This window comes from Mucilaginibacter sp. OAE612 (assembly GCF_041806395.1).
Classification (GTDB): Bacteria; Bacteroidota; Bacteroidia; order Sphingobacteriales; family Sphingobacteriaceae; genus Mucilaginibacter; species Mucilaginibacter rubeus.
Genome location: NZ_JBGMUW010000001.1, coordinates 5,305,199 through 5,362,869, shown reverse-complemented (window position 1 = coordinate 5,362,869; position 57,671 = coordinate 5,305,199). Strand labels below are relative to the sequence as shown.

Annotated in this window: 54 protein-coding genes and 1 tRNA gene (2 of these 55 running past the window's edge); 30 read left to right on the top strand and 25 right to left on the bottom strand. The window is 43.2% G+C overall.

What is annotated here, in order from left to right:
* The 23 genes from ABID99_RS22180 to ftcD form a co-directional block, all read left to right on the top strand.
* On the top strand, nucleotides 1-2,921 hold the 3' portion of the coding sequence (locus ABID99_RS22180; protein WP_176625225.1) for a TAT-variant-translocated molybdopterin oxidoreductase. Its footprint begins 142 nt before the window's first position; only the last 2,921 of its 3,063 coding nucleotides appear in the window; its start codon lies off the left edge, out of view; it ends in the stop codon at nucleotides 2,919-2,921.
* Nucleotides 2,922-2,947: 26 nt separating this feature from the next.
* Nucleotides 2,948-4,420, top strand: a complete 1,473-nt coding sequence (gene nrfD / locus ABID99_RS22175; RefSeq protein ID WP_091165019.1) for an NrfD/PsrC family molybdoenzyme membrane anchor subunit — start codon at nucleotides 2,948-2,950, stop codon at nucleotides 4,418-4,420.
* 5 nt (nucleotides 4,421-4,425) lie between these two features.
* Nucleotides 4,426-4,962: a DUF3341 domain-containing protein gene (locus ABID99_RS22170; protein ID WP_176625223.1), complete on the top strand. Its 537-nt coding sequence runs from the start codon at nucleotides 4,426-4,428 to the stop codon at nucleotides 4,960-4,962.
* Entirely contained in the window at nucleotides 4,946-5,530 is a 585-nt protein-coding gene (locus ABID99_RS22165) for a cytochrome c (RefSeq protein ID WP_090530154.1), read from the top strand. Before ABID99_RS22170 ends, ABID99_RS22165 begins: the two co-directional genes overlap by 17 nt.
* A gap of 13 nt (nucleotides 5,531-5,543) precedes the next feature.
* On the top strand, nucleotides 5,544-6,812 hold the full coding sequence (locus tag ABID99_RS22160) for a quinol:cytochrome C oxidoreductase (protein WP_090530151.1): 1,269 nt from the start codon (nucleotides 5,544-5,546) through the stop codon (nucleotides 6,810-6,812).
* Nucleotides 6,813-6,860: 48 nt separating this feature from the next.
* Nucleotides 6,861-8,048, top strand: a complete 1,188-nt coding sequence (locus ABID99_RS22155) for a cytochrome c oxidase subunit II (RefSeq protein WP_090530148.1) — start codon at nucleotides 6,861-6,863, stop codon at nucleotides 8,046-8,048.
* A gap of 20 nt (nucleotides 8,049-8,068) precedes the next feature.
* Nucleotides 8,069-9,958 (top strand): cbb3-type cytochrome c oxidase subunit I, encoded by a 1,890-nt coding sequence (locus tag ABID99_RS22150; RefSeq protein ID WP_175490027.1) that lies wholly within the window; start codon nucleotides 8,069-8,071, stop codon nucleotides 9,956-9,958.
* A gap of 137 nt (nucleotides 9,959-10,095) precedes the next feature.
* Entirely contained in the window at nucleotides 10,096-11,154 is a 1,059-nt protein-coding gene (locus ABID99_RS22145) for a heme A synthase (protein WP_188834474.1), read from the top strand.
* Nucleotides 11,151-12,017: a heme o synthase gene (gene cyoE, locus ABID99_RS22140; protein WP_112653994.1), complete on the top strand. Its 867-nt coding sequence runs from the start codon at nucleotides 11,151-11,153 to the stop codon at nucleotides 12,015-12,017. The genes ABID99_RS22145 and cyoE overlap by 4 nt, the downstream gene beginning before the upstream one ends.
* 13 nt (nucleotides 12,018-12,030) lie before the next feature.
* Complete coding sequence (locus ABID99_RS22135; protein WP_229701753.1) at nucleotides 12,031-12,603, top strand: cytochrome c oxidase subunit 3; 573 nt, start codon at nucleotides 12,031-12,033, stop codon at nucleotides 12,601-12,603.
* A 21-nt stretch (nucleotides 12,604-12,624) separates the two neighbouring features.
* A complete protein-coding gene (locus tag ABID99_RS22130; RefSeq protein ID WP_090530134.1) occupies nucleotides 12,625-13,344 on the top strand; it encodes a cytochrome c oxidase subunit 3 in 720 nt (239 codons plus the stop codon).
* 13 nt (nucleotides 13,345-13,357) lie between these two features.
* Nucleotides 13,358-13,696 (top strand): cytochrome C oxidase subunit IV family protein, encoded by a 339-nt coding sequence (locus ABID99_RS22125; protein ID WP_090530131.1) that lies wholly within the window; start codon nucleotides 13,358-13,360, stop codon nucleotides 13,694-13,696.
* Nucleotides 13,696-14,394, top strand: coding sequence for an SCO family protein (locus ABID99_RS22120; protein WP_188834472.1), 699 nt, complete (start codon nucleotides 13,696-13,698; stop codon nucleotides 14,392-14,394). The genes ABID99_RS22125 and ABID99_RS22120 overlap by 1 nt, the downstream gene beginning before the upstream one ends.
* Nucleotides 14,395-14,400: 6 nt before the next feature.
* Nucleotides 14,401-14,976, top strand: coding sequence for a DUF420 domain-containing protein (locus tag ABID99_RS22115; RefSeq protein ID WP_373615136.1), 576 nt, complete (start codon nucleotides 14,401-14,403; stop codon nucleotides 14,974-14,976).
* A gap of 25 nt (nucleotides 14,977-15,001) precedes the next feature.
* Entirely contained in the window at nucleotides 15,002-15,280 is a 279-nt protein-coding gene (locus tag ABID99_RS22110; RefSeq protein ID WP_373615135.1) for a hypothetical protein, read from the top strand.
* A gap of 53 nt (nucleotides 15,281-15,333) precedes the next feature.
* Nucleotides 15,334-15,738, top strand: a complete 405-nt coding sequence (locus ABID99_RS22105) for a DUF983 domain-containing protein (protein WP_188834469.1) — start codon at nucleotides 15,334-15,336, stop codon at nucleotides 15,736-15,738.
* Entirely contained in the window at nucleotides 15,716-16,378 is a 663-nt protein-coding gene (locus ABID99_RS22100) for a DUF2461 domain-containing protein (protein WP_373615134.1), read from the top strand. The genes ABID99_RS22105 and ABID99_RS22100 overlap by 23 nt, the downstream gene beginning before the upstream one ends.
* A gap of 24 nt (nucleotides 16,379-16,402) precedes the next feature.
* Nucleotides 16,403-17,230 carry an OmpA family protein gene (locus ABID99_RS22095; protein ID WP_373615133.1) on the top strand — a complete coding sequence of 276 codons (828 nt, stop codon included), beginning with the start codon at nucleotides 16,403-16,405 and terminating at the stop codon, nucleotides 17,228-17,230.
* 268 nt (nucleotides 17,231-17,498) lie between these two features.
* Nucleotides 17,499-18,008, top strand: a complete 510-nt coding sequence (locus ABID99_RS22090) for a MarR family winged helix-turn-helix transcriptional regulator (RefSeq protein WP_373615132.1) — start codon at nucleotides 17,499-17,501, stop codon at nucleotides 18,006-18,008.
* Nucleotides 18,001-19,560, top strand: coding sequence for a histidine ammonia-lyase (gene hutH / locus ABID99_RS22085; RefSeq protein ID WP_373615131.1), 1,560 nt, complete (start codon nucleotides 18,001-18,003; stop codon nucleotides 19,558-19,560). The genes ABID99_RS22090 and hutH overlap by 8 nt, the downstream gene beginning before the upstream one ends.
* Complete coding sequence (gene hutU, locus ABID99_RS22080; RefSeq protein WP_090530107.1) at nucleotides 19,538-21,208, top strand: urocanate hydratase; 1,671 nt, start codon at nucleotides 19,538-19,540, stop codon at nucleotides 21,206-21,208. The genes hutH and hutU overlap by 23 nt, the downstream gene beginning before the upstream one ends.
* 102 nt (nucleotides 21,209-21,310) lie before the next feature.
* Nucleotides 21,311-22,537, top strand: coding sequence for an imidazolonepropionase (gene hutI, locus ABID99_RS22075; RefSeq protein ID WP_373615130.1), 1,227 nt, complete (start codon nucleotides 21,311-21,313; stop codon nucleotides 22,535-22,537).
* Between the two features lie 44 nt (nucleotides 22,538-22,581).
* Entirely contained in the window at nucleotides 22,582-24,273 is a 1,692-nt protein-coding gene (ftcD, locus tag ABID99_RS22070; RefSeq protein ID WP_373615129.1) for a glutamate formimidoyltransferase, read from the top strand.
* Between the two features lie 306 nt (nucleotides 24,274-24,579).
* On the opposite strand, the gene ilvA is transcribed toward ftcD, so the two are convergent.
* From ilvA to ilvD, 12 genes are all read right to left on the bottom strand, one after another.
* On the bottom strand, nucleotides 24,580-25,830 hold the full coding sequence (gene ilvA, locus ABID99_RS22065) for a threonine ammonia-lyase IlvA (RefSeq protein ID WP_373615127.1): 1,251 nt from the start codon (nucleotides 25,828-25,830) through the stop codon (nucleotides 24,580-24,582).
* 2 nt (nucleotides 25,831-25,832) lie between these two features.
* Nucleotides 25,833-26,999, bottom strand: a complete 1,167-nt coding sequence (locus tag ABID99_RS22060) for a 2-isopropylmalate synthase (RefSeq protein ID WP_110585567.1) — start codon at nucleotides 26,997-26,999, stop codon at nucleotides 25,833-25,835.
* A gap of 252 nt (nucleotides 27,000-27,251) precedes the next feature.
* Nucleotides 27,252-28,007 (bottom strand): trans-aconitate 2-methyltransferase, encoded by a 756-nt coding sequence (locus ABID99_RS22055; protein ID WP_373615126.1) that lies wholly within the window; start codon nucleotides 28,005-28,007, stop codon nucleotides 27,252-27,254.
* Nucleotides 28,008-28,117: 110 nt separating this feature from the next.
* Nucleotides 28,118-29,188 (bottom strand): 3-isopropylmalate dehydrogenase, encoded by a 1,071-nt coding sequence (gene leuB, locus ABID99_RS22050; RefSeq protein WP_373615925.1) that lies wholly within the window; start codon nucleotides 29,186-29,188, stop codon nucleotides 28,118-28,120.
* Between the two features lie 112 nt (nucleotides 29,189-29,300).
* A complete protein-coding gene (locus ABID99_RS22045; protein WP_373615125.1) occupies nucleotides 29,301-30,086 on the bottom strand; it encodes a methyltransferase domain-containing protein in 786 nt (261 codons plus the stop codon).
* Nucleotides 30,087-30,131: 45 nt separating this feature from the next.
* Nucleotides 30,132-30,722 carry a 3-isopropylmalate dehydratase small subunit gene (leuD, locus tag ABID99_RS22040; protein ID WP_090530089.1) on the bottom strand — a complete coding sequence of 197 codons (591 nt, stop codon included), beginning with the start codon at nucleotides 30,720-30,722 and terminating at the stop codon, nucleotides 30,132-30,134.
* Between the two features lie 87 nt (nucleotides 30,723-30,809).
* Nucleotides 30,810-31,196: a GxxExxY protein gene (locus tag ABID99_RS22035; protein ID WP_090530086.1), complete on the bottom strand. Its 387-nt coding sequence runs from the start codon at nucleotides 31,194-31,196 to the stop codon at nucleotides 30,810-30,812.
* A 41-nt stretch (nucleotides 31,197-31,237) separates the two neighbouring features.
* A complete protein-coding gene (gene leuC / locus ABID99_RS22030) occupies nucleotides 31,238-32,665 on the bottom strand; it encodes a 3-isopropylmalate dehydratase large subunit (RefSeq protein ID WP_373615123.1) in 1,428 nt (475 codons plus the stop codon).
* A gap of 161 nt (nucleotides 32,666-32,826) precedes the next feature.
* The gene (ilvC, locus tag ABID99_RS22025) at nucleotides 32,827-33,885 is read right to left on the bottom strand and encodes a ketol-acid reductoisomerase (protein WP_090531289.1); all 1,059 of its coding nucleotides are present in this window, start codon (nucleotides 33,883-33,885) and stop codon (nucleotides 32,827-32,829) included.
* A 249-nt stretch (nucleotides 33,886-34,134) separates the two neighbouring features.
* Complete coding sequence (ilvN, locus tag ABID99_RS22020; RefSeq protein ID WP_090530083.1) at nucleotides 34,135-34,737, bottom strand: acetolactate synthase small subunit; 603 nt, start codon at nucleotides 34,735-34,737, stop codon at nucleotides 34,135-34,137.
* A 21-nt stretch (nucleotides 34,738-34,758) separates the two neighbouring features.
* The gene (gene ilvB / locus ABID99_RS22015; RefSeq protein ID WP_188834456.1) at nucleotides 34,759-36,495 is read right to left on the bottom strand and encodes a biosynthetic-type acetolactate synthase large subunit; all 1,737 of its coding nucleotides are present in this window, start codon (nucleotides 36,493-36,495) and stop codon (nucleotides 34,759-34,761) included.
* 137 nt (nucleotides 36,496-36,632) lie between these two features.
* On the bottom strand, nucleotides 36,633-38,339 hold the full coding sequence (gene ilvD, locus ABID99_RS22010; protein WP_175490025.1) for a dihydroxy-acid dehydratase: 1,707 nt from the start codon (nucleotides 38,337-38,339) through the stop codon (nucleotides 36,633-36,635).
* Nucleotides 38,340-38,728: 389 nt separating this feature from the next.
* Between ilvD and ABID99_RS22005 the strand changes: the two genes are divergently transcribed.
* The 3 genes from ABID99_RS22005 to ABID99_RS21995 all read left to right on the top strand — a co-directional run bounded on the left by ABID99_RS22005 (nucleotide 38,729) and on the right by ABID99_RS21995 (nucleotide 41,430).
* Nucleotides 38,729-39,436 (top strand): ankyrin repeat domain-containing protein, encoded by a 708-nt coding sequence (locus ABID99_RS22005; RefSeq protein WP_373615122.1) that lies wholly within the window; start codon nucleotides 38,729-38,731, stop codon nucleotides 39,434-39,436.
* Nucleotides 39,390-39,779: a Fic family protein gene (locus ABID99_RS22000; RefSeq protein WP_229701751.1), complete on the top strand. Its 390-nt coding sequence runs from the start codon at nucleotides 39,390-39,392 to the stop codon at nucleotides 39,777-39,779. Before ABID99_RS22005 ends, ABID99_RS22000 begins: the two co-directional genes overlap by 47 nt.
* Nucleotides 39,780-39,924: 145 nt before the next feature.
* The gene (locus ABID99_RS21995) at nucleotides 39,925-41,430 is read left to right on the top strand and encodes a TlpA family protein disulfide reductase (protein WP_373615121.1); all 1,506 of its coding nucleotides are present in this window, start codon (nucleotides 39,925-39,927) and stop codon (nucleotides 41,428-41,430) included.
* A 220-nt stretch (nucleotides 41,431-41,650) separates the two neighbouring features.
* Here the strand turns inward: ABID99_RS21995 and atpC are convergent, their stop codons facing one another.
* The 4 genes from atpC to ABID99_RS21975 form a co-directional block, all read right to left on the bottom strand.
* Nucleotides 41,651-41,902 carry an ATP synthase F1 subunit epsilon gene (gene atpC, locus ABID99_RS21990; RefSeq protein ID WP_091174059.1) on the bottom strand — a complete coding sequence of 84 codons (252 nt, stop codon included), beginning with the start codon at nucleotides 41,900-41,902 and terminating at the stop codon, nucleotides 41,651-41,653.
* Nucleotides 41,903-41,984: 82 nt separating this feature from the next.
* Nucleotides 41,985-43,490 carry a F0F1 ATP synthase subunit beta gene (gene atpD / locus ABID99_RS21985; protein WP_090530069.1) on the bottom strand — a complete coding sequence of 502 codons (1,506 nt, stop codon included), beginning with the start codon at nucleotides 43,488-43,490 and terminating at the stop codon, nucleotides 41,985-41,987.
* Between the two features lie 174 nt (nucleotides 43,491-43,664).
* Nucleotides 43,665-44,651 (bottom strand): NAD(P)H-quinone oxidoreductase, encoded by a 987-nt coding sequence (locus ABID99_RS21980; RefSeq protein ID WP_373615120.1) that lies wholly within the window; start codon nucleotides 44,649-44,651, stop codon nucleotides 43,665-43,667.
* A gap of 162 nt (nucleotides 44,652-44,813) precedes the next feature.
* Nucleotides 44,814-47,213 (bottom strand): ABC transporter permease, encoded by a 2,400-nt coding sequence (locus tag ABID99_RS21975; RefSeq protein WP_373615119.1) that lies wholly within the window; start codon nucleotides 47,211-47,213, stop codon nucleotides 44,814-44,816.
* A gap of 178 nt (nucleotides 47,214-47,391) precedes the next feature.
* Here ABID99_RS21975 and ABID99_RS21970 point away from each other — a divergent pair, with 178 nt between their 5' ends.
* The 4 genes from ABID99_RS21970 (at nucleotide 47,392) to obgE (ending at nucleotide 49,783) form a co-directional block, all read left to right on the top strand.
* Entirely contained in the window at nucleotides 47,392-47,853 is a 462-nt protein-coding gene (locus ABID99_RS21970; RefSeq protein ID WP_188834449.1) for a redoxin domain-containing protein, read from the top strand.
* Nucleotides 47,854-47,912: 59 nt separating this feature from the next.
* Nucleotides 47,913-47,986 (top strand) — tRNA-Arg (locus ABID99_RS21965).
* A 98-nt stretch (nucleotides 47,987-48,084) separates the two neighbouring features.
* On the top strand, nucleotides 48,085-48,663 hold the full coding sequence (locus ABID99_RS21960; RefSeq protein WP_090530057.1) for an adenylate kinase: 579 nt from the start codon (nucleotides 48,085-48,087) through the stop codon (nucleotides 48,661-48,663).
* A 112-nt stretch (nucleotides 48,664-48,775) separates the two neighbouring features.
* The gene (gene obgE / locus ABID99_RS21955) at nucleotides 48,776-49,783 is read left to right on the top strand and encodes a GTPase ObgE (protein WP_373615118.1); all 1,008 of its coding nucleotides are present in this window, start codon (nucleotides 48,776-48,778) and stop codon (nucleotides 49,781-49,783) included.
* On the opposite strand, the gene ABID99_RS21950 is transcribed toward obgE, so the two are convergent.
* The 9 genes from ABID99_RS21950 to ABID99_RS21910 form a co-directional block, all read right to left on the bottom strand.
* Nucleotides 49,776-51,347 carry a hypothetical protein gene (locus ABID99_RS21950; RefSeq protein ID WP_176625173.1) on the bottom strand — a complete coding sequence of 524 codons (1,572 nt, stop codon included), beginning with the start codon at nucleotides 51,345-51,347 and terminating at the stop codon, nucleotides 49,776-49,778. The genes obgE and ABID99_RS21950 overlap by 8 nt on opposite strands.
* 31 nt (nucleotides 51,348-51,378) lie before the next feature.
* Entirely contained in the window at nucleotides 51,379-51,951 is a 573-nt protein-coding gene (locus ABID99_RS21945) for a putative colanic acid biosynthesis acetyltransferase (protein ID WP_373615117.1), read from the bottom strand.
* The gene (xrtY, locus tag ABID99_RS21940) at nucleotides 51,917-52,483 is read right to left on the bottom strand and encodes an exosortase Y (protein ID WP_188834445.1); all 567 of its coding nucleotides are present in this window, start codon (nucleotides 52,481-52,483) and stop codon (nucleotides 51,917-51,919) included. Before xrtY ends, ABID99_RS21945 begins: the two co-directional genes overlap by 35 nt.
* Nucleotides 52,480-53,343: a glycosyltransferase family 2 protein gene (locus ABID99_RS21935; protein ID WP_176625169.1), complete on the bottom strand. Its 864-nt coding sequence runs from the start codon at nucleotides 53,341-53,343 to the stop codon at nucleotides 52,480-52,482. Before ABID99_RS21935 ends, xrtY begins: the two co-directional genes overlap by 4 nt.
* A complete protein-coding gene (locus ABID99_RS21930; protein WP_373615116.1) occupies nucleotides 53,340-53,963 on the bottom strand; it encodes a class I SAM-dependent methyltransferase in 624 nt (207 codons plus the stop codon). Before ABID99_RS21930 ends, ABID99_RS21935 begins: the two co-directional genes overlap by 4 nt.
* An 82-nt stretch (nucleotides 53,964-54,045) precedes the next feature.
* Nucleotides 54,046-55,455, bottom strand: a complete 1,410-nt coding sequence (locus ABID99_RS21925) for an exosortase Y-associated Wzy-like protein (RefSeq protein WP_373615115.1) — start codon at nucleotides 55,453-55,455, stop codon at nucleotides 54,046-54,048.
* A gap of 104 nt (nucleotides 55,456-55,559) precedes the next feature.
* Nucleotides 55,560-56,717 carry a glycosyltransferase family 4 protein gene (locus ABID99_RS21920; protein WP_373615114.1) on the bottom strand — a complete coding sequence of 386 codons (1,158 nt, stop codon included), beginning with the start codon at nucleotides 56,715-56,717 and terminating at the stop codon, nucleotides 55,560-55,562.
* Nucleotides 56,718-57,608, bottom strand: coding sequence for an FkbM family methyltransferase (locus ABID99_RS21915; RefSeq protein WP_373615113.1), 891 nt, complete (start codon nucleotides 57,606-57,608; stop codon nucleotides 56,718-56,720).
* A protein-coding gene (locus ABID99_RS21910) for a glycosyltransferase (RefSeq protein ID WP_373615112.1) crosses the window boundary here: on the bottom strand, nucleotides 57,595-57,671 show its 3' portion. 1,207 nt of this gene lie beyond the right edge of the window; only the last 77 of its 1,284 coding nucleotides appear in the window; its start codon lies off the right edge, out of view; its stop codon occupies nucleotides 57,595-57,597. Before ABID99_RS21910 ends, ABID99_RS21915 begins: the two co-directional genes overlap by 14 nt.

Genomic DNA, 57,671 nt, shown 5'->3' with positions numbered 1-57,671 from the left:
CCCGCCGCGACTTTTTAAAAGCGCTTGGTTTTGGTGTTGGTGCGGTTACATTGGCAGCTTGTCAGAAAGTGCCGGTGCATAAATCAATTCCGTACCTGATCAAACCTGAAGAGGTTACCCCGGGTGTGGCTAACTATTACTCTTCAAGCTACGAAGGCCAGGCTATTTTGGTTAAAACCCGAGAAGGTCGCCCTATCAAAGTAGAAGGTAACCCTAACGACGTGTTTTCAAAAGGTGGTTTAAGCGCCCAGGCCCAGGCTTCGGTACTTGACCTGTATGATGTTAACCGTTTAAAAGACCCTAAGTTAAAAGGTGTCGAAGCAGGTTGGGCTGAGGTTGATGCTTATGTAATGAAAGAGCTTGCAGCTGTTGCTGCATCAGGCAAAGGTATCCGTTTGGTTACTTCAACTGTATACAGCCCTTCAACCTTAGCAGTTATTGCCGAATTCATCGCTAAATACCCTACTACAAAACATATCAATTATGATGCGGTTTCCTACACCGGTATCATTCAGGCTAATCAAAACAGTTTTGGTAAAGCAGTATTGCCTCACTACAATTTTGATAAAGCCGATGTAATTGTGAGCTTTGGTGCTGATTTCTTAGGTACATGGATCTCTGGAGAAGAATTTACCCGTCAGTACGTTTCAAACCGTAACAGCAAATCGCTGGCCAACAAAAAAATGTCTCGTCACATTCAGTTTGAAACTGGTATGAGCATGACCGGTACTAACGCCGATGCCCGTATCACTACCAAACCATCTGAAATTGGCGTTGCATTAATAAACCTTTACAATGCAATCTCTGGTACTACTTTACCTGGTTCAAAAGCAACCGGAAGCAAAAAAGTTGATACCGCTATCCAGTTAGCCGCTAAAGAATTAGTAGCAGCTAAAGGAAAAGCATTGGTTGTTTCAGGTTCAAACGATGTTGCTACACAAGTATTGGTAAACGCTATCAACTCCTTATTAGGTAGCTACGGTACTACTATCGATTTGGATAACCCATCAAAACAATACGCTGGTAATGATGCTGCATTTGTTGAGTTTGTAAGCGAAGTAAAACGTGGTGATGTTGGTGCGGTATTATTTTTGAATGCTAACCCTGCTTACGATTACTACAAAAATGATGAGTTTAAAGCAGCGTTGAAAAACGTTCGTTTAACAGTATCATTTGCTGATCATGCTGATGAAACAGCTTTATTAGCTACAGTTAACGCTCCAAACCACCATTACCTGGAAACATGGGGCGATGCTAATGCTGTTGAAGGTTACTACACTGTAATACAGCCAACAATTAACCCGGTTTATAATACCCGCCAGGCAGAGCACAGCTTACTGGTTTGGATGGAAAACCCAATAAAAGATTACTACACTTACGTACGCAAAACCTGGGATTCAGGCTTGTTGGCAAAAGGCGGCTTGTCTGGTCAAAAAGGCTGGGAAACCTTGTTGCAAACAGGTATGGTGATAGCAGCTCCTGCTACAGCGGGTGCTTACAGCTTTAGCCTTGACCTTGCCGGCGTAACGCAAAAAATATTAACCCAAAGCAAAGCTGTTACTGCAGATGGTGACAAATTTGAGTTACAACTTTATGTAAGCCAGGCTATAGGTGATGGTAAACGTGCCAACAACCCATGGTTGCAGGAACTTCCTGATCCGGTTTCAAAAGTTACCTGGGATAACTTTGCTGCCATGTCAATTTCTGATATGAAGAAATTGAAACTGGAAGAAGGTGATGTGATCAAAATTGAAGCTAACGGTTATTCGGTTGAGTTACCGGTATTAGCCCAGCCTGGTCAAACTCAGGGAACTTTATCTGTTGCTGTAGGCTATGGCCGTACAAATGCTGGTCCGGTTGGTAACAACGTTGGTAAAAATGCTTTCCCATTCTTTAGCTTAAGTAATGGTACTTTCCAAACTGCTGCTGTAGCGTCATTTAAATCGGCTGGTTACAAATCGCCGCTTGCACAAACACAAACCCACCACTCGTACGAGGGCAGGAGCGTGATCCGCGAGGCTACTTTTGTTGAATACAAAAAGAACCCTGCTGCAGGAAGCGGTAATGAGCACGGTCGTAAAGATTACAACGCCGAATCGCTTTGGGATAACCATGATCGCCCTGTTTATGACTGGGTAATGGCTATCGACCTTAACGCTTGTACCGGTTGCGGTGCTTGTGTGGTTGCATGTTCTGCAGAAAATAACATCCCGGTTGTAGGTAAAGATGAGGTTTCACGTCGTCGTGAAATGCACTGGATCCGTATCGACCGCTACTATAGCTACAATGACCATGGCAACAGCGAAGAAGCAGTTACCAAAGAAAAGGAAATTGATAAGCTTGAGAACTTTGACAATGTATCGGTTGTTCACCAGCCAATGCTTTGTCAGCACTGTGACCACGCACCTTGCGAAACTGTGTGCCCGGTATTAGCTACCGTTCACTCGTCTGAAGGTTTAAACCACATGGCTTACAACCGTTGCGTAGGTACACGTTATTGCGCTAACAACTGTCCGTTCAAAGTACGTCGCTTTAACTGGTTCAACTACTGGAACGATGCACGTTTTGATAACTACCTGCAGGGTGAGCATACACAATTAGTACTTAACCCGGATGTGGTTACACGTTTCCGTGGTGTTATGGAAAAATGCTCAATGTGTATCCAACGTATCCAGGCTGGTAAACTGAAAGCTAAAATTGAAAAACGCCCGCTTAAAGATGGCGAAATCAAAATGGCTTGTCAGCAAACATGTTCTGCCAACGCTATCGTATTCGGTAACAGGAATGATCCTAACTCGGAAGTTTCAAAAGCACTTGCAAGCGAAAGAACTTACTACGTGCTTGAAGAACTTAACGTACAGCCAGGTATTGGTTACCAGACAAAAGTTAGAAATATAATAGAAACTGAAGCTCAGGCATAAATTTTTATATACAGAGATTAAGATATATGGCATCTCATAGTGAATCAATAATAAGGGAACCGTTAATTACGGGTAAGGACATCACGTATGCAAAAATTACGAATGATGTATTACGCCCTGTAGAAAATATGCCGGGTAAAGCCTGGTGGATCGGCTTTAGTGTAGCCTCGCTTGGCGCCTCGCTTTGGGTTTTCGCAATCAGCTGGACCTTCTGGTTCGGTTTGGGCGAATGGGGCCTGAACAAAACAGTAGGATGGGCCTGGGACATTACCGGTTTCGTATGGTGGGTAGGTATCGGTCACGCCGGTACACTGATCTCGGCGGTATTGTTATTGTTCCGTCAAAATTGGCGTAACTCTATCAACCGCTCGGCCGAAGCGATGACAATCTTCGCGGTAATTTGTGCGGCTACTTATATCGCCGCTCACATGGGCCGCCCATGGATGGCCGTTTATTCATTACCGTTGCCAAACCAGTACGGTTCATTGTGGGTAAACTGGAACTCACCTCTGATCTGGGACGTATTTGCGATCTCAACATACTTCTCGGTTTCATTGGTATTCTGGTACACAGGTTTATTGCCTGATATCGCTACCATCCGTGACCGTGCACAAGGTATCCGCCGCCGTATCTATTCGGTATTGTCATTCGGCTGGACAGGTTCAGTTAAAACCTGGCAGCGTTTTGAAACAGTATCATTGATCCTGGCAGGTGTTTCAACCCCACTGGTACTTTCGGTACACACCATCGTATCAATGGACTTTGCAACTTCACTGGAACCAGGATGGCACACTACCATCTTCCCTCCATACTTCGTTGCGGGTGCGATCTTCTCGGGTTTCGCCATGGTACAAACCCTGTTGCTTATCGCACGTAAGGTTTTAGGCTTGGAAAACTATATCACCATGTTCCACATCGAATCGATGAACAAGATCATCATGTTAACAGGTTCGATAGTAGGTGTGGCTTACTTAACAGAGTTGTTCATCGCTTTCTACTCACAAAACGAGTATGAGCAATATGCTTTCGCAAACCGTATCGCCGGTCCGTACTGGTGGGCTTACTGGAGCATGATGACCTGTAACGTAATTACCCCGCAGTTGTTCTGGTTCAAAAAGATCCGTACCAACATTCCGTTGTCATGGGTACTGTCAATCGTGGTTAACATCGGTATGTGGTTTGAGCGTTTCGTAATTATCGTTACCTCGCTGCACCGCGACTTTATACCATCAAGCTGGGCTATGTTCTATCCAACCTGGGTTGACGTGAGCGTGTTCATCGGTTCAATCGGTGTGTTCTTTACCATGTTCCTGTTGTTCATCAGGGTATTACCTTCAGTGGCTATGGCCGAGGTGAAATTACTGTTGAAGAGCTCAAGCGAGCAGGCCAAGAAGAAACTTATGGACGAAGGCCATGTTGTACCTGCCGAAGCAGAATTTTACATCGCTTCGCTGGAGAAATTTGATAGTGTTGAACAGTCTGAATACTTAAAAGCATAATACTAATGAGTAGCACTAAATATATATTAGGCGTTTTTGATGATCCCGATGATATGATGCATGGGATTGATAAGCTGCAAAAGAACAGCGTACCTATTTATGACGTTTATACGCCTATGCCTATCCACGGTATTGAGGCTAAATTGAACATTAAGGATTCGCGTTTAGGTTATGCAGCATTTATGTTCGGTTGTTTGGGCGGTACCATTATGTTCAGCATGGTTTATTATATGCTTGTTCATGATTGGCCTATCAATATCGGTGGTAAAAACTTCTTTGCTATCCCGGATTTTATCCCGGTTACATTTGAGTGGACGGTATTATGGACTTCATTTGGTATGACCTTTACTTTCTTCTTCGCAAGTCACCTTTTCCCGGGCCGCGCGCCAAGGGTAATGGACCTGCGTGCAACTGATGATAAGTTTGTAATAGCAATCAATGCTAAAGGAAACATTTCTCACGATGATATAACTAATTTACTAAAAGAAGCGGGCGCTACAGAAGTTAAGCATAACGACAGAAAATATGTTAGCTATGAATAAAATTAAAATATTAGGAACAATTGTTACTATTATCGCTGCTTCGATAGTTTTTACATCGTGCAAGGATAAAAGGAGTACCGGCTGGGAGTATGCACCTAATATGTACGAGCATTTGGCATACGATCCGGATCAGAAAAATAATAATTTTAAAGATGGTAAAACCGCTCAGTTACCACCTGCCGGAACTATCCCGGTTGGCTTTACCAAATTTGATTATCCAAATACCAAAGAAGGTTATGAATTAGCCAGTGTTGAGGTTAAATCTGTACTGGCACAAACTCAGGCTAATTACGCCGAAGGTAAGATTTTGTTTGAGCACTTTTGCTCACCTTGCCATGGTGTTAACGGTCAGGGTGACGGTTTAGTGGTACAGCACGGTTATCCGGCTCCTCCATCATATTCAAAAGGCCAGTCATCACGCGGTGGTAACATGAAAGACCTTACAGACGGTAAAATTTATCATACCATTACTTACGGTGTAAATGCTATGGGTTCATACGCTTCTCAGCTTGCTCCCGAAGAACGCTGGAAAGTGATCATGTATGTTCACCATTTACAAACCTTATAAGAAAAAGATATTAATGAAGACTCATAATAATTTTGACGGGCAATACGAATTTGTCGGCAAAGCCAAAACATGGAGCTTAATATGCATCGTGATTGGTTTGGTTGCCATACTTGGTGGCTTTGCGCTTGGCTACGCTGAGCGTACCTTTGCCAACCTGTTGCTAATGACCTATTACTTTGCAGCGGTTTGTATGTGCGGTATTTTCTTTTGCGCCGTGCAATATGCAGCACAAGCTGGTTGGTCTGCATCAATGATCAGGATTCCACAAGCTTTTGGTAAAGTTTTGCCGATAGCAGCAATTACTCTTATTGTGGTAGTTATCGCAGGGTTTTCATTAACACATACAGTAACCAATGAAGAAGGTAAGCAGGTTGTAGCTCCTTACCTGTACAAAATTTGGGCTGCTGCCGGTGTTACTGATCCTCATAACGAAAATTACAACGCCATTATAGCTGGCAAAGCCGGTTACATGAATAAAGTTGGATTTATAATCCGTTTAATTTGCTTCCTTGGTTCATATTGCATATTTGGTCGTTTATTGGCTAAATATTCAGAAGCGGAAGATGATTTGGGCGGCATGTTCTACTACAAAAAGAGCTTTAACATGTCATGCTTATTCTTGGTGATCTTTGGTTTTACTACACCAATATACGCTTTCGATACCATCATGTCTTTAGAAGCAGAATGGTTCTCAACTATGTTTGGTTGGTATAACTTCGCAGCAATGTGGGTTAGCGGTTTATCTGTTATTACACTTACATTAATCAGGTTAAAACGTATTGGTTACTTTGAATGGGTTTCAGAAGATCATATGCATAGCTTAACCAAGTTTATCTTCGGTTTCTCTATCTTCTGGACTTACGTATGGTTTGCTCAGTTCTTGTTGATTTACTATGCTAACATGCCTGAGGAAACAGTTTACTTCTTTAAACGCTGGGAGCCTGAGTTTAAACCTTGGTTCTGGATCAACATCGTAGTAAATTTCCTTACTCCTTTATTAGTGTTGATGTCACGTGACTCTAAACGTATCTATCGTACTGTTGAGATTATGTGTATTATCCTGATTGTTGGTCACTGGTTAGATTACTTTATGATGATCATGCCTGGTACAGTTGGCCCAACTTCATCGTGGTTAACTGAGATTGGCCCGATTGAGATAGGCGTGTTCTTAGGTTTCGGAGGTTTATTTACCTTCACTGCGATGACAGCTTTAACCAAGTTCAAATCGTTAGTTCCTAAAAAACACCCGTTCTTACAGGAAAGCCTTCATCATCACATATAATAATTATTACATTTGCACCATATACAGAATACCAAACAGCTTACTAAAATGGGATTCAGAAAACTAATAAATTCTAAAAAACTACTATCGTTCTTCGCTGCGTTTATGCTCCTGGGCACAAACCTGCTGATGGCGCAAACTGCGGCAGGTGCTGCTCCGGGCCAGGAAGAGGCCCCTAAGGTTGACTGGACCGGGATTGCGTATTATGTGCTTATATTTTTCCTGATCTGCTTAGGCGTTGCCATTGTTGGTAAAATCCTCAAGATCTACGATCTTACTTTAAAGATGCAAGGCAAAAAAGGCATTAAGTGGAATACCGTGATGGCTGTAATTTGTATTGTTTTCCTTTTTGTAGGTTTATACGGTGCTTACTGGTCATTTACCGAACAGGGCAGTATGACATTACCTGAAGCCGCTTCGGCTCATGGCGTTAAAATAGATGAGATGTTTACAGTCACTACTGTTTTAACAATGATAGTATTTTTTGTTACCCAGATCCTGCTGTTTACATTCCTGTTCCAATACCGTCATTCCGATAAACGTCGTGCACACTTCCTGCCTCACAATAATACCATTGAGAAAGTTTGGACAATTGCACCAGCCATCGTTCTGACTATCCTGGTTGTGTTTGGTTTTTTTACCTGGCAGAAGATCATGAACAGCGAAAATCTTAAAGATGATATCAATATCGATGTAACCGGTCACCAGTTTGCCTGGGAATTGCGTTACCCTGGTAAAGATGGTGTATTAGGCCCCAAAGATTTCCGTTTGGTTACAGGCGCTAACTTGTTAGGTGTTAACTTTAAAAAGAAAAGCAGTTTTGATGACTTGAAGGTTGATACTATGTATCTGCCGGTTAACAAATCAATCAGGCTGAATATCCTTGCACAGGACGTGATCCATAGCGTTTATATGCCCCACTTCAGGGTTCAGTTGAACGCGGTACCTGGTTTACCAACCTTCTTTAAATTTACCCCGACTATTACTACCGCAGAAATGCGTACCAAATTAGACGACCCTAAATTTGAATATACCCTTTACTGCAACAAAATATGCGGTGGAAGCCATTACAACATGCAAAAAGTTGTACGTGTTGTTTCTGAAGCCGAATATCAGTCATGGCTGTCAAGGCAAAAGCCTTACCTCAATGATGCTTTAAGAAAAGAGCTTCATTTTGCGGCAGCAAACAACGAGCAAAGCGGTGCTTCAACAAATAGGTTAGCGTTAAATAATTAATAAAGATAAGAAATAGAGATATGTCAACATTAGCAGTTCACGACCACGCAGGAGCCCACCACGACGAACACGGTCACGAACACCATCATGACCAATCATTCCTGTCTAAATATGTATTTAGCATGGACCACAAGATGATTGCCAAGCAATTCCTGATTACAGGTATTACGATGGCGGTTATCGCAATGATTTTGTCAATCCTGTTTAGGATCCAGCTTGCTTACCCTGATAAAACATTCCCGCTGTTAACAACTTTGTTGGGTCGTTTTGCACCTAACGGTCGTATCAGTCCCGATTTTTACCTTGCTTTGGTTACCATACACGGTACTATCATGGTATTCTTCGTACTAACTGCCGGGTTGAGCGGTACTTTTGCCAACTTATTAATTCCATTGCAGGTAGGTGCACGTGATATGGCTTCGCCTTTCATGAACATGCTTTCATACTGGTTCTTCTTTTTAGCCAGCGTTATCATGTTGTCATCTTTCTTTGTACAAAAAGGCCCTGCCAGCGGTGGCTGGACAATCTATCCGCCATTATCTGCATTGCCAAAAGCAATGCCGGGTTCAGGCGAGGGTATGACCCTTTGGCTGATCAGTATGGTACTGTTCGTTGCATCATCATTAATGGGTGGTATCAACTACGTAAGTACTGTATTAAACATGCGTACAAAAGGCATGGACCTTTGGAAAATGCCATTAACTATCTGGGCTTTATTCCTTACTGCTATATTAGGTATCCTTGCATTCCCGGTTTTAGTTGCTGGTGTAGTATTGTTGATATTTGACCGCAGTGTTGGTACAAGCTTCTATTTATCTGATATCGTATTAAACGGCGTACAGCAACCATTTGAAGGTGGTAGCCCGATCCTGTTCCAGCACTTGTTCTGGTTCCTTGGTCACCCGGAAGTATATATCGTTATTATGCCTGCGATGGGTATCTCATCTGAGGTAATGTCGGTAAACTCACGTAAACCAATCTTTGGTTACCACGCGATGGTTTACTCTCTAATCGGTATCACGGTATTATCGTTTATCGTATGGGGCCACCACATGTTTGTTACAGGTATGAATCCATTCCTGGGTGGTGTGTTCATGATCACTACTTTGATCATTGCGGTTCCATCAGCAGTAAAAACATTCAACTGGTTAGCTACACTTTGGCGCGGTAACATCAGGTTTACGCCTGCTATGTTGTTCGCTATCGGTATGGTGTCGTTCTTCATCTCTGGTGGTTTAACGGGTATCTTCCTGGGTAACGCTACTTTGGATATCAACTTACATGATACTTACTTTGTGGTTGCCCACTTCCACCTGGTAATGGGTTCGGCTGCTATATTTGGTATGCTTGCGGGTGTTTACCATTGGTTCCCTAAAATGTTCGGCCGTATGATGGACGAGAAATTAGGCTACCTGCACTTTTGGTTGACATTTATCTGTGCTTACCTGGTATTCTTCCCAATGCACTTTATGGGTCTTGACGGTGTGCCACGTAGGTATTATGCCTTCACCGAATTTGCTTCAATGCAAAAATGGTTAACCATCAATACATTTGTAACCTGGGCTGCTATTATCGCCGCACTTACCCAATTTGGTTTCCTTTATAACTTCTTTGTATCTATCTTCAAAGGACAAAAAGCAACTCAAAACCCATGGGAGTCAAATACACTTGAATGGACTACTCCTGTTGAGCACTTACACGGCAACTGGCCGGGCGAAATTCCAACCGTTTATCGTTGGCCATATGATTACAGCAAACCAGGTGCAGAAGAGGATTATATCCCTCAAACTGTTCCTTACTCGCAAACTATGAGCTCAAACCTTCCGCACGATTTTGAAGATAATCCTGCAGGTTTGGAAGAACTTAATAAGTTTACAAGTACGCTGAAAGCAAACGAACAAGTAAAATAAATTAATACTTATCTGATCTTTTAGGGTACCGGTTAAGTCTTAAGTCGGAAGTTTTGAGTCCTAAGTTAAGCAGCTTTGAACTTAAAACTTAGAACTTCCGACTTAACAAGGTACCCTAAATTTTTAGAACTATTTAGATGAGCACAGCCGGAAAAAATAGGTTTCAAAAGATCAATATTACAACCATTGTTCTGCTCTTTGTTTTGATTCTTGCCGGTGGTGTTGTGCGTAGCTCAGGTTCAGGCATGGGATGTCCAGACTGGCCAAAATGCTTCGGAAGGTATATTCCGCCTACTGATATTAGTGATCTGCCTAAAGATTATAAACAGAAATACGTAGCCAAACGGGTTGAAAAGAACCAGCGTTTTGCAAAAACACTTGATGTATTTGGTTACAGTGATCTGGCAAAACGAATCCGCGAAGATCGTTCTATCCTTGTGCCTGAGGAGTTTAATGCAGGCAAAACATGGACTGAGTATATCAACCGCCTTATTGGTGCTTTATCTGGCTTTTTTCTTTTGCTTTCGGTTGTTTTTTCATTCAGCTACTGGAAAACGGATAAGAGGATAGCCATCCTGAGTATTTTTAATCTGGTGCTTGTGGGGTTTCAGGCGTGGTTAGGCTCAATCGTGGTATCTACCAATTTGATTGCCTGGATTGTTACCGTACACATGCTTTTAGCGCTGGCTATCTTAGCTATTTGTATTTACACTTATCATGTAGCGCGGATTTCGGGTAAAAGTACTTCAGGGTCGTCACCTTTGGTTTACGTTATAACGCTTGCTGCACTGTTTGTAAGTATTCTGCAAATTGCTTTCGGAACCGAGGTACGTGAGAAAATAGATGCGGTTGCCAATCATTTTCAGGGAGGTTACCGTAAAGATTGGATCACTAATGCCGGCGAGATATTTCAACATCACAGGGATATAGCCATTTTGGTGTTGATATTGAACGTTGCTTTGTTTGCTTTGATCCGTAAAGGCTTTAACAGGCATTCTATTCAGCAGCAGCTGATGAGTTTTACATTTTTAATGATCACGTTGCAGATTGTTACCGGGATCTTGTTATCATATCTCGCATTGCCGCCTGTTGCCCAGGCTGCACATATTGTATTGGCGAGTTTAATATTTGGGGCACAGTTTTATTTGCTTTTGAATTTATTTCAGGGTGTTAAGGGTAGGGAGGTAAGCAGATGAAATGGGCTGATTTTTCAAAATTGATCAAAACAAGACTTACTACCTTGGTGGTATTTTCGGCGTCGATATCATTTTTAATCGGATGTCGCGCAAATGGCCATATTGTTTGGATTGATTGGGTAAAGCTTATTATAGGTGGTTTCCTGGTTACATCGGCAGCCAATGCCTTTAACGAAATCATCGAAAAAGATTTGGATAGGCTGATGAAGCGTACTATGGACAGGCCAATCCCTTCAGGCAAAATGACCACGGGGCAGGCATTAGTATTAGGTTTAGGCATGGGCATGGCCGGCACTTACTTGTTAGGCAGCTTAAACCTGTTAACCGGCTTACTATCTGTATTTTCGATTTTATTGTATGCATTTGCGTATACGCCTTTGAAACGCAAATCGGGTATTGCAGCAGTTTTTGTTGGCGCTATCCCCGGAGCATTGCCGCCGCTTATAGGCTATGTAGCTGCGCAGGTTCACGGTAGGATAGACGAAATAGCTTTAATCTTATTCTCTATCCAGTTTATCTGGCAGTTTGTTCATTTCTGGGCTATTGCTTGGGTTTTGGATGATGATTACAAGCTCGCAGGTTTTCGCTTGTTGCCGTCAGGTAAAAGAGATTTAACAAGTGCGGTAATTACGTTTATATTTGCCATCGTTTTAGTACCCGTAAGTTTATTGCCAACCTTTTACGGTTATGGTGGTTACTGGGTAGGCGGTGTATCGCTGATATGCAGCTTAATATTTTTATATCAGTCATTTATGCTGTTACGTACCCGGCAAATACCCGAGGCTCGTAAATTAATGTTCGGCTCGTTTTTTTACCTGCCGGTAGTTCAGATAATGTTTTTAGTAGATTTTATAGTTAAGTGAGATGATGGCAAGGATGGAACAAGATAACGACAGGCTGAACCTTGGTGCCAAAAAGTTTAATATGTGGATCTTCATATTCACATCATTTATGCTTTTTGCAGCTTTTACCAGCGGCTTTATCGTTTATTCGGGAGGCAGCGGGCACGGTTTAAATGTGATCATGCCGCAGTCGTTTTTGTATAGCACTATTGTTATAGTGTTAAGCAGCGGCTCGTTGTTTTTAGCGTCAAAGGCTGCCAAGGCGTTGCAGTTTGACAAACAGAAGCTGTATTTATGGATCACATTGGGCTTAGGGCTGGCTTTTTTTGCCTTACAGATCTATGCCTGCTATGTGTTAACCTTCAAAATGCAGATCTATTTTGTTGATCCTAATGCTTCACGCTCCTTTGTTTATGTTTTTGTTGGCGCGCATTTGGTACACATTTTTGCGGCGCTGTTATTGCTAATAAATACACTTATAGGTACATACCGTAATATCCCCCAGGTAAAGAATATGTTTAAGATGGAATTAACTTCCATTTTCTGGCATTTTCTCGATATTATATGGATTTATCTCTATGTTTTTTTACTTTTGAATCATAATTAATACACCCATAGATTAGTACAGATGAGTACAACAGTTTCACAAATTGACGAAGTAAAAACTTCGCCCTGGTCGGGAGGAAGATCCCCGTTCAACGTGGAGTACGGAAAAATAATGATGTGGTTTTTCCTCCTTTCGGATGCATTTACCTTTTCATCGTTATTGATAGCTTACGGTTCATTGCGTTTCAGCGCAAGCGTATGGCCAGGTGCGGATAAGGTTTTTCAATCAGTACCCGGATTAGTTGATCACGGTGCACCATTGGTGTTTGTGGGTTTAATGACCTTCATCCTCATTGCAAGTTCTGTTACTATGGTATTGGCTGTAGAGGCGGGCCATCGTAATGCTAAAAAAGAGGTAGTAGGTTGGATGATAGCTACAGTGATAGGCGGTTTCATGTTCCTTGGTTGCCAGGCTTTGGAATGGGGACATTTACACCATGAAGGTTTCTGGTGGGGAAGTGTTCCGCCTGCCGAAGAACTTAAAAAGTTATTTACCGGCGGCACCGAAGCTGTGCAACATATGACTTCGCAGGAGTTTGCTAACTTGTTCTTTACCATCACAGGTTTCCACGGTTTCCACGTATTTACAGGTGTTATTATCAACATTATTATTACAGTAAACGTGTTAATGGGCACATACGAAAAACGAGGCAGTTATTTAATGGTTGAAAAGGTTGGTTTGTACTGGCACTTTGTAGACCTTGTTTGGGTATTCGTATTTACATTCTTTTACTTAGTTTAAAAATATTTATCATATGTCAGCAGAATCGCACGAAATTCATCACGATGGTGATCATGAAACCATGAGCAGAAAGCGGATATGGCAGGTTGCAGGTATCTTAACTGTTATTACCTGTATCGAATTCTTTATCGCGCTTGTATGTGTGCCTAAAGGAATTCTTCCGATACAGTATGCCAATCCTGTATATATCGTTTTAACCTTGCTTAAAGCATTTTATATAGTTGCATATTTCATGCACTTGAAGTTTGAGAAAATGGGTCTCATATTGTCAATAGCAATTCCGGTAATATTTATAATCGGTTTAATCCTGGTACTTACAAACGAAAGCCACCACTGGGTTGACCTGAGGTAATGAACAAGGCTTCTATATTAAAAAAGATCCTGATCCTGGTACTCATATTAGCGGTACCGGGATTTTTATATTATTTACTTACCGCTAAAGGTAAAAACAGGTATAAGCCCCTCGCTGTTTTTGGGCCAAAGGTGGTTGCCAAAACAGGTCATAAATTTCACGGCAAGTACATTCCTGATACCATTTACCACACCATTCCTGATTTTAAACTTACCGATCAGGAAGGAAAGCCGGTTACACTGAACACACTGAAGGGAAAGATTTTTGTAGTTAATTTCTTTTACGCTAACTGCCCTACGGTTTGTCAAACCATCAACAAAAACATGAGCTGGCTGGTGGGTACGTATTACAAAAACAAGATGGTTTACTTTTTAACCATCACAGTTGATCCGGAACATGATACTCAGGAAGTATTAAACAAATACCTGCAAACATTTAAGCCCGAATCAAACCGCTGGCTGATGTGCGGTGGTGATACTTCATCTGTTTACAATTTTGCCCGTAATGGCCTCTATGTAAATGCTGCAAAAGCCGGTAACGACTTTGTTTACAGCGATGATTTTGTACTGGTTGATCAGGAACACCGGATTCGTGGATATTACAAAGCAGCGGTAACACCAGAGGTAAACCGCCTTAACGATGAGATAAAAGTGTTGATAGCCGAAGAGCTTCGTAAAGTTGATAAGCCGTTATATTAATTTGCCATGAGTGATAAATTTATAATCCGCTTTGTTGCGGGTGTTACCATATTTGTAATTGCAGTAGTTGTTTTGTTAAACAGGCACCTGATACCGGGTCCGGCTGTAGCTCCCGCTTTTACACCCTACCTGCCGATGCTTAATGCTGTACTTAACGGCACTTGTACCTTATTGCTTCTTTTGTCGTTATATCAAATTAAACAAGGGAATATAACACTACATAAACGACTTAACATTGTTACGTTCTGTTTATCGTCGTTATTCCTTGTATCGTATATCCTGTTTCATTACCTGATGCGTAACGAGATCGTTTACGGAGATATTAACGGCGATGGGCAGTTGTCAGCAGCAGAAAGGGCATCTGCCGGTTTTTTGAGGACAATATACTTAACCATTTTGACGCCTCATATTATACTTGCAGCAGCTGTTTTACCGTTAATATTATTGAGCTTTTACCGTGGCCTGCAAATGCAGGTTGAAAAGCATCGTAAGCTGGTGCGCTGGGCATTCCCGATATGGCTGTACGTTACCGCGAGCGGTGTGGTGGTTTACTTAATGATTCGCCCGTTTTATCATTTTTAATTTATAATTGGTTAAATTTGTACTTATGAAACAAGGTTTTAAAGTTATCCTTTTTGTACTGGCCCTTGGCCTTATGCTAATTGCCCGTGAACCTGTAAAAGCTCAGTGCGCACAATGCGCTGCTACTGTCGAAACCAACGCTCAAAGCGGTAGTTCAAAAACAAGGGGTTTAAATAACGGGATCCTGTTTTTATTGGGCGCTCCTTATTTTGCTGTAGCATTGGGGGGGTACATCTGGTATAAAAAGTACCGTCGTAAAGATGTTAAGCTTGAGATGCGCGGCGAAAAACTTAATCTGAATTAATAAGCAAGTGCGGGTATTATTTGCCGCTTTTGTAATCTTATAAGATACTTATCGTGTCGCAAACACCAAAGTCATGGGCTATGCTTAAATGTAAATGTCCGCGCTGCAGGCGCGGCGATATGTTTAAGGGTAGCCCTTACAGTTTCTCCAATAAAATAAATCTTAACTGCCCGCATTGTAACCTCTTTTTTGAGATAGAGCCGGGTTATTTTTATGCCGCCATGTACGTTAGTTATGCACTGAATGTTGGCGAGGCCCTCGGGATTGCGTGGCTTACTTATTTGATTACTCATAACCAGGATTCGCCATGGTTATATCTTGGTGCCATAATTTTTGGCTGCTTTGCACTTGCTCCTGTAAATTTCAGATATTCGCGTGTGTTTTTGTTGTATTGGTTATCACCCAAGATACATTACCAAAGCTATTTAGATACCGATGATATACCAGGAAAGTATTGAGTTTTTGAAAGATCTCACCGAAAATAATAACCGCGAATGGTTTGCCGCCAATAAAGAGCGCTACGATAAGGCCCGCGAAAATGTAATTGATTTTACAACCACGGTGCTCGGCAGTGTTCGCAAAATTGAAGCAGGGATGGACGAGAACCTCGATGCCAAAAAATGTGTGATGCGTATTTACCGCGATATACGCTTCAGTAAAAATAAAGCGCCTTATAAAAATAACTTTGGGGTAAGCTTGCCAACCTCGGGCTTAAAAGGCGGCGGTGTTGAGTATTACCTGCATATCCAGCCAGGTAATTCATTTATCGGCGGCGGATATTGGATGCCGGAAGCACCGCATCTGAAAGCCATTCGCCAGGAAATAGATTACAATGCTGCCGATCTGAAAAAGATCATCGATGATAAAGCGTTTGTTAAGCTGTTCGGTGATTTCAGGAAGCAGGAGCAACTTAAATCTGTGCCTAAAGGATATGAACCCGATAATGAAAATATCGACCTGCTGAAGCTTAAAAGCTTTGTGGCCTGGCATAAGCTGGAAGATAGAGAACTTACAACGGCTGGTGCTGAAAAGCTGGTTACTGATGTGTGCGCTATGATCCATCCGCTTAATGTATTTTTGAAGAACGCCATTTCTTAATTCGATATAAACCCCTTAATAACTATGAAAATTAGATATGCATTTTTAGCCGCTGCTGTATGTTTCACAATGTACTCATGCAAGGTAATGTCCCCAAAAGCATACAAAACCCTTGTTGCCGAACGTGACTCTTTAGCTAACCGCACAACAAACCTTGAAGGAGAGCTTGCACAGCTGCAGGCAGATACAGCCCGCCTGCACAACCAGCTTGCCGATCTGCGCAAAAACAACAGTGTATTAAACAGTAACCTGGATGCAACATCGTCAAAAGCTAACGAATTGGCCGCCCGAACCTCAAGACTGGCCGCTGATTTGAAAAAACGTGAAGCCCGTTTAAAGGAAGTAGAAGATATTTTAAAGAAACGTGATGAGGCTACCAACGCATTGAAAGATAAATTGCAAAAAGCATTATTAGGCTTTCAGCAAAGCGGTTTAACGGTAGATATCAGAAATGGCAAGGTTTATGTATCATTAGCTGATAAGTTATTGTTCCCTTCGGGCAGTATTATTATTGACGAGAAGGGTAAGGCGGCATTGAAACAGCTTGCCGTAGTAGTTAACAAGGAAGCAGATATCAATATGGCGGTTGAAGGCCATACAGATGATAAGAAGGTAAAGAACCTTGGCCAGATCAAGGATAACTGGGATTTAAGCGTTCTACGTGCTACCTCGGTAACCCGTTACCTCACCGAAACTGAAGGTGTTGACCCGCACAGGCTTACTGCAACAGGTAAGAGCGAGTTCCAGCCGATAGATGCCTCCGGTACTGATGAAGCCCGCGCAAAGAACAGGCGAATAGAGATCGTGCTTACCCCTAAGCTCGATGAGTTATACAACCTGATCACTAAGTAATAAATGAAGCTCCCGGATGACCGCCGGGAGCTTTTTTGTTTTAGACGTTTTTCTTTCGGTTATTAAGAGGCTGTTTAAATTTTATTTGAGAGGTATGTAGAGACGCATCACATGCGTCTCCTTTAGGACAAGGTGCTTTGTAAGGTAGTAACTCCGGGGATTTGCAAGGGTAGACGCCTGTGATGCGTCTCTACATTCAAAAAACATAAATATTTAAACGACTCCAAAATAAATTTGCAATTATATAAGCGCTTATATAAATTGCATCATGAATTTATATCAAAGTCTCGGTCATTTGGTTTTGGGTAGCCGTTTGAGGCGGTTGAGCGAAGCTTTTTTGGCCGAAATTAATCGTGCTTATCAAACCGCGGGTATCGATTTTGATGCCAGCTGGTTTCCCGTGTTTTATTTACTATCAAAGAATGATGCTTTATCTATCAAAGAATTAAGCGAACAAATAGAGATATCACATCCGGCCGCCAGTCAGTTGATCACTAACCTGAAAAAACGGGGGCTTGTAAGTACTGATACCTGTAGCGACGATGGCAGGCGGCAACTGGTTACGCTCACTGCCGAAGGGCGTGAGTTGCTGATGCAGGTGATACCTGTTTGGGATGCTATCAGCCTTTCGATGGCCGAACTCGTTGCTAAAGACGAAACTGCAAAACAATTACTGCCGGCCATAAGCGCACTCGAAAACACTTTCAGGCAAGCTAAACTGGCTGATAGCATCGTTGAAAAACTGAATACCAATTTAAAACCAGCCGGCAATGACTAATATATTTAATTACGGCACCGACCATCTCACCATAGGTATCTGCCTTGACATAGCGTCAGGCAAAACCAAAGGCATTATTAATAAAGAAGCCGCAGACATGATCAAATCTTCATGGCGCGAGGTTGAAAAGATTGTACACAGCCATCACCCGGTTTATGGCATAAATACCGGCTTTGGCCCGCTTTGCGATACCCGGATTTCGGAAGAAGATACCAGTTTGCTGCAAAGCAATATCCTCAAAAGCCATAGCGTAGGTGTCGGAAAACCCATCCCGCAGGAAATTGCCAAACTCATGATGATTACCAAAGTGCAGGCTTTGGCACAAGGCTATTCGGGTATTGCGCTTGCAACGCTTGAACGGATCATCTGGCATATCGATAATGATATTATCCCGGTAGTTCCCGAAAAAGGTTCGGTTGGGGCTTCCGGTGACCTGGCACCCTTATCGCACCTGTTTTTACCATTAATTGGTTTGGGAGAAGTATTTGAGAATGGCGGGAGGATACCGGCCGAAGAACTTTTAAAGAAGCACGGTTTACAGCCGTTATCCCTTGGCCCTAAAGAAGGCCTTGCCCTTATCAATGGCACACAGTTTATCCTGGCTTTTGCAGCCAAGGCTGTACAACGCCTGGATGATGTTCTGAACCGTGCCGACCTCATCGGTGCCATGTCATTAGAGGGATTGATGGGCTCTATCCGTCCTTTTGATGAGCGGCTGCACCAGATCAGGCCTTTTAAAGGTACAAGGATGGTAGCCCATCGCCTGTTTACTTTGCTTGACGGATCGGAAATCAATTCGTCGCACATCAATTGTGATAGGGTACAGGATCCATATTCGTTGCGTTGTATGCCGCAGGTACATGGTGCATCGCGCAATGCATGGCTGCACCTGAAAGAGCTTACGGAAATCGAACTCAATTCGGTTACCGATAACCCGGTTATTTTTAACGCCGATGATACGATTAGCGGGGGCAATTTTCATGGGCAGCCCCTTGCTTTGCCGCTTGATTATGCAACCACCGCAGCGGCTGAAATTGGTAACATAGCCGACAGGCGTTGCTACTTGATGAGCGAGGGTCGTTACGGTTTGCCCAAACTGCTTACGCATGATGCCGGACTTAATTCGGGCTTAATGATCCCACAGTATACTACTGCTGCCCTCGTTACCGAAAATAAAACCTTGTGTTTCCCCGCCAGTGCCGATAGCGTGCCTACCTCCTTAGGACAGGAAGATCATGTATCCATGGGCTCCATCAGCGGGCGTAAGCTGCACCAGGTAATAGATAACATTGAATACATTCAGGCTATTGAATTGCTTTACGCAGCCCAGGCCATGGATTTCCGCAGGCCGTTAAAATCGACTCCTGTTATTGAAGCTTGCCATCAATTAGTAAGGCGACACGTTGCTTTTATACAGGATGACCGTGTTTTTGCCGATGATATTAACAGCCTCCACAAACTGATTACGGATGGCTCCCTGCTGAAAACTGCAGGTGAAGCTGCTATCGCTCACCAAATAGATTTAAGTCATGACGAGTTCGGAATTTATTAAAACCTATGCTAATCACCCGGTGTATAAAGCGCCGCGTGGTATGCAGCTTCATGCCAAAAGCTGGCAAACCGAGGCCCCGCTCAGGATGCTGCTTAACAACCTTGATGGCCAGGTAGCCGAAAATCCTGATGAATTGGTTGTTTATGGTGGCATTGGCCAGGCCGCCCGCAATCCTGATGCACTTCGTAAAATTATTGAGTTGCTGCTGGAACTTGACGAATATCATTCGTTGCTTATCCAGTCGGGCAAGCCGGTTGGGATTATCCGCAGTCACCCGGAAGCGCCAAGGGTTTTGATAGCCAACAGTAACCTGGTGCCTGCATGGGCCAACTGGGAACATTTTAATGAGCTGCGCGAAAAAGGGCTGATGATGTACGGACAGATGACTGCCGGCAGCTGGATTTATATAGGTACACAGGGCATTTTGCAGGGCACTTATGAAACCTTTGTGGAATGTGGTAACCAACATTTCAAGGGCGACCTGGCCGGAAAACTCATTGTAAGCGCCGGTTTAGGTGGCATGGGCGGTGCTCAGCCATTGGCTGCAACCATGGCGGGCGCTGTATTTTTAGGTGCCGATGTGGATGCATCCCGGATCCAAAAACGGGTTGATACGAAATATATCGACCGGATGACGGATTCATATGATGAAGCTATCGCCTGGGTAAAAGAAGCCATCGCTAAAAAGGAGCCGCTTTCGGTGGGATTAGTAAGCGATGCCGGTGATTTGCTCGAAAAACTATTGAAAGATAATATCATCCTTGATATGCTTACCGACCAAACTTCGGCACATGATCCGTTAAATGGCTATATTCCCAATGGTTTGTCATTAGATGCTGCCGCTGCTTTGAGGAAAAGCGATGCGGTTGAATATAAACGACTTTCGCTAAAAAGTATGGCAAGGCATGTGAGCTTGATGCTGGAACTACAAAAAAGAGGTGCCATAACATTTGATTATGGCAACAACTTGCGCGAGTTTGCGCGGCAGGGTGGCGAAGCTGATGCTTTTAACTTTCCGGGTTTTACGCCGGCTTATATCCGTCCGCTGTTTTGCGAGGGTAAAGGTCCGTTCAGGTGGGTAGCGTTATCCGGCGATCCGGAGGATATTTATGCTACCGATCAGGCGCTGATCGAAGCTTTTCCCGAAAATAAACCTTTGATTACCTGGCTTAAAAAAGCTCGGGAGAAAATTGCTTTTCAGGGCCTGCCTGCCCGCATCTGCTGGCTTGGGATGGGCGAACGTGAAAAAGCCGGACTGATATTTAACGAACTGGTGGCATCCGGCAAAGTAAAAGGCCCGATAGTAATTGGTCGCGACCACCTGGACTGTGGTTCAGTAGCATCGCCCAACCGGGAAACGGAAGCCATGTTAGATGGCTCGGACGCGGTATCCGACTGGCCGTTGCTTAACCTGATGGCCAATGCATCAGGCGGCGCAACCTGGATCTCGTTCCATCATGGCGGCGGGGTAGGCATGGGCTATTCTCAGCACGCCGGCATGGTGGTACTGGCCGACGGCAGCCATCGCGCAGCAACTTGCCTGAAACGGGTATTACATAACGACCCGGCTATGGGTATTTTTAGGCATACTGATGCCGGATATGATAAAGCTGCCGAATGGGCGGATAAGTTTGGGTTGAGAGCTTAAAGCAAAAGTCAAAGACTCAAAGCTTTTATCGAAATATTGTTTATGTCTTCATTTGGTTAAGGAAGCTTTATGCTTTCAGCCTTTTGCATTCAGCTTAAAAAGATGAAAAAACTAATAGGTCCATTCACTCAAATACTGCCTTTAACAGGCTTGCCGCTTAAAGGCGCGCTGAAGGATGAGCAATTGCAGATTGTTACCAACGGCGGCGTATTGGTTGAAGATTGCCTTATATTAGCTGTTGATGATTTTGAAAAGCTCCGTAAAAACCACCCGTCGGTGCAAATAGAAGAAATAACCGGCGATCAGATCTTGCTGCCTGGCTTTGTGGATTGCCATACGCATATCTGTTTTGCAGGTAGCCGGGCTAAGGATTATGCCATGCGCAATGCCGGTAAAAGCTATCTGGAAATTGCAGCCTCGGGCGGCGGGATCTGGGATTCTGTTACGCAAACCCGTTCGGCAGCAGAAACTGAATTAAGCAATTTACTGACGAAACGGATAGCCCGTCATTTGGCAGAAGGCGTAACAACTGTTGAAGTTAAAAGCGGTTACGGTTTGTCGGTAACTGAAGAACTCAAACAGCTAAAAGCTATTCATCAGGCTGCTAACAAAACTCACACTCATATTGTACCAACCTGCCTTGCCGCGCACATTAAACCCAAAGATTTTGATGGTACTGAAAGTGAATATCTGAAGTATCTGTTAAATGATCTGTTGCCAAAGATAAAGCAGCAGGATCTGGCAAATCGTGTTGATATTTTTATTGAGCAAAGTGCTTTTAATACCAGCGATGCGCTGTTTTATTTAAGCAGGGCCAAGCAAATGGGTTTTGAGGCTACCGTTCATGCCGATCAGTTTACAACCGGTGGGAGCGAAGTGGCAGTTAAGGCAAGGGCCGCTTCTGCCGATCATCTGGAGGCCAGCGGCGATTATGAAATAAAATTATTGGCCAATTCAGATACCGTTGCCGTAACTTTACCCGGTGCTTCATTGGGTTTGGGAATGGGGTATGCCCCTACCCGGAAACTGCTTGATGCCGGAGCCTGCCTCGCCATTGCCAGCGACTGGAACCCCGGCTCGGCACCGATGGGCGATCTGCTGATGCAGGCATCAGTAATGGCTGCGGCTGAGAAGTTAAGCACTGCCGAAGTTTTCGCCGGCTTAACCTATCGTGCAGCGCAGGCCTTAAAACTAAATGATCGCGGCGTATTGACCAGAGGCAAGCTTGCCGATATGCAGGCCTATCCTTGTAACGATTACCGCGAAATATTATATCAACAGGGAAAACTAAAACCAGTCCGCGTTTGGACGGCAGAGAATAACGATTAAGCAAGTTTTGCAACTTGCTTAGCTACCAATGAACCATTGAACTAATGACCAAATTAATAGAATGCGTACCCAATTTTAGCGAAGGTGTTAACCTCGATATCATTAAACAGATAACAGATGCAGTTGAATCTGTTGAGGGGGTAAGACTACTCAATGTTGATCCGGGAAAGGCGACTAACCGTACCGTGGTAACTTTTGTGGGCGAACCGGAAAAAGTGATTGAAGCCGCCTATCGTGCCATAAAAAAAGCAGGCGAACTGATTGATATGAGCAGGCAAAAAGGCGAACACCCAAGGATGGGCGCAACAGATGTTTGCCCGCTGATACCGATTAGTAATATCACCATGGAGGAAACTGCTGAATATGCAACGCAGCTTGCCAAACGCGTTGGCGAGGAGTTACAGATCCCGGTTTATTTGTATGAGGCTGCGCAGCCTAACAAAAGCCGGAGTAACCTCTCGGTGATCCGCGCAGGGGAGTATGAGGGTTTTTTCAAGAAGATCAAACAACCCGAGTGGGCACCCGATTTCGGCTCGGCGGAGAACGATGTTAAGCGCGGGGCAACTGTAATTGGGGCACGTGATTTTTTAGTTGCTTATAATGTTAACCTGAATACTACATCCGTCCGCAGGGCAAATTCTATCGCTTTTGACGTGCGTGAAGCCGGCCGTACCCTGCGTGAGGGTGATCCGATCAATGGTAAAATAGTATATGACGAAAATGGTAAGGCCAAAACTATTCCCGGTTCATTAAAGTCGGTAAAAGCTATCGGTTGGTATATTGAGGAATATGGCGTTGCCCAGATCTCGATGAATTTGACCAATATTAATATTACCCCGGTGCATAAGGCTTTTGATGAAGTGTGTGATAAAGCTGCCGCGCGCGGCATCAGGGTAACAGGCAGCGAGCTTGTAGGCCTGATACCGTTGAAAGCGATGCTTGATGCGGGCAAATATTTTTTAGAGAAGCAGCAGCGTTCTGTAGGTGTAAGCGAAAAAGAACTGATCAGGATAGCTATTAAATCAATGGGACTGGATGAACTTTCGCCGTTTAAGCCGGAGGAACGCATTATTGAATATTTACTAAAAGATAAGGCCGACAGTAAACTTATTAACATGAGCCTTACCGACCTGGCCGATGAAACTGCAAGCGAAAGCCCAGCGCCGGGTGGTGGTTCGATTTCAGCCGCTGTTGGTGCTTTAGGCGCATCGTTGGCTACAATGGTGGCTAACCTGAGTTCGCATAAAAAAGGCTGGGACAGCCGCTGGCGGGAGTTTAGCGACTGGGCACAAAAAGGACAGCAGTTTAAAAACGAACTTTTAGCATTAGTTGACCAGGATACAACAGCCTTTAACCAAATCATGCAAGCATTCTCCCTACCCAAATCAAACAATGAGGAAAAAGCAGCCCGTGATAAGGCCATACAGGACGCCACCCGTTATGCTATTGAGATCCCTTTTAAGGTAATGGAGGCTGCTTTGGACAGCATGGAAGTAATAAAAGCAATGACGCTAAGCGGTAATCCCAATTCCATAACCGATGCTGGTGTGGCCGCCCTTTGTGCCCGCACTGCGGTATTGGGCGCCTTCATGAACGTTAAGATCAACGCCTCGGGTTACAAGGATAAGGACTATGTAATCGATATTATTTACCGAGGAAATGAAATTGAGCGGAAAGCTATTGCGCTGGAGGCGGAGATTATTGAGTTAGTGAATGAGAAAATAGGGTTGGAATAGCCGAAGCTGCTCCCAAAACGTCATTTTAAGACAGACTTAACGCCAACGGCGCAAGTGTTGCGCGGATGACTGTGGGAATGTTCACTTGTGCCTGGTAGGAGGACAGATGATTTATAAGGGGCTCTCCTTTATGTCATTGTGAGGCACGAAGCAATCGCACGGAAGCATGGCCGCTCTGTATTGTATGCGATTGCCACGCTCCGCTCGCAATGACATGGTTTTTATACAGCTATATAAACAATAATCCCCGGTATGCAAGTCTGGCTTGTATATCGGGGACTGCTTCGTTTCTCGCAAAGGCATAGTTTACACCAAATACTCAAACAAAGTTTGATCTTTATTCAGTTCAATAACATTGAAACGGTGCGCATGCATCCGTTGTAACAAGGCCGGATAATCTTCAGCATTTTTCAGCTCGATACCTACCAGTGCCGGGCCGTTTTCTTTTTCATTCTTTTTGATAAATTCGAAACGGGTAATATCGTCGCCTGGGCCTAATACACTGTTCACAAATAGCTTCAATGCACCTGGGCGTTGCGGGAAACGTACAATAAAGTAATGTTTCAATCCCTCGTACAGCAGTGATTTTTCTTTGATCTCCTGCATGCGGGCAATATCGTTATTACCACCACTGATGATGCAAACTACCTTTTTACCTTTAATCTGCTCTTTGCATGCGTCGAGCGCAGCAACAGATAGCGCGCCTGCGGGTTCAACCACTATGGCATCCTCGTTGTATAGTTTGAGTATGGTGGTGCAGATTTTACCTTCGGGCACCAGTAGCATATCGTCCAGGATATCTTTGCAGATATTGTAAGTTAACGTGCCAACACGTTTAACGGCAGCACCGTCAACAAAGCGGTCTATCTCGTCTAACGTAATTGGCTTACCATGATTTATGGCACCCAGCATAGATGGGGCGCCTTCGGGTTCAACGCCTATCAGGCGGATATCAGGATTGTTATTCTTAAGATAGGTGCCTGTTCCCGACGCAAAGCCGCCACCGCCGATAGGCATAATCGCTACTTCAATATCCGGAAGGTCCTGCAGTATTTCAACGCCTACGGTTCCCTGGCCTTCAATAACGCGGTAGTCATCGAAAGGAGGGATGAAGGTCATCTGGTTTTTTTCGGTGTAGGCGAGCGCCTCGGCCAGGCAATCATCAAAAGTATCACCGGTGAGTATGATCTCTATATTACCATTGCCAAACATGGCGGTTTGTTTAACCTTTTGTTTGGGGGTAATCTCGGGCATAAAAATTACACCTTTGATATTCTTTTTATTGCATGAAAAGGCTACGCCCTGGGCATGGTTACCCGCGCTGGCGCAAACCACGCCGCGGCTCAACTCATCGTCATTTAACTGACTGATCATGTTGTATGCGCCGCGCAACTTATAGGAGCGAACAACCTGCAGGTCTTCGCGTTTTAAATAAACCTCACACTCGTATTTGGCCGAAAGACCGGCGTTATATTGCAGCGGGGTACGTTTCACAACGTCCTTTATCCGCTGGTATGCCGCTTCAAAATCAAGCTGGCTTTTTGTATCAGTTTCCATTGTTAGTTTTTTACCAGTCGGTGCGCCATTAGGCCTTGCAAATCCTGGTCATTGATGTCAAGCTTGCTATCGGCAAGCGTTAAAAAGTTATTGTAAACAAAAGCAAGTTCTTCCTTATCCAGCGTGTATCCTAAACGCTCCAGATGGAATTTCAGAGCATGCCTGCCGCTACGCGCGGTTAGCACTATTGTGGCGCTCGGAAAGCCTACATCTTCAGGGCGAATGATCTCGTAGTTTTCACGCATTTTCAGGAAGCCGTCCTGGTGAATGCCAGAACTGTGTGCAAAGGCATTTGCACCTACAATAGCTTTGTTTGGCTGTACCGGCATCCGCATTTGCGTACGGATCATCTGGCTCAATTCATAGAATTTTTTAGAGTCGATTTGAGTATGCAAGCCTAAGGTGTGATGTGTTTTGAGGATCATCACCACTTCTTCGATAGAAGTATTACCTGCACGTTCGCCGATACCGTTAATGGTACCTTCAATTTGGCGGGCACCGTTTTGTAAACCGGCTATAGAGTTGGCAGTAGCCAAGCCAAGGTCGTTATGGCAATGAACCGAAATGATAGCTTTATCAATGTTTTTAACGTTCTCTTTCAGAAACTTGATCTTAGCGCCATACTGATCTGGTAAGCAATAACCGTTTGTGTCGGGAATGTTTACCACAGTTGCACCGGCAGCAATAACAGCCTCAACCATTTGGGCAAGGTATACCACATCGGCCCTGCCGGCATCTTCGGCATAAAACTCAATATCCTCGACAGATTTTTTGGCGTATTTAACAGCTTCAACGGCACGCTCCAGAATTTCTTCGCGGGTGCTGTTGAATTTATGCTTAATGTGCATATCAGACGAACCGATACCGGTATGGATCCTCGGACGTTTGGCATATTGCAGAGATGCTACAGCAGCGTCAATATCACCTTTGTTGGCGCGGGTAAGTGCGCAAACAGTAGGCTCTTTAACAGCTTTTGAAATTTCAACAACGCTTTGGAAGTCGCCCGGACTTGAAACCGGGAAACCTGCTTCAATAATATCCACGCCCAGTAGTTCCAGTTCCTTAGCTATCTCAATCTTTTCGGGGGTTGTTAACTGGCAACCCGGTACCTGCTCGCCATCGCGGAGCGTGGTATCAAAAACATAAACGCGGTTGGGATCGTGTAACATATCTTTTATTTTGATTTGAGATGTTAGATATGAGATTTGAGACTCATCACCTTACATCAGTTTTTAATTAGATTTGAGATGTTAGATATGAGATTTGAGACCCTTATCTTATCCATCTTTTATTTATATTTTATTTCGCTTGAGATTTACAATCTGTTAGAGGAAACTAAAATTTAAGTTAAGCAAAAAGTCTCATATCTCAAATCTCACGTTTCACATCTGCTTTCAGATCCCACGTCTCATACCTAAGTCCTATTTTTTAATGGCAATAAACCTTAACCTTTTGTAATCGGCGTACCATTGGCCGTTTTCATTGTAAAAAGGTTCAAGCTTTTTGGTGATCTCGGTCAGAATCTGCTCTTTCTCATCCTCGGGAATGCCTTCTAAAAACTGTGCCCCAAACATCGTTATCCATTTGGCTACACCCTGGTCGCCGTCCTGCAGCGGGGTTTTACGGTCATAATGAATCACGTAAGTAACCCTGAAGCCATGTTCTTCCAGTTTGGTAGCATATTCGCCAACTGAAGGAAAATACCAAACTTTGGTATCAGCTTTTTCATTGTAACCATGATTATGCAGCACCAGTTTAGTAGCCTCAATCAAACGTTCAACATTCCCCTGGCCGCCCATTTCGGCAACAAACCTGCCACCCTGTTTAAGGCTTTTGGCTACGCTGTGGATAGCACCATTGGCATCAAGCACCCAATGCAGCGCTGCGTTAGAAAATACTGCATCGTACTTTTCTTCGGCGTGAAAATCAGCCGCGTTCTCTACCGCGAAGTCCACGTCAGGGTAAAGCTGTTTAGCCTGAGCTATCATTTCGGGTGAATAATCGGTGCCTTTTACAATAGCGCCTTTATCCTGTATTTGTTTAGTTAAATGGCCTGTACCACAACCCAAATCGAGGATGCGTTCACCGGGTTTCACATCCAGCAACTCAAGCACATCTTCTCCGTATTTGAATACGAAGGCATGTTTTTGGTCGTATAAATCAGCGTTCCATTTCATTGTTTTATATGATTACACCGATGTTTTTGATTACACCGATCTTTGTTTTTTGGGATTTTACCGATTGATTAATGATTTCACCGGTTCCCTGCCTGATCTCTAATCTCAGCCTACAAATACTCCAGTACTTTTTGGCCCATAGCCGTAGTGCCTAAAATTTTGGCTTTGTCGGTACTGGCATCAGCGATATCGCCGGTGCGGTAACCGTCTTTCAGTGTTTTATCAATAGCGTCGGTTATCTTTTTAGCTTCTTCTTTTAAGCCGAAACTAATTTCAAGCATTAAAGCTACTGATAATATTGATGCCAGCGGATTTGCTTTATCCTGACCGGCAATGTCATGTGCCGAACCATGGATAGGCTCGAAAAATCCTGTGCCGTCACCTACCGAAGCCGAAGCCAGCATACCCATTGAACCTGCAATTTGTGATGCTTCGTCGGTAAGGATATCACCAAAAAGGTTAGCGGTTAATACCACATCAAACTTTTTAGGGTTTTTAACCAGCTGCATGGCCGCGTTATCAATAAACATATGCTCGGTTTCAACATCAGGGTATCGTTTGGCAATTTCCTGTACTACCTCACGCCATAAGCGGGAAGCCTCCAGTACGTTTGCTTTATCAACCGAACATAACCTTTTACCACGTACACGGGCTGCCTCGTATGCTTTAATAGCGATACGCTCAACTTCGTAACGTGAATAGATCATCAGGTCTGATGCTGTATTACGATCTTCACTGCGTTTTTTCTCACCGAAGTAAACGTCGCCGGTCAGTTCGCGGAAGAAAAGGATATCGGTACCTTTCAGGATCTCAGGCTTAAGGCTTGATGCATCCAAAAGCTCATCAAACAGCATAATAGGACGCAGGTTGGCATATAGGCCAAGCTCTTTACGGATCTTTAATAATCCCTGCTCCGGACGTACTTTGGCTGAAGGATCATTATCATATTTGATGTGACCGATAGCGCCAAACAGGATAGCGTCGCTTGCTTTAGCTTTAGCCAGTGTTTCATCGGGTAGCGGATTACCGGTTGCCTCGATACCCGCGTGGCCCATCAGGGCTTCATCGAAAGTAAATTCGTGGCCAAAATCCTGACCGATTTTTTCTAAAACTGCTTTACCCCAGGTAGTAACCTCTGGGCCTATCCCGTCGCCGGGTATTACTAATATGTGTTTTTTAATTCCCATAACCCTAATCTCTGCCTGAGGCAGCGGTTTTTTGTTTTATAGATGTTTATTTTATTCGGGTTTTACGCCGCGTACTTCTTTTAGTTTCATCACCATTTGCTCGGCTTCATTTTCCACCCAGATTGGTGTACTCATCAATAGCCAGCAAGCGCGATTCATCGTCAATATAGCCTTCCTCAACCATTTGCTTTGACTGGGCTACTTTTGCCCAGATGCCTGCTTTGCCTTCAAAGTTATATTCGCCTTTTTGGTAAACCTCATCGGCATTAAATACCTCGATGTTGGTATAGCCTGCTTCCTGCAAATATTCCGGCAAATCTTCGGCAATATGGTTATTCATGCCGGCATCGCCTCTCCACCTTAAAAAGGTAGCATAAAAGCGTTGCATGCTTGCCGGTGGTTGCGGTTGCCATTGTAAAGCCTCGTGGTTATAATCCAAAATGGATATCGTACCACCAGGTTTTAACAACGAATACATTTTTTTCAAAGCCTCAACTGGATTGCTCAGCCATTGTAAAACGCGGGCCGATACAATAAGATCGTACTGTTCTTCCGGCTCAAAGCTGAACAGATCAGTATAAATGAGCTCCATATTTTGAACCGAAGCATAAGTTTCCTTACCGCTCTGGATAAAATATTCGGTATTATCAATGCCCGTAACATGACCGCTTTCACCAACCAACGCGGCAATATCCTTAGAAATAGCGCCGGTACCACAACCAACGTCCAGTACCTTCAGGCCAGGCCTAAGCAGGGGGGCAAGGGTTGCATAATCATTCGCTAAACTCCGTTCGTCGAATAATTTGGCGGTACCTTTACCTTCTCGCTGAATATGTTTTTGTTGGTTCATTAGTTCATTAGTTTGGTCCATAGTCGATGGTCCATAGTCCATAGCCATTTAGTTTTAATCTATGGTCCATGGACTATAAACTATCGTCTATCTTGCTAACTCAAATTCCTCAATTTTTCCTTTTTGGCTTAAGATGTAGTCGATATCATCGTAGCCGTTTATCAGGCAGGCCTTTTTGTATGGGTTGATCTCGAAACTTTCTTTTTCGCCGGTTGATGAGATGGTAATGGTCTGGCTTTCCAGGTCGATCTCTACTTCAGCTTTGTGATCGGCATAAACGGCATCGAAGATCTTTTTCAGAAAATCGTCACTTACCTGTACCGGTAATAAGCCATTGTTAAGGGCATTGCCTTTAAAGATATCAGCAAAAAAGCTGCTCACTACTGCATCGAAACCATAATCAGATATGGCCCATGCAGCGTGCTCACGGCTACTGCCGCAACCAAAGTTTTTGCCTGCTACCAAGACTTTACCGCTGAAGGTTGGGTGATTAAGCACGAAATCAGCTTTAGGATTATCGTTCTCATCAAAACGCCAATCGCGGAATAAATTATTGCCAAAACCATCTCGGGTTGTGGCCTTCAAAAACCTTGCAGGGATGATCTGGTCGGTATCGATATTCTCGATAGGCAAAGGCACTACGCTGGTTTGAATGTGTTTAAATATTTTAGTTGCCATCTGAATCAGAATTTACAGAATTTTAGAATTTACAGAATGCTTGTGTTATTTGCAAAATGCTAATCTTAAACTCAGTTTCTATGTTATTCAATTTAGTTTAATGTTATATTTTGGATTGAAGATCAATTTATATTGGAGACTTTGGCTACCAAAGTTTATCAGCAAACCTATCGGGAAATCATAAGTAACGGTATAGTTTTTTGCTTGTGCTAAATGTACGTCATCCAAATTAATGATAGCTTTTAACTCGACCGATAGCTTCCCCTCAACTACAAAATCCGCTCTTCTTATTCCAACCCCAATCCCTTCATAAAATATCGTATGTTCTAACTCTCTTGCAAAGCTTATTCCTGCTTTTTCAAATTCGATAGCTAAACAACGTTGATAAATTACTTCCTGAAATCCGTTGCCCAATGTATTATGAACGCGCATCGCACAACCAATAATTTTGTACGTGAGCGTATCTTTTTCCATCTGGTTAATCAGAGTTTACAGCTATGCTTTTTTAAATTCTGTTAATTCTCCAATTCTGCAAATTCTGATTCAGACAGCATCGACCTGATATCCGTAACCACACCCGTAATTGCACTCGCAGCCGCTGTTAACGGACTGGCAAGGAAAGTACGGCTGTTTGGCCCTTGTCTTCCTTCAAAGTTGCGGTTTGAGGTTGATACGCAATATTTACCTGCCGGGATTTTATCCTCGTTCATACCAAGGCATGCGCTGCAGCCTGGTTCGCGAAGTGGGAAACCGGCTTCGTTAAATATTTTATCGAGGCCTTCGGCTATGGCTTGCTGCTGTACTTGTTTTGAGCCGGGAACTACCCATACGGTAACATTATCAGCTTTGTGTTTGCCTTTTACAAACTCGGCAACCTGACGAAGGTCTTCAATGCGCGAGTTGGTGCAGCTGCCGATGAAGACGTAATCAATTGGTTTACCCAATAGTGTTTCATCATCGTGCAGGCCCATGTAATCAAGGGCTTTTTTATATGATCCCTGCTCTTTGGCTTCAAATGAAGCTGTTTCAGGAACGTGTTGTGTAACACCGATGCCCATACCCGGATTGGTTCCGTAGGTGATCATCGGCTCAATATCTTCGGCTTTAAAGGATAATACTTCGTCAAAAGATGCATCAGCATCCGAGTATAAAGTTTTCCAGTAAGCAACTGCTTTGTCCCACTCTTCGCCTTTAGGAGCAAATTCACGGTCTTTTACGTAGTTGATGGTGGTTTCGTCGGGAGCAATCAGTCCGCAACGTGCACCCATCTCAATACTCATGTTGCAGATGGTCATGCGGCCTTCCATGCTCAGTGAGCGGATGGTATCGCCTGCATACTCAACAGCATAACCGGTACCACCGGCAGCCGAGATCTGCGATATGATGTAAAGGATAATATCTTTGGCACCAACGCCTTTTTGCAATTTTCCGTTCACTCCAATTTTCATGCGTTTTGGGCGCGATTGAAGTAAACATTGGGTAGCCAACACCTGCTCAACCTGAGATGTACCTATACCAAAGGCAATAGCACCAAAAGCGCCGTGGGTTGAAGTATGGCTGTCGCCACAAACATAAGTACCACCCGGACGGGTGATGCCCAGCTCGGGGCCTATAACGTGAACGATACCCTGGTACGGGTGGCCTAAGCCATATAGCTCAACACCAAACTCTTTACAGTTTTTGGTGAGCATATCTACCTGGTAGCGTGAAAGTTCTTCTTTAATGGGTAAGTGCTGATCAATGGTTGGAACGTTGTGATCTGCAGTGGCCACAGTTTGTTTTGGCCTGAAAACGGGCAAGCCTCTTTGACGCAAGCCATCAAATGCCTGCGGACTGGTTACCTCGTGAATGAAATGTGTATCGATATACAAAATATCCGGGAACCCCTCGCTGCTGCTGACGACGTGCGCATCCCAGATCTTATCAAATAATGTTTGTCCCATTTTATTATTTTTCTTTAGTAACGTCATTGCGAGGTACGGAGCAATCCCCGATTAGCAGATCCGATCTGTAAAGTTTGAGATTGCTTCGTGCCTCGCAATGACGTGTTGGTGAGTTTATTTTAAGGCTTTCGCCTTTTACCTTTCGGCTTTCACCTAATTTATTAAGCTTCTACAACCTGGTTTTCAGGGCGTAAGCTGCGTACGGTTTTGCCTGCTTGCCATAATTCGCTTTCGCGTAATTCTTTCAGTTCGGCATCCAGTTTTTCACGGTAATCTGGCTGGCTGTTTGAGTCAATAGAACGTTGAGATTCTTTACCTGTAGCAACGCTTTCGTAAAGCTCTTCAAATACTGGTTTAGTAGCGTCACGGAATTTTTTCCACCAGTCAAGGGCACCACGTTGAGCAGTAGTTGAGCAGTTAGCATACATCCAGTCCATACCGTTTTCAGCAACAAGTGGCATTAATGATTGGGTAAGCTCTTCAACAGTTTCGTTAAATGCTTCAGATGGAGAGTGACCATGGCTACGCAATACATCGTACTGAGCAGCAAAGATACCCTGAACGCAACCCATCAAAGTACCACGCTCGCCGGTTAAATCGCTGTATACTTCTTTTTTGAAGTTAGTTTCGAATAAGTAACCGCTACCTACAGCGATACCTAAAGCGATAACACGATCAAAAGCTTTACCTGTAGCATCCTGGAAGATGGCATAGCTTGAGTTTAAGCCACGGCCTTGCAGGAACATACGGCGTAATGAAGTACCTGAACCTTTAGGAGCAACCAGGAACACATCAACATCAGCAGGAGGTACGATGCCAGTTTGCTCGTTGAAAGTGATACCAAAGCCATGAGAGAAATATAAAGCTTTGCCTGGGGTTAAGTGTTTTTTAACAGTTGGCCATAACGCAATCTGGGCTGCATCGCTCAATAAGTAGCAAATCACAGTTCCCCTTTGCAAGGCTTCTTCAATTTCAAAAAGTGTTTCGCCGGGTACAAAACCATCGCTGATAGCTTTATCCCAAGTTTTAGTGCCTTTACGCTGACCAACAATTACGTTGATACCATTGTCTTTTTGGTTCAGGGCCTGGCCCGGACCTTGTACACCGTAGCCAATTACCGCTACTACTTCATCTTTTAATACTTCCTGAGCTTTTGATAAAGGGAACTCTTCGCGGGTTACTACGTTTTCTTCAGTGCCGCCGAAATTTAGTTTTGCCATTGTTTTTTTGATTTTTGTGATTTCACCGATTAGTGGTGATTTCACCGATTTTATTTGTATTGAGTAATTTATTTTCTTTTGTGATTTCACCGATTATTGGATGACTACACCGATTTTGACCGTTGATGGGTTTTGATTACGTTGATTTCACTGATTAAGACTTCCGGCTATGAACCATGATCTATCAACCATGAACCAACTCAACTAATCTCTATTCTCCAATCACTAATCTCTCCGCCTTCGGCGGGTTTACATCGTAAACACCTTCTCACCCTGGTTAAGGTATTCATTTTCGATTACCTCTTCACCTGGTTCAAGCCTTTCAAATTCGCGCAGTTTGCTGTTAAAGCCTTCACTGTCTTTAATGATAGCAACACGGGCGCTGCGTACAAACTCAATCAGGCCGTAAGGTTGTAATATGTTGATCAGGTTATCGGTTTCCTCGCGGTGACCGGTGGTTTCAAACACGGTGTAGTCCTTACGGATCACTACCGCGCGAGCACCGTTTTCGCGTAGTAAACGCTCAACGCTAACCTTTTCGGCAATTACATCGGTTGATACCTTATATAACGCTAATTCCTGCCAAATCACATCTTCGTTGGTGTGATAATATGCTTTTAACACCTCAACCTGTTTTTCTATCTGGCGGGTAAGCTTACGTACTACCTCTTCATATTCGTTAATTACAATATTGAAACGGTGAATACTTTCAATCTCCGACGGAGAAGTATTCAGGCTGTCGATATTGATTTTACGGCGTGTAAATATAATAGCTATCCTGCTTAATAAACCAATTTGGTTTTCGGTATATATGGTGATGTTAAATTCCTGTTTTTTTTCTGCTTCGCTCATGATTCTGTTTTTTTAGAGGGCTTACTTTAACCTGATCTCGCTTACGCTGCATCCTTGTGGTACCATCGGGAATACGTTGTTCTCTTTGGTAACCATTATTTCTAAAAGGAATGATCCCGGTGCGCTTAGCATTTCATTTAATGCTGCAGTCAAATCCGCACGGTCATCAACTAATTTGCCCGGGATGCGGTATGCTGCGGCTAATGCCACAAAATCCGGACTTTGAATATCAACAAATGAGTAACGGCGCTGATTAAATAATTCCTGCCATTGTCTTACCATGCCCAGGAAGCGGTTATTAAGGATGATAATTTTTACATCGATACCGCTTTGCATAATAGTACCCAATTCCTGGCAGGTCATCTGGAAACCTCCATCGCCAATAATAGCTACTACAGTACGATCCTGAGCGCCAAATTTAGCACCTATAGCAGCAGGCAATGCAAAACCCATGGTTCCTAAACCACCGCTGGTTACGTTGCTGCGGGTATTGTTAAACTTAGCGTAGCGACATGCTACCATTTGGTGCTGACCTACGTCGGTAACGATAACTGCCTCGCCTTTGGTAATCTCGTTAAGCTGTTTGATTACCTCGCCCATAGTCATTTCAGGCGTAGTTGGATTAAGTTCGTTATGGATAACGGCCTCAACTTCCTGGCGGGTGTAGTCATTGAATTTAGCTAACCATTCTGTATGTTCTTTCTTTTCGATGGCCTTGGTCAGCAATGGAAGTGTTTCCTTGCAATCGCCCCAAACCGGTACGGTTGATTTTACGTTTTTGTCGATCTCGGCAGGGTCAATATCTAAGTGAACAACTTTTGCTTGTTTAGCATATTTATCCAGGCGACCGGTTACACGGTCGTCAAAACGCATACCTATCGCGATCAATACATCGCACTCATTGGTTAACACGTTAGGGCCGTAGTTGCCGTGCATACCTAACATACCAACATTTAACGGGTGATCGGAAGGGATAGCACCGGCACCAAGCACTGTCCATGCTGCAGGGATACCGCTTTTTTCAACAAAGGCTTTAAACTCCTGCTCGGCACCGCCCAAAATAACACCCTGACCAAACAGGATGAAAGGTTTCTGAGCGCTGTTGATTAGGGCAGCAGCCTGCTCAATATATTGCGGACGAACGATTGGTTTCGGCCTGTAGCTACGGATATGATCGCATGGTTTGTAACCTGCGAAATCAAACAACTGGATCTGCGCGTTTTTGGTAATGTCTATCAATACCGGACCTGGCCTGCCGCTACGGGCAATGTAAAATGCCTTGGCAATAACTTCCGGGATTTCGGTGGCATCAGTTACCTGGTAGTTCCATTTGGTAACCGGGGTGGTGATGTTGATTACGTCAGTTTCCTGGAAGGCATCGGTACCTAAAAGGTGCGCGAATACCTGTCCGGTGATACAAACCAATGGGGTACTATCGATCTGGGCATCGGCCAAGCCTGTTACCAGGTTGGTAGCGCCCGGGCCGCTGGTGGCAAATACCACACCCACTTTGCCCGATGTACGTGCATAACCCTGGCCGGCGTGAATACCGCCCTGTTCGTGGCGTACCAGTATATGGTTCAGTTTATCATTATAATCAAACAAAGCATCATAAATGGGCATGATAGCGCCTCCTGGGTAACCAAAAATGGTATCGGTACCTTCGGCTATCAATGCTTCCAATAATGCTACCGATCCTGAAACGTTTACGGTTTCGGTGGCGGCTGGCGCGGTTAAGGTTTCTTGTGCAGTTTCCATACCTGTATTTTTTATATTCACAGCACTTTTTGGTGCTAAACTGATTTATTCTATCTGTCTCTAATTTGCTAAAATGAACGGGCTTAGTTTGTGTTCATTTTATTCATGGCTTTTTTATGAGCCATTTTGTTCATTAATTATTCGTCGGTAACGCAGCCTTCGGCAGCGGTAGTTACGTTTTTAGCGTAACGGTATAACACACCCTTGGTAACCTTCAGCGCCGGTTTTTGCCATGCGGCACGGCGTGCGGCTATTTCTTCTTGCGGTAGCGAAACGTTTATAGTATTGGCAACAGCATCAATATTAATGATATCATCGTCTTTTACCATCGCTATAAACCCGCCATCGTAAGCCTCGGGTGTGATGTGACCGACGACGAAGCCATGCGTACCGCCGCTAAAGCGTCCATCTGTAATTAATGCAACTGAACTACCCAAACCAGCACCGAATATGGCTGAGGTTGGTTTTAGCATTTCCGGCATGCCTGGCGCGCCTTTAGGGCCTACGTTGCGGATCACCACAACATCGCCCTTTTTAACACGGCCACTCTGGATACCGGCAATCAGTTCAAACTCGCCGTCAAATACACGGGCAGGGCCGGTGAAACGTTCACCTTCTTTACCGGTGATTTTGGCAACGCTACCACCTTCGGCAAGGTTTCCGTACAAAATTTGCAGGTGACCGGTAGCTTTAATAGGGTTTTCTTTCGGTTTGATGATCTTTTGAGTCTCAAACTCCAGGGCCGGGATCTCGGCAAGGTTTTCGGCAATGGTTTTACCGGTAACAGTAAGGCAATCACCATGTAACCAGCCCTGCTCTAAACAGTATTTCATTACAGCCGGAACACCGCCAATGTTGTGCAGATCTTCCATCATGTATTTACCGCTTGGTTTCATATCGGCCAATACCGGGATCCGGTTACTTACAGCCTGGAAATCATCCTGGGTTAATTTAACGTCAACGCTTTTTGCCATCGCAATCAGGTGCAATACAGCGTTGGTTGAGCCGCCCAATACCATGATCACAACAATTGCATTTTCAAATGCCTCACGGGTCATGATATCTGATGGTTTAATATCCTTTTCTAACAATACCTTGATAGCTTTACCGGCGGCAAGGCATTCTGCTTTTTTCTCAGCGCTTAGGGCAGGGTTTGATGATGAATACGGTAAACTCATACCCAATGCTTCGATAGCGGCAGCCATGGTATTCGCTGTATAGATACCGCCACAGGCGCCGGCGCTTGGGCAGGCATTTTTAATAACGCCCATAAAATCAACATCATCTATCTGGCCGGCAATCTTTTTGCCCAAAGCCTCAAATGCAGATACAATGTTCAAGTCTTCACCTTTCCAGTGGCCTGGTTTGATAGTACCACCGTAAACCATGATTGAAGGACGATTTAAACGGCCCATAGCCATGATGGAACCTGGCATGTTTTTATCACAACCCGGTAGTGTAATTAAGCCATCATAATACTGAGCGCCGGTTACAGCCTCAATTGAGTCGGCAATGATATCGCGGCTCACCAATGAGTAACGCATACCTTCGGTACCATTGCTCATGCCATCACTTACACCTATAGTGTGGAAAATGAGGCCTACCATGTCTTCATCCCAGATACCTTGTTTAACCAGCTTAGCCAGGTCATTGAGGTGCATGTTGCAAGTGTTACCATCGTAACCCATGCTGGCCACGCCGACCTGTGCTTTGCGCATATCATCGTCGGTTAAGCCAATCCCGTAAAGCATGGCCTGTGCAGCAGGCTGGGTTGGGTCCTGGGTAAAGGTTTTGCTATACTTGTTCAATTCTATAGCGTTGGTGGTATCTGATGATGAACTCATTTTGTTAGATATGTAGACAGTTTTAGTATTTAATTTTGTTGATGATACTGGTTTACTTGGTATCGAAAATCAATATATGTAAGGTAGCCATAGCATCAGGCAATAGCAATAGTAGGCACTGATTTTTTGAAATAAGTAGTTTATTTTAATTTTTTTTATTTTATAAAATTTAATTCTGTTTTATGTTAAAATAAAGATATAAAATTTTTAATGAAATATACCAAAGTTCAAAACGGTATTCGGTATGTTTTTTATGCATGCATAGTAAGTTGTCGATTTTCTGCCTGAAATGGGGGGAATGGTAATTTAACTTTAGAAAAAAAGTATCCGGCTGTGCTAATGGAAGTTGATAAATGATTAGTTTCAGGCATTAATATCATATACTTACAATGAACAAAATCCTAATCCTGACATTACTGCTATTTAGCGTAACAAAAAGTTTCTCGCAAGATGCATTTACCGCCATCGAAAACAAAAATTACGATCAGCTTTCCGAATTATTGAAATCACCAAAGAATATAAACATAAGAGGTAAAAATGATATGACACCCTTGCTTAAAGCAGTAGGGCAAAACGATCTTAAAGCTGTAAAGATGTTGGTGGAAGCGGGAGCTGATTTAAGCCTTGTTCCAAAATCAAATTGGACACCCCTGATGGTGGCTTGCCAAAGCGGCAGTACCGAAATGGCCGCCTACCTGATTGAAAAAGGTGCAGATATTAATGCTAAAGACGAGCACAATTGGAACCCCATCATTATAGCATCAAGAAACGGACAGGCAACAACGGTTGCCTTGCTGTTAACCAAAGGAGTTGATGTAAATTGTAAAGCGGCAGATAAATCTACCCCGTTATTAATAGCCTCTTATAAGGGGCACTATGATGTGATAAAGTTACTGCTTGAAAAAGGTGCCGATCCAAACCCGGTAAATCGGGATAGCGAAACGGCTTTGTTTTTAGCTGCTAAACAGGCCCGGGCCGAAATAGTTAAATTATTGCTACAGCATCATGCCGATAAAACCTTTATTAATAAGGATGGGGTGAGTATTTGCGATGCTGCTAAAAGCAACGGTTACAAAGAAATCTGTGATTTGCTTTAGCGAGGCTTCGTCTGATTTGGTCGAACAAAAACTGGAGTCGCTTTTTAATGATATCGAGCTGTTATTGCAAGCTAAGTTGGCCGTTCCGGAAGCATTCTTTTCTGCCTCAATGATCCACTTGATGTTTGTGAAGATCCATCCTTTTGAAGATGGCAATGGACGTACTGCACGCCTGTTTGAAAAATGGTTCATATCCGAAAGCTCGGTCCTAAAGCCTGGTTCCTGCAAGCGGAAAAATATCACTATGACCATCAATAACATCAGGCTGCTGGGACTGGAATATGAGTTGCTGGATTATTCTGCGGCTCTGCCTTTTTTGCTGATGTTGCCTCAATCTCTTTAAATAGTTCAGTACCCATTATTCTGCACATTTGCACCCCCGTAAAATGGTAAGTATGAATCCTAAGTTGTAGAATTAAAAATAAGAGTTGATTTATTCGAATAGTTTATTTCTTTATATTTGACATAATCTAACCCTGTCACCCTGAATGAAAAACCTAACCTGTATAATTCTACTGCTCTTAGTAGCAACGGCAAATGCCCAGATAAAAAAGAAACCTGTTAAAGCTGTTGCTGAAAATAAGCCGCTAATTGTCTCAACTCCAAAAGCCACGGCTGTAATTAAAGGGAACGTCAAAAACTTTACTGATAAATATTGGGAGATGGCTGTAACCGGCGATTTAACTAACTACTCATTAACAATACCGGTTGATAAGGACGGCAATTTCAATACAGCTATAAATATTGACGGAGATACCGAAGATATCTATCTGTACCTCAATGATGATGCTATCACCGTTTGCGCCCAAAGGAACGATACCCTGGTACTTAGTTGGGATAATAAGGACTTTAAAAGCACATTCCGCATCACCTCTCCTTTCCAGCATACAAACGAGCGGTTGCAAACCATGATGCTGATGTATAATCTCTACCGTAAAGAGTCGATGGATTTGGGACAATCCTTATATGATAATAAACTCACCGATTCCGCAAAGTTTGAGAAGATCAATAAGTTATATAATAAAGTGATGATGACAGCTGCGGTGCATCTTGATCATCCCGAAAGTCAGAAGTTAATTACCGATGTTTATTATCAGTATGTTGGTTTTTTGAATAGTCATCACTTGTTATCTAAATATGAGTTGCATATAAACGACACCTCTGCTACAGGAAAAGCGCTCAATCAGCAATTTCCTGCCGGAGCATATCACGCCCAATCAGAGTTTTCTTTTAAAAACAGCAATAGCTACAAAGAATTTATTTTTAACTACGTCCGATTTTATAAGGGATTGAATAATACAACGATAATAGGATCGGATTGGGATAAGAAAATGACGCCTTTTGCTCCTGCTTGGGATGAATATTATCTGGGCCTGGCCAATCTCCATTTAATTGAGCTTCGTGACTGGTTTGTAACGAAAGCCATAGAGATGGATTTTGGTTACTATTCGTTTGACGATGCTGAGAACATCTACAAGGATTTTAAAACTAAGGTTAAAACGCCGAGGTATGCAGATACTCTTGCGCAATTTTATGCAACTGTACGGCAATTAAAACCCGGTAATCTGGCGCCTGAATTTAGTTTGAAGAATGATAAGGGTGAGGTGGTGTCCTTGAAAAGCTTCCGGGGAAAAGTAGTGTATATCGATTTTTGGGGCGTAGGATGCGGCCCTTGCGTTTACGAAATAAAGAACACGACTGCAGCTTTGCACGAGCAGTATAAAGATAAGAATGTAGTGTTCCTCAACATCTGTGTTGATTCGGACGAGAAAGCGTGGAAAAGTAGTTTGGCCTCATTAAATGTAAGTGGTGTCAACCTCATTGCAGAGGGCTGGACAAGAAACCCGGTATGTCAAAAATATAACGTAACAGGTATCCCTCATTATATTACAATCGGAACCGATGACAAGATTGTAAATAATAACAGCGAAAGGCCATCATCCGGGTATACACTTACAGCAGAGCTTGACAAGGCTTTGAAACAAGTACAATAACGCGATAGGTTATGATTAGTAAAAAATAGGTCATTATTAATTGTAAGGTACGAAGCAATCCCAGGGCAATTTCAGGGTAGTTTGTTTGCATGGGCCACTCTGCTAATAGGAGATTGCTTCGTACTTTACAAAAATGACTTTTACGTATCCTCCCCAAAAAGGGTATAAAAAAGCCCGGATAAAAACTTATCCGGGCTTTATAGCTTTATAAAATGCTGTTTTATTTGTGCTGAATACCTTCGGCTAAAACAGTTACTTTATTGTTTAATGCTTCCACAACACCGCCTTTAATAAAAAATACTTCTTCTTTAGCTGCACCACCGCGTACGGTAAGTTTGCCATCCTGAAGGGTGGAAATGATTGGGGCGTGGTTGTTCAGTATTTCAAATAATCCCAAAGCACCAGGTAAGGTTACCGAGGTGGCCTCGCCTTCGTAAACTTTTTTATCGGGAGTAAGAATTTCTAATGTCATGCTTTTTGAGATTCAAGATTTAAGAATCAAGAGCCAGGCTTTTCCTGTTCTTGATTCTTGAGTCTTATTTTCTTGCTTCTTATTAAGAGTTAGCTTCAGCCAATAGCTTTTTGCCTTTTTCGATAGCATCTTCAATGCTGCCAACTAAGTTGAAAGCTGCTTCAGGGTACTCATCAACTTCACCGTCCATGATCATGTTGAAACCTTTGATGGTATCTTTGATGTCAACCAGTACACCTTTTAAGCCGGTGAACTGCTCGGCAACGTGGAACGGCTGTGACAAGAAACGCTGAACACGACGTGCGCGCGATACAACCAACTTATCTTCTTCAGAAAGCTCGTCCATACCAAGGATGGCAATGATATCCTGAAGCTCTTTGTAACGTTGTAAAGTTTCTTTAACACGTTGAGCTGTATTGTAGTGCTCATCACCTAAAACAGCTGGGCTAAGGATACGTGAGGTTGAATCCAATGGATCCACCGCAGGATAAATACCAAGCTCGGCAATTTTACGTGAAAGTACGGTAGTAGCATCTAAGTGGGCGAAGGTTGTAGCCGGCGCCGGGTCAGTCAAGTCATCCGCAGGTACGTAAACGGCCTGTACTGAAGTGATTGAACCGCGTTTGGTTGAAGTGATACGCTCCTGCATGGTACCCATCTCGGTTGCAAGTGTTGGCTGGTAACCTACTGCTGATGGCATACGACCTAATAGTGCTGATACTTCTGAACCTGCCTGTGTAAAGCGGAAGATGTTGTCGATAAAGAAAAGGATATCACGACCTTTACCATCTTCATCACCGTCACGGAAGTACTCGGCAATAGTTAAGCCTGAAAGGGCCACACGTGCACGTGCACCCGGCGGCTCGTTCATTTGACCGAATACGAATGTTGCTTTTGAATCTTTCATGGCTTCGGTATCAACTTTAGTTAAGTCCCAACCGCCTTCTTCCATTGAATGCATGAAAGCGTCGCCATATTTTATAATGCCTGATTCAAGCATCTCACGTAAAAGGTCATTACCTTCACGTGTACGCTCACCAACACCGGCAAATACAGATAAACCTGCATAAGCTTTTGCGATGTTGTTGATCAGCTCCTGGATTAATACAGTTTTACCTACACCGGCACCACCAAACAAACCAATTTTACCACCTTTTGCATAAGGCTCTAAAAGGTCGATAACTTTAATACCTGTAAAAAGTACTTCAGTTTCGGTAGATAGGTCTTCAAACCTTGGAGGGGTTGCGTGAATAGGGCGACCATTTACTTTGTCAAGATTCGGGATACCGTCGATAGCATCACCTACCACGTTAAATACACGACCTTTGATATTATCACCTACCGGCATTTTGATAGCAGCTTCGGTATCCAATACCTTCATACCGCGTAACAAGCCGTCGGTCGAGTCCATCGCGATAGCACGTACACGGTCTTCGCCTAAATGCTGCTGAACCTCTAAAATAACTTTTTGGCCATTGTCTTTCGTGATCTCTAATGCGTCATAAATTTTAGGAAGATGAGCGTCATCAGCGAAACTTACGTCGACTACCGGACCAATGATCCTTGAAATTTTTCCAATGTTTGGCATATATAACCTGGTGTTTTTTAAAAAATGCTTTTACTGAACAGCAACATACATCATTTGTAACAGGAATGTATAAGATGCTATTTCAGAGGCGCAAAGTTAAGATTTCTATCCAATTATTTACATAGTGTTTTAAGATTTTTGGAGGATAATTTCAACATTGCTAATTGTTTGCTTTTATTGCACGAAAGTCAATACAATTTTGCCTGTATGAGTACTGCTTTCCATAAGCTTATGAGCTTCGGCGGCCTCGCCGGCATCAAAAGTTTTGTACACTATGGGCCTGATTTTTCCTGACGATAACAATGGCCATATTTTTTGTTCAAGGTTTTGGGCGATGGCTGCTTTGAAAGCTGTGTTCCTACTGCGTAGCATCGAGCCGGTAATGATCAGTCTTTTTGCCATTACTTTGCCCAAATCAAGCTGTACTTCGCGGCCATCCATTGCGTTGATCATGACCAGCCGCCCCTCAATAGCCAGCGAATCAATATTGCCAGGCATGTAATCGCCGCCTATCATATCCAATATCACGTTAACACCAGCGCCATTGGTGAGTGCTTTGATCCCTTCTTTAAAATCAGCGGTTTTATAGTTAATGGCTTTATTAGCTCCAAGCTGCTCACAAAAGCTGCATTTATCGTCGGAACCAGCCGTTGTGTAAACGGTACTGCCTAAAGCTTTGGCCATTTGAATAGCTGCAACGCCAATGCCGCTTGAGCCACCGTGTACCAATAATGATTCGCCGGGTTGAAGGCTACCGCGATCAAAAACATTGCTCCAAACGGTAAAAAATGTTTCGGGGAGGGAAGCAGCTTCGGGAAAACTTAAACTGGCAGGAACAGGCAGGCACTGGCCCTCGGGCGCTTTACAATATTCGGCATAACCACCGCTGGCAACCAAAGCGCAAACCCTGTCGCCGGGTTTCCAGCGGGTAACGGCTTTGCCAACTTCAATAACAGTACCGGCCACATCCAGGCCAGGGATATCCGCCGGTGCACCTGCCGGCGGCGGATAGTTTCCTTTGCGTTGAAAAACATCAGGTCGGTTAATACCCGCGGCCATTACTTTTATCAGCACTTCATCGTTGGCGATAACGGGTTTTGGCCTATCGGTTAGCTGCAAAACTTCGGGCCCGCCGGGTTGGGTGATCACTATTGCTTTCATAGATTGTAGTTGAAAGCTAAGTTAACGCTAAAATGTTTGTCCGGAAAGTTTTCGTTCTTCGACGATACAAGCAGAAATGACACAAGTATCCATTGCCCTCTTCCAGCCCCTCATACTTGCGCCAGTCGATATTTTTGACCTTTATCCTTTTACCTAATAAAACTAATCACCATCTCTCAAACTTTCAACCGGGTTGGCCGCGGCGGCCCTGAATGATTGTAAGCTGATAGTAACTAAGGCAATAAATACAGCCCCCGAGCCGGCCAACATCATCACCCACCATTGGATATTTTGGCGATAGGCAAAGCCCTGAAGCCATTTATTCATGGTAAGCCAGGCTAAGGGGGCGGCTATTGCAAATGATATGATTACCAGTTTAACAAAATCTTTCGACAACATGGTTACAATGACGGTGATACTTGCGCCAAGCACTTTCCTAATGCCGATCTCCCGGTTGCGCTGCTCGGCGGCATAAGCGGCAAGACCAAACAATCCAAGGCAGGCTATTACAATAGCCAAGCCTGTAAATGTTATGAATAACTCCCCCATGCGCTGTTCGGTGCGGTACAGTGCGTCAAAGTCGGCATCCATAAACGAATAATCAAAATGTTCATTTGGGGCAATGGTTTTCCATGTTTTTTCGATATGTGACATCAGCGTTGGAAGGTTATGTGTATTTATCCTGACGCTTAAACGCGCCAGCCAATCGTTGTCTAAAGTCATGACCAATGGGGTTACATTATCGCGCAGCGAACTGAAATTGAAATCTTTTATCACCCCTATCACATGATATTTCTTTTGGTTGGTTACAGTACCTGTGGTTATTGTTTTGCCAATGGCATCATTGTCGTAGCCGAATACCTTTGCCGCTGTTTCATTAATAACCATGGCTGTAGAATCGGTTCTAAACTCTCCGGAAAACCCGCGACCGGCCTTCATCTGCATCCCCATCGTACTGATGTAATCTTCATCTATTTTCCAGAACTGGGTTGACTGCCCCTCTTTGCCGCCGGGTGACACATAGTTTAAAACTTTGTTATTGGCGGTAGGCAAAAAGCTGGTAAGCGTGGCATTAACGACGCCGGGTAACTTTTTAATCTCCTGTTTCAGTAGTTCGGGATGCTCAAGTGTGTTTACATTATCGAGGATGAGCACCTGGTTGCGGTTAAAGCCCAGGTCCTTATTTTGGATATAATTAAGCTGATTGTAAATAACCAGGGTGCCTATCACTAAAAATATCGAAATAGAAAACTGGAAAACCACCAATGTGCTGCGGAAAGCGCCGCCTTTAAAACCGGTTGAAACTTTTCCTTTTAACACATTAATTGGCTGAAAAGCCGATAAAAAGAAAGCAGGGTAGGAGCCTGCTAAAATCCCTACCACCATAACGATACTTAACAAAGCCGGAAACAGCCAGATTAATGTTTGCCCATTGATGGCTAATTGTTTATTTGACAGATGATTGAACAATGGCAGCAAAGCCCATGCTGCCAGTACGGCTATAATGGCTGCCACGAAGGTTACGATCAGTGATTCGGCAAGGAACTGGAAAATTAAGTGACTGCGAGACGAGCCTAACACTTTACGTACCCCAACCTCCCGTGCACGGTTTGCTGAGCGCGCCGTAGACAGGTTCATGAAATTAATGCAAGCCAGCAGCAGGATGAAAACTGCCACTGCTGCAAAAATGTAAACATACTGGCCATTACCGTTGGCGCCCAATTCCATAACCCGGTTTGATTTGAGGTGGATATCAGTTACCGGCATCAGGCTTAGCTTGAAGTAATTGCCGCCCTTTTTGAATTTGCTATAATCCATAGAGCTTGAGCCTTTAAGTCCTTCTTGCATTTCGGTGTTAAGTTTGGCTTCAAGGCGGGAGATGTTTGTATTGGGTTTCAGCAACACGTATGTAGCAAACGCGGTCAGCCTGTTCCACGGAGCATCATTATTAACCTGGCTGGCTGCCAATAAAAAATTGGCCCTGAAATGGGATTGTACCGGCATATCTTTCATTACACCGGTTATTTTAAGTGATGTGCCGCTGGTTACTAAAAACAAGGTTTGGCCAACCACATCCGTACGGTCAAAATATTTTTTAGCCATTGATTCGGCAATAACTACAGTATTAGGTTCTTTCAGAGCCGTTTTTGCATCGCCTAAAAGCAGGGGGAGGGTAAATACATCAAAAATATTGGGTTCGCTGTAAAACGTTGCGCCATCTTCGCGCACAATTTCATCGCCTTTTTTAAAGCGAATATTCAGTGCAGGTGTTATGCGCACTGCTGTTTCAACTTCAGGACATTCGGCTTTTAAAACATTGGCAACTGGAATAGCAGTTATGGCATATTGGGTAAGGGTTCCGCTAAATTTCAGGTCGGTGTTTACCCGGTAGATCCTTTCGTATTTAGTATTATACCTGTCATAGCTCAGCTCATCAATTACATAAAATGTAATGAGCAGGCAAATGGCCAGCCCTAATGCCAGGCCTAAAATATTAATGAAAGTAAAGACTTTGTTTTTTAATAGACTTCGTAAGGCGGTTTTAAAATAATTCCTGATCATAGCATAAAAGGTTTATGCTATAAAGTTAAAACTAAGTTTTTAGTTATAAAAGAAAATTAACTAATTTTTTAGTTTTATGATTGTTGGATAGTATTCCTTTGAACATCTCAATGTTAAAAAAGGAAGAGGATTACATTTACTCATTTTATTTTTATTCATTTGTCTAAAACAAATACGTATGTCATTACAACCAGGCCAGCCGGCTCCCCAATTCATCTTAATTTCATCGGCCTTAAAAAGCGTTTCGTTAGCCGATTTTAAAGGTCGTAAAGTGGTTATTCACTTTTTTCCTTTAGCTTTTACAGGCGTTTGTACCACGCAGCTTTGCACCATGCGCGATAGCTTTGGATACTATGATGGTTTAAACGCTACTATATTGGGCATTTCTGTTGATTCGCCTTTTACTTTAGCTAAGTTTAAAGAAGAGAACAATTACCAGTTCGATCTTCTTTCTGATTTTAATAAAGAAGTATCAACGGCTTACGGTGCTATTTATGATCAGTTTGTGATGGGCTTAAAAGGTGTATCAAAACGCGCGGCCTTTGTAATTGACGAAGAGCAGAATATCATTTATGCGGAGGTGCTTGAAGATGCCGGTCAACTGCCAAATTTTGAGGCTATTGCCGAAATTGTAAAATAATTTGAATAAAAGTTTGCAGCGAAAGTTTAAAAATCTATCTTTGCATTCCATTTCGGAAAGCACTCGTAGCTCAATTGGATAGAGCATCTGACTACGGATCAGAAGGTTAGGGGTTCGACTCCCTTCGAGTGCACAACAAAGCACTGCAGTCCGGAATTTTTCCACCGCTGGTGCAAATTAACTGTAAGCCTTTCTGTTGTATTACCGAAAGGCTTTTAATTTATCAAGAGCATGCTAAATCTGGTTTTGTTTGGCCCTCCCGGAGCCGGGAAAGGTACTCAGTCGAAAAAACTTATTGAAAAATACGATTTGATCCATCTTTCAACCGGAGATTTGTTACGTGGCGAGATTACACAAGGTACAGCGTTGGGCTTAGAAGCTAAAAAACTGATGGATGAAGGGAAGCTTGTTCCGGATGCCGTGGTTATTGGCATGATCAGCAATAAGCTTGATGCTAATAAAGACGCCAAAGGTTTTATTTTTGATGGTTTCCCGCGTACAGTTGCTCAGGCAGAAGCTTTGGATGAGTTACTGGAATCAAAGCAATCGGCAATTTCGGGTATGATTGCCCTTGAAGTTGGCGATGATGAGTTGGAGCGTCGCTTGTTAGAGCGTGGTAAGGAATCTGGAAGACCAGATGATGCCAATCCCGAGGTGATCCGCAAGCGTATTAAAGAGTATAATGATAAAACTGCTCCTGTAGCTGGTTTTTATCAAAATCAAAATAAATTTAAAAGCATTAACGGCGTAGGTTCGGTGGATGAAATCTTCGATGCTATTGTTAATGTAATTGAAGAGTATAAAAAATAGTCGTTCGGAAGTCTTTAGTCCGGAAGTCAGTAAAGTCCGCAGGTTAGGAAGATTAAAATTCTTAACTTTCGGACTTTATTGACTTTCGGACTTTCCGTCTAAATCAAAAATTATGTCGCAGGGTTCAAATTTTGTTGATTATGTGAAGATCTGTTGCCGCTCAGGCCACGGAGGTGCTGGTTCTGCCCATTTGCATCGTGATATATTAACATCAAAAGGTGGTCCTGATGGTGGCGACGGTGGCAGGGGAGGCCATGTTATTGTAAAAGGTAACGCTCAACTGTGGACAATGCTACACCTTAAATACCGTAAACATGTAATTGCTGGTGATGGCGATTCGGGCGGCAGCTCATTGCGTACCGGTAAAACCGGTCGCGACGAAATATTGGAAGTGCCCCTTGGTACAACCGTGAAAAATGCTGAAACCGGCGAAGTACTTTTTGAAATAACCAAAGATGGTGAAACCAAGATCCTTACTCCCGGTGGTCGCGGTGGTTTGGGTAACTGGCATTTTAAAACATCAACCCAACAAACCCCCCGCTTTGCCCAACCCGGCGAAGATGGCCGTGAGGACTGGAATATCCTCGAACTAAAAGTGCTGGCTGATGTTGGTTTGGTAGGTTTCCCTAACGCAGGTAAATCCACCCTGCTTTCGGTGGTATCGGCCGCCAAGCCCGAAATTGCCGATTACGCATTTACCACACTGGTGCCTAATTTAGGTATCGTATCATACCGTGGCGGCCGTTCATTTGTAATGGCCGATATTCCGGGCATTATCGAAGGAGCATCACAGGGCAAAGGTTTAGGATTTAGGTTTTTGAGACATATTGAACGCAATTCAGTATTGCTGTTTATGGTGCCTGCCGATACATCGCGCAGTATAAAAGAAGAATACAGCATCCTGCTGCATGAGCTGGAAGAATATAATCCCGAACTGATGCACAAGCCTCGTGTGTTAGCCATAACCAAAACCGACATGCTCGACGATGAGCTGCAGGCAGAAATGAAAGAGGAGATCCCTGATGGGATCCCCTCTATATTTATATCATCTGTGGCACAGAAAAATATCGATCAGCTAAAAGACCTGCTTTGGAAAGAGATCAACGCCAGCGTTATTTAGCCTCCCATAAAATGTAGTCATTACTAAGCATCGTCATTTTAAAGCCGGTATAGCCAGGAAAACATTTGCGCATGATAGTTGACTTTGGACCGATGTAATCGGCGGGCAAAACTATGTACAGTGGTCCGGCGTGCCCATTATATACGTAGTCATCGTAATCGATAGCCACTTCAGCGCCAATGGTTTCAACGGTTATGGTGCGGTTGCGTTCAATTTCCAGGCTCAGATCAGGGCTGTTAAATACAAAAATGGCGTTGTTGTTTTGCTTATCCAGGTTGCGGATATAGTTTAGCGATGGCTGATCGATAAATAACTGTGCTATCCCCGAATATCCCCTTGCGCCGATATTTTTATTTTGAAAGTAGCTTGGCACAAAGTATTTGTAGCTGGAGTAAGTTATTACAAAACATATAAAATAAAACAGGTATTTATAACCAGTTTGCAATCTGCTTACCAGGTAAATGATGCCGGGTGCAGCAATGAGCCCGATGAGTCTCAAATGCCTTGCTTCATATGAAATATTGGCTTGTCTCAAAAATGATTGTCCGAAAAACAACACCGATACCACATAAAAAACCACCAGTAGCAGCGCATAATTTTTGTGAGGCGCCTTTTTTACAATAAACCAAATTAATAAAATGCTTAATACTGCACAGATCAGCACGATGATCACCCCCCAAAAGTAAGTAAACATGGGAGGGTCATCATGAAACAAAAGGCCGTTTGTAAGGTCATCTACCGAAAAAGCGGTTAATATTGGCGAGGCCAAAGGAAAGCCAAAAGTTTCCCAAACCAGCTTTATGCCCCCGGTTATCGATGAGGGGTTAGCACCTTTTGAAAGATAAAAATGATAGATCATAAATAAGGATAATACCGCAGGGACTCCTATCCATATGCCATTTTTTATCCAGCGAATGATGTCTTTTGTTCCCATTGAAAACCTAAGCCATAAAAAAAGGCAAGTGGCAGCATACATCCATAAAAATGACGATTTGCAAATGAAGCCTAATATTCCACCTATAAAGAGGAATACGGCCAGTTTCCAGTTAGTTTTTTCAATGGCTATGCACCCGTATAAAAACCAGCCGGTGTAACCAAAAAGTAGTACTTCGCCTCCGTTATAAAATACATAGGGCGTAAAAAAGGATAACTGAATTACGATGAACAGTACGCTTAAAGCCGAGATCATTGGCGTAAAGCCCGCTTTTTTAAAGAAGTAATAAAAGCCGAAAATGCCCGATAACGAAAATAGGAGGGTTACTATTGAAGAAGCGCGACCGGTGTTGACGCTGAAAATAAGTTTAAAGAAATAGGGCACCAGGTATTGCCCCGGCGACCACCAGGCGAGGAATTCTGACGCGTTTTTGCTGATATCGTTCTGATCGGGTTTAACCATGACATTAAATGCCGAACCCAGTTCCATTGAGCGCATTACCTGGAAGCCCTTGCTGGGGTCGGGGTAAATGGCGGCTGGGGCTATGATCAGCATAATGCCCATAATGAAAACAATCCCGTTAATAACCAATAAAATGATTTGGTGGGTTTGTAGTTTCTGTTTCAGCATATAATTATTTTAAGCAGATGATGTTTAAGTTTTAACTGATTTCCCGTTCCCTGATCTTTACCGCCGGGTTGCCCTGATAGATGCCGTACGCGTCCATGTTTTTTGTAGCGATAGAACCGCTGGTCAATACCGCGTGCGATGCTACCGTCACGCCCGGATTTACCATAGCCCCGGCGCAGATCCACACGCCGTCTTCCAAAATTATGCCTTTGGTTATCAAATCAAAGGATGTTTTTTGGTAATTGTGGCTGCCCGTTAACAGCACAGCCCCCTGCGACAGGCAAACATGCGCGCCGATATGGATGGGCACTAAACTATCTATCCATACATTTTCACCTATCCAGCTTTCATCGCCGATATGCAGATTCCATGGATATTTGATGTTTACACAGGGCTTAACAGTTACATTTTTACCGATCCTGGCACTAAATAGCTTCAGTAAAAATACTTTGAACGCGTTTGAGGGTATAATGCTTGTTTTAAAGAATATGGCATTACAGTAGTACCACAAAATGCGTTTTAAAACATTGCCGCCCGGATGATAAGGATAATTATTATAAGTTGAAAGGTCAGTTCTGAACATCAGCGCCGGTAAGCTTATCATTACGTTTAATCCAAATATACAGGCTAAACGCTATAATAATGTAAAGAAGTATATTAAAAATGGTATGGTGATCAACTATCCGGTTTGCCTTTTTCGACCAGAAGATGGCCAGTAAAACAAAACGAATCACGTTTAAAAATTCGATAACAAAGATCCCAGAAAACAGGAACACCAATTTTGAGCGCAACGGAGATGGATAGGCCAGTACAAAGGCGGAAAAAAAGCTGATCAATCCTAAACCCAGGCAGCTGTAAACTATGGCCAGTGTCCCTTTACCTGCAACCAGTAACTCGGAATTATTATCAATGGCAGCATAACCAAGCCACTTCAGGATCATGACACTACAATCCAATAAAACCTGTCTCAAAGCCGCAATATAATTCAGGTGTTCGGCTAAGAAAGCGTTATAATTCCCGCCGGAATTAGTAATACCGAAAAAGAAAATGTTAAAGCTATAAAATATGGCAAACAGCAATACAAACAGCAGCATGAACCGTATCGCCGGGTTATTTAAAAAAGCAGGTTGTTTCATTGTTTTTTGCTCTCCTTTCGTAACTCATAAATTTTAGCATCAATCAAAAACCTGAACCAAAAACCTTGTAAAAAATGAAATACCAGCCCGGTTTTTCCATCTAAAAAACCCAATTTTATAAAGTATCTTATAGTAAAGTAAATTACAGGCCTTACGAATAAAGGAAACGACTCATATCGTTTTTTCATATACCGGCGGCGCTCCATCGGGTTACCAAATAACCGTGGATGTACCAGCTTACCATTATCGTCAATAACCGGGACGTTTTGCTGCTCAACAAGGTATTGCGCCTCCAGCGTTGCCCAATGATTATGCCGGGCAATGAAACTGGTAAGCGAATCGGTAATTACATCAATGATATCAGTTTTAAGTACCTGCGTTTTACCGGTAACTTTAAAATGCTGATCATACAATTTTTCTTCGCAATGCCCGAAGCCGCGCCTGAACAGGTTGGCGTGGTATGTTGGATAGTGGCCGCCATGTTTGATCCATTTGCCCATAAATAGGGTACGCCTGCTGATCAGGAAGCCATTTGTTTCAGCATCTATGGACTTGGAGAAAATATCGTTAAGCTGGGCGGCAAGCTCTGGTGTTACCCGGTGATCAGCATCCAGGTTAAGTATCCAGGTACCTGTTAAAGGCAGGTTATTCAAAGCCCAGTTACGCTGGGTTGCATAATTTTCAAACGGATGGCTGAAGACGTTTTGCGTGTACCTTTGGCAAATAGCCAGTGTGGTATCCTTTGAACCTGAATCAACAATATAGATATTGGCTTTTAGCACCGCCGCGCTTCGCAGGCAGTCGCCAATGTTCTTTTCCTCGTTAAAAGTTAAGATAATAATATCCAGGCTCTCGCTCACTTAAGTTTGGCTTTAATGATCATGCTCATCCAAAAATAGGGAAACCTGCCGCAGCCCCTGAATGCTGTTACCTCAAACCCATGTTCATTGAGGATTTGTGTCAGCGTTTTAACCGACCAAAATTTGATATGCCCGCCCTGCCACAAAGGGCTGATATGCGTGTCCCATTTATTTAAAATACTCAAAAATAGGTTTTTTAAATAGCCATGATAAGGCGTTGAGATGATGAGCTCGCCTTTTGATTCGCTTAAAACATCCTGGCAAAGGCGTATAAACGCGTGGGGGTCGTACAAGTGCTCAATAACCTCAGTTGATATAATGGTATTAAACTGCATACCTCTTAATGGCTCCGGTAACCCTTCAACCGAAAGATCATGAACGAAAAACCTGCCGGGATTTATTTTATCTGCAATGGCAATGCCTGGTTTAGATGCATCTATACCATAAGCGTTAAATCCCCTTGCCAATAAATAATTTACAAGGTGACCGTTGCCGCAGCCAAGGTCGAGGATGCTGCTGTTGGTATCCTTATTTAATAACGACATAAGCGGTTTCTCGAGCTCCTTAAATACATGGCAGGGGCTTGCATCGGGATAATCGTAATCTTTATAAGCGCTCATGCGGTGGTTATTTGCGGATCCATATTTTTATATTTTTTCATTAAGGCAGCTCTTTCAAAATCATATCGATCGTTTGCGTAATTCAAATCTCTTTTAAAATTTTAGAATTTAACAATGCCTTATGAATGAGCAGCATGCTGATATAGCTCCAGAAGATGGTATTGAACAAGAATTCAAAACTGATGCCGCGCCACATGATCTGAAACAGGCCCGAAAATATAAGTGCTGTGCCTAATATATATCCCCCAAAAAGTTTTTCGGCTTTAACGGCTATTAGTTGTGCAAGGGCGCCGTAAGCGAAAAGGAAAATAAAGATCCCCCAATCACCTCCTGAAAGATACGCATCAACGATGTAGGCAGGTTTGGCTGATACGGAAGAGTTACGGTTAACCACCCCGGCATCATAAACGCGCTGCATGATCATGGCTTCGGTAATTGGTTTAGAGGGCCAGAAAATCCGCGGCACCAACGCAATAGCCGATTGTTTAACAATATCCAATCCATAAAAATCCACATTTTTAGGTGTCGACTGCACAAAGCGGGTAAACATATCGATTTCACTTAAGCGATATACTAAAAAATCCCAGTTAGTTTCGTCAACATCGCTGTTATCGCTATTTAGCGCTGCGTCAAGGGCCAGTTGTGAGGCTTCTTCGCTATCGGCATCTCCATTCCATGCATTGGCCCGGAAAATATGGTTATATGTTGGTAAAACCGTAAATAATAAAACAATGATAGGGACAAAGGTGATGGTTACTAATTTTTTGTAGGTAGGATACAGGAAGATCCCTAAAACCAGTATGCTGATAATAATAGGTTCTTTAAACCCCGATGTAAGCGCCTGGTAAAAATTAAAGGCATATAGTAAAAGGCAGATGAGCGTATTGGCCCCTTTTTTTAGTGGCATGGCAAAGGCCAGCGCCAATGTACCGGCAATAAAGCTCAATGAGCTAAACTGGTAATAAAATTGGGAAAGGCCTGGTATCTTAAGAAATAACAGCGAAAGCGGAAAACTGATAATTGCCGACATCATGAGCAGATTTGCCAGTCTTTCGGTTTCGATATAGTATTTTTTAGTTACGGGATAGTTCATGAAAATAAGTATACCCATCACAAATGAAGCATGCCCAAGGCAGTAATAACGCTGGCATTGGGCAATTAAGCCCAGGGCATCTTTATCATTTAACGTATGAATAAATACGTGCTTGAAATTTTCATAGCCGAGGGTATTCATAAAATAAAAGATGGATGTACTGCACATGTACCCCGCAAAAATTATCTGGATGATAAATAAGGGCCTCATCAACTGTTCGGCCATGGGGCGGTCGTTGGGGATTGGACGTACCCAGCCGGTAAGTGTTATGATGAATATAAAAAATGAGCCACCCCATGCAATAAAATAGGATAACACACTATCACTTTTACATGCCAGTGCCAGCAGCCATGGTATAAACAACACAATATATCGTTCTATCGATTTGCTTTGCTGCATTTATTAATTATTTTATTGATAAATTGCCTTTTAGCCATTAGTCCGAAGTAATAAGTTATAAGTAAAAAAGGTCAGAAACCAAACTTGTGAGTTAAGATTTAATACTATTGACTTAACACCAATTGTTCTATTGCTTCAACCTGTTTGACAAAGCTCCAACCTTCAATAATTTCCCTGGACTGTTGCCCCATCGTAAATAAAGCGGTTTTATCATAGAGTAGCAATGTTTTTAGTTTGTTTTTTAGATCAACCCCGTCGGTCGCGTTAAAGATCAGTCCGTTTTCATAATCTTTTACCAAATCGGTGCCCGCGCCTACTTTGTTTGATATCAATATGGCCTTGCCACAGGCCATAGCCTCGTTTATGGCCAGCCCCCAGGTTTCACCGGGCCCTTTTGAAGGGAGGCAAAAAATGTCACATGCCTGGTATACTACAGGCATGTAAAGCTGATTTTGAAAGCCAATAAAGTGAACATTTTTATGTCGATTAGCCTTGTTTTTTAGTTCTGTTTCTAAAATGCCGTTTCCTGCGAACAGCAGATGGGTGCCCGGCTGTGTTATGTCGATAAATGCTTCAAGCAGCGACAGCGGGTTTTTCTTATGCTCAAACTTGCCTGCAAAAAGCAGGAGTTTTTCATCATCAGCTATTCCTAACTGTTTGCGCAGGGTAAGGGCTTCATTGGTCCTGTCTTCGGCAAAGCGATCATTATCTACAGTATGCGGTGCAAAAAATAACTGCGTCTCTTTTAAACCGCATTTTTTAAAATAAGCCTTATTGTTTGACCCGGCATATAGTGCATAATCAATATGGCGGTAAATCCGCTTTAAAAACTGGCTTCGCAATACGGATTTGATACCGCCTTTATCATCAAGTAAAGTTGAATCGCCCCGGAAAATAACAGGTACCCTGCCTTTAAAATATTTGAGGATTTTGAGATGGCTTTTGTAAAACCAGCCGTACACCATAATAACATCGGGCTGCCAGTTATTTATTTGACTGATAAGGTCAGGATTATCAATCCCTTTTGAATGGTGCGAGCCGGGATCGGCCGAAATGTTTTTTACCCACTCATAAGGATAACCCTCAAGGAGCGGAAGGTTCCAAGTGATAGTTTTACCAAAGCCTGGATCAAATTTTTGCAAACCGCCTTTGCCCCAGGTATAAAATACCATGACGTTTATTTTTTGCCTTTCATACAGGAGCTTAAATACCGGTGCATAATACTGTATGGGGTGAGTGATAACTACAGCCAAATTTTTCATTCAGATAGTCTCGCCCATTATATTAAAACTTTTTGCATTTTGAAGGCGATGGTTTATCAGTTCAATGTCTCTGCAGTAAATAGTATTGTATGCACCAAAGGTATCTAACCCGGTTAAAACGCGTTTAAAAGGATCATAGGCAACGGCCCTAAAACCTTTTGACAGTAACAACTTGTGAATATCCTGATCGCTAAAACCGTACCTGCCGCCGCTACCGTTAAGCTCAATGATGATGGCCTTCAGCAGGGGCGAATCAAGGGTAGATCTCATTCCTTTAAGCACTTCGGTCTCAAACCCTTCCACGTCTATCTTGATAAGAGCGGGTTTGTATGTTTCCAATAATGAATCAATAGTGATTATAGGTACGATAACAGTGTTTTTGCCTTTCTCATCTTTAGTAATAACATGGTTTCCGGTATCTTCATCAGCCGAAAATCTGATCTCGCCCGCTGTTGCGCCGGCGCCGGCATTAATGAGCTTTACTTCGTCCTGCAAATAATTAAGCTCGATATTGCTGTTTAAAATATCAAAAGTTGCTTTAACAGGTTCAAGTGTAACACTATTAGCTTTGGCTATGCCGGAAGCCAACAGTGTATATGAACCTACATTCGCGCCAATGTCAAAAAAGATATCGTCAGGCTTTAAAAAATGAAGCAGAAAGGCCATATCATTAAATTCATGTAACCCCGTGTATATATTACCGGTAATACCGCTCAGCCCCTTGGTTGCATAAAACTTAACATCACCAACAAAAGGTTTTATAATGAACTTCGCCCTTGAAAGCCTTGACTGTACCTGCCACCAGGCAAACCGCCATAAGGCTTTTGCCGGATGTTTTTTTCCCAAAGGATGTTTTAAAATAAAGCCGACAGTTCGTTTAATGGCGTTCATAAATAATTCTATCAAATAACCGGCACTGCGCCAGTGTCATTTCATGTGCCGAATATTTTTCGA

Excerpts from the sequence above, each read along its gene's own strand:
- nrfD (WP_091165019.1), top strand. The coding sequence starts at position 2,948 with ATGGCATCTCATAGTGAATCAATAATAAGGGAACCGTTAATTACGGGT.
- ABID99_RS22170 (WP_176625223.1), top strand. The coding sequence starts at position 4,426 with ATGAGTAGCACTAAATATATATTAGGCGTTTTTGATGATCCCGATGAT.
- ABID99_RS22165 (WP_090530154.1), top strand. The coding sequence starts at position 4,946 with ATGTTAGCTATGAATAAAATTAAAATATTAGGAACAATTGTTACTATT.
- ABID99_RS22160 (WP_090530151.1), top strand. The coding sequence starts at position 5,544 with ATGAAGACTCATAATAATTTTGACGGGCAATACGAATTTGTCGGCAAA.
- ABID99_RS22155 (WP_090530148.1), top strand. The coding sequence starts at position 6,861 with ATGGGATTCAGAAAACTAATAAATTCTAAAAAACTACTATCGTTCTTC.
- ABID99_RS22150 (WP_175490027.1), top strand. The coding sequence starts at position 8,069 with ATGTCAACATTAGCAGTTCACGACCACGCAGGAGCCCACCACGACGAA.
- ABID99_RS22145 (WP_188834474.1), top strand. The coding sequence starts at position 10,096 with ATGAGCACAGCCGGAAAAAATAGGTTTCAAAAGATCAATATTACAACC.
- cyoE (WP_112653994.1), top strand. The coding sequence starts at position 11,151 with ATGAAATGGGCTGATTTTTCAAAATTGATCAAAACAAGACTTACTACC.
- ABID99_RS22135 (WP_229701753.1), top strand. The coding sequence starts at position 12,031 with ATGGAACAAGATAACGACAGGCTGAACCTTGGTGCCAAAAAGTTTAAT.
- ABID99_RS22130 (WP_090530134.1), top strand. The coding sequence starts at position 12,625 with ATGAGTACAACAGTTTCACAAATTGACGAAGTAAAAACTTCGCCCTGG.
- ABID99_RS22125 (WP_090530131.1), top strand. The coding sequence starts at position 13,358 with ATGTCAGCAGAATCGCACGAAATTCATCACGATGGTGATCATGAAACC.
- ABID99_RS22120 (WP_188834472.1), top strand. The coding sequence starts at position 13,696 with ATGAACAAGGCTTCTATATTAAAAAAGATCCTGATCCTGGTACTCATA.
- ABID99_RS22115 (WP_373615136.1), top strand. The coding sequence starts at position 14,401 with ATGAGTGATAAATTTATAATCCGCTTTGTTGCGGGTGTTACCATATTT.
- ABID99_RS22110 (WP_373615135.1), top strand. The coding sequence starts at position 15,002 with ATGAAACAAGGTTTTAAAGTTATCCTTTTTGTACTGGCCCTTGGCCTT.
- ABID99_RS22100 (WP_373615134.1), top strand. The coding sequence starts at position 15,716 with ATGATATACCAGGAAAGTATTGAGTTTTTGAAAGATCTCACCGAAAAT.
- ABID99_RS22095 (WP_373615133.1), top strand. The coding sequence starts at position 16,403 with ATGAAAATTAGATATGCATTTTTAGCCGCTGCTGTATGTTTCACAATG.
- ABID99_RS22090 (WP_373615132.1), top strand. The coding sequence starts at position 17,499 with ATGAATTTATATCAAAGTCTCGGTCATTTGGTTTTGGGTAGCCGTTTG.
- hutH (WP_373615131.1), top strand. The coding sequence starts at position 18,001 with ATGACTAATATATTTAATTACGGCACCGACCATCTCACCATAGGTATC.
- hutU (WP_090530107.1), top strand. The coding sequence starts at position 19,538 with ATGACGAGTTCGGAATTTATTAAAACCTATGCTAATCACCCGGTGTAT.
- hutI (WP_373615130.1), top strand. The coding sequence starts at position 21,311 with ATGAAAAAACTAATAGGTCCATTCACTCAAATACTGCCTTTAACAGGC.
- ftcD (WP_373615129.1), top strand. The coding sequence starts at position 22,582 with ATGACCAAATTAATAGAATGCGTACCCAATTTTAGCGAAGGTGTTAAC.
- ilvA (WP_373615127.1), bottom strand. The coding sequence starts at position 25,830 with ATGGAAACTGATACAAAAAGCCAGCTTGATTTTGAAGCGGCATACCAG.
- ABID99_RS22060 (WP_110585567.1), bottom strand. The coding sequence starts at position 26,999 with ATGTTACACGATCCCAACCGCGTTTATGTTTTTGATACCACGCTCCGC.
- ABID99_RS22055 (WP_373615126.1), bottom strand. The coding sequence starts at position 28,007 with ATGAAATGGAACGCTGATTTATACGACCAAAAACATGCCTTCGTATTC.
- ABID99_RS22045 (WP_373615125.1), bottom strand. The coding sequence starts at position 30,086 with ATGGACTATGGACCATCGACTATGGACCAAACTAATGAACTAATGAAC.
- leuD (WP_090530089.1), bottom strand. The coding sequence starts at position 30,722 with ATGGCAACTAAAATATTTAAACACATTCAAACCAGCGTAGTGCCTTTG.
- ABID99_RS22035 (WP_090530086.1), bottom strand. The coding sequence starts at position 31,196 with ATGGAAAAAGATACGCTCACGTACAAAATTATTGGTTGTGCGATGCGC.
- leuC (WP_373615123.1), bottom strand. The coding sequence starts at position 32,665 with ATGGGACAAACATTATTTGATAAGATCTGGGATGCGCACGTCGTCAGC.
- ilvC (WP_090531289.1), bottom strand. The coding sequence starts at position 33,885 with ATGGCAAAACTAAATTTCGGCGGCACTGAAGAAAACGTAGTAACCCGC.
- ilvN (WP_090530083.1), bottom strand. The coding sequence starts at position 34,737 with ATGAGCGAAGCAGAAAAAAAACAGGAATTTAACATCACCATATATACC.
- ilvB (WP_188834456.1), bottom strand. The coding sequence starts at position 36,495 with ATGGAAACTGCACAAGAAACCTTAACCGCGCCAGCCGCCACCGAAACC.
- ilvD (WP_175490025.1), bottom strand. The coding sequence starts at position 38,339 with ATGAGTTCATCATCAGATACCACCAACGCTATAGAATTGAACAAGTAT.
- ABID99_RS22005 (WP_373615122.1), top strand. The coding sequence starts at position 38,729 with ATGAACAAAATCCTAATCCTGACATTACTGCTATTTAGCGTAACAAAA.
- ABID99_RS22000 (WP_229701751.1), top strand. The coding sequence starts at position 39,390 with ATGCTGCTAAAAGCAACGGTTACAAAGAAATCTGTGATTTGCTTTAGC.
- ABID99_RS21995 (WP_373615121.1), top strand. The coding sequence starts at position 39,925 with ATGAAAAACCTAACCTGTATAATTCTACTGCTCTTAGTAGCAACGGCA.
- atpC (WP_091174059.1), bottom strand. The coding sequence starts at position 41,902 with ATGACATTAGAAATTCTTACTCCCGATAAAAAAGTTTACGAAGGCGAG.
- atpD (WP_090530069.1), bottom strand. The coding sequence starts at position 43,490 with ATGCCAAACATTGGAAAAATTTCAAGGATCATTGGTCCGGTAGTCGAC.
- ABID99_RS21980 (WP_373615120.1), bottom strand. The coding sequence starts at position 44,651 with ATGAAAGCAATAGTGATCACCCAACCCGGCGGGCCCGAAGTTTTGCAG.
- ABID99_RS21975 (WP_373615119.1), bottom strand. The coding sequence starts at position 47,213 with ATGATCAGGAATTATTTTAAAACCGCCTTACGAAGTCTATTAAAAAAC.
- ABID99_RS21970 (WP_188834449.1), top strand. The coding sequence starts at position 47,392 with ATGTCATTACAACCAGGCCAGCCGGCTCCCCAATTCATCTTAATTTCA.
- ABID99_RS21960 (WP_090530057.1), top strand. The coding sequence starts at position 48,085 with ATGCTAAATCTGGTTTTGTTTGGCCCTCCCGGAGCCGGGAAAGGTACT.
- obgE (WP_373615118.1), top strand. The coding sequence starts at position 48,776 with ATGTCGCAGGGTTCAAATTTTGTTGATTATGTGAAGATCTGTTGCCGC.
- ABID99_RS21950 (WP_176625173.1), bottom strand. The coding sequence starts at position 51,347 with ATGCTGAAACAGAAACTACAAACCCACCAAATCATTTTATTGGTTATT.
- ABID99_RS21945 (WP_373615117.1), bottom strand. The coding sequence starts at position 51,951 with ATGATAAGCTTACCGGCGCTGATGTTCAGAACTGACCTTTCAACTTAT.
- xrtY (WP_188834445.1), bottom strand. The coding sequence starts at position 52,483 with ATGAAACAACCTGCTTTTTTAAATAACCCGGCGATACGGTTCATGCTG.
- ABID99_RS21930 (WP_373615116.1), bottom strand. The coding sequence starts at position 53,963 with ATGAGCGCTTATAAAGATTACGATTATCCCGATGCAAGCCCCTGCCAT.
- ABID99_RS21925 (WP_373615115.1), bottom strand. The coding sequence starts at position 55,455 with ATGCAGCAAAGCAAATCGATAGAACGATATATTGTGTTGTTTATACCA.
- ABID99_RS21920 (WP_373615114.1), bottom strand. The coding sequence starts at position 56,717 with ATGAAAAATTTGGCTGTAGTTATCACTCACCCCATACAGTATTATGCA.
- ABID99_RS21915 (WP_373615113.1), bottom strand. The coding sequence starts at position 57,608 with ATGAACGCCATTAAACGAACTGTCGGCTTTATTTTAAAACATCCTTTG.